Here is a 55,796-nt window from a genome sequence, read left to right on the forward strand (position 1 = left end):
GGCAGCGCCATCCTGTTCCGGCGCTTTGCCCAGAGCTGCGACGTGCTGGCGGGGCTCATCCTTGTCGCCATCGGCGAGGGGCTGGCGTCCAACGGCATCACACGCAGCACCTCGATCGTGCGTTCGGCGGCCGGTGAGCTGCAGGCGCGCCGCAATGCTGTCATCATGGCGCTGCGCAGCCTGACCGGCTCGGTCGAAAGCGCGCTTGGCCAGGAGGACTGGCCGCGCGGCATCGAAGCCTACCGCAATCTGGTCCTGCAACTGGAAGCCGGCGGCCAGGCGGACCTGCGTGCCCTTCTGGAAGAGAACGCGCTGTCGCAGGCGATGGACGACCTGGTCGACCTCTCGACCGGGGCAAGCGTCGAGAGCCTGCGTGAACTGTCGACCGCGTCGGCGATGCTGGTTCACCGCTTCCAGCGCCTGATCCAGTTCGGCCAGAGCATTCCGGTTCCGATCGACGTGCCGATCACATCGGGACCACCGGAATCGCCGCCGCTGGTCGCGTTCGTCTCCAGCCTGCAGCTGTTCGTCGATGCCTTCGTCGCCAAGGGCAGCTCGCGGCTGCTCTATGTCGCGCGTCCGCCGATCATCGTTTACGGCCTCTATGGCGCCGGCGGCCCCGACCAGGGCGCCGTCCGGCTGATGAACCTCACCATCGCGCGCGGTTTCCTGCTCGAGCAGGTCGACTGCTTCGCCGGCTGCGGCTGCGACGACGACGAGATCAGCTGCCAGGTGCTCCTGGATTACATGCTGTTCCTGCTCGACCGGGCGATCGATCTCTATGCGGTCGGCATCGATCCGGACGGCCTCGGTGAACAGGAGAGACGGGCGACCGCCGTCGGCCTCGCCGTCGGCGCGGTGCTGGACCTGACCGACCAGGTGGCGAGCCCCGGCGTGCTGCTGTGCGAATTCAGCGACAAGCTGAAGACCAAACTCGCCACCATCTCCGGCGAGTTGCTCGACCCGTTCGGTGGCGCTGGCGCCTGGGACCCCGGTCTCAAGGGGCTGATGGTGCGTGAGCTGCGAACCTTCTACCAGGCCGAGGAGCAGACCGAGCGCCTGGTGCGGTCGCTGACCCAGCAATGCGACTTCAACGTTTTCAACTTCCGCAACAACCAGTCGCTGATCCGCTGGATGATCCGCACGATCCTGCAGAACACGTTCAACCAGGGCACCAACCTGCCGAGCCCGGTCCAGATGCCGTCGCCTATCGCGAGCTCGATGGCTAGCATGGGTCAGAACCGTCCCGACTACTGGTCGGCGTGAGCAGGCATGAGAGGAGCAGGACAATGGCTGCGAAAATTCCGTTTCCCTATCATCCGGCCAACAAGTTCCACGCCGGGGTCAAGGCCCGCTTCGAAGTGGAGGCCCAGACGCCGCAATCGATCGACCTGTTGACCAAACAGGTCGATACCGGCAGCCAGGGAACCCAGAAGGCCATCGGCGACGTTGCCAAGGCGATCAGGAGATATCCCGACGGAGACCAGTCGAAGACCTTCGAACGGCTGACCGCCGCGATGGAGACTATCGCCACCGCGCTGCAGAACCAGCCCAAGGGTAGCGAGATCGACAAGAAGCTTGGCGACATCGGCAAGGCGATCGACAGGTTTGACGAAACGGTGCGGTCGTTTGGCCTGCGCGACAAGGACAATGTCACGGCACTCTACGCGGCGGCGGTCGACACGACCGGCGACATCGTTGGCCGCACGAATGCTGGCCAATGGCTCATCCGGGCGGAATTCCCGTCGCTGCAGGCCATCGTCAAGTTTCAGAAGACCAAGCCGCAGGACGAACGGCGCAGCGAGTTCGTCAAGCGCGTGCGCGCTGTCGAGCCCGTCCCACCAGGCCTTCCCGCGACGATCACCGACAGCGAGCTGGCGCGCTTCTTCGATCTGGTGCCGGCCGTGATCAGCGCCATCAATGCCAGTCAGGACACTGGCTCCAGCGAGCCGCCCAAAGCCTGAAACCGTGAGCCGCCAATTCGAGCAACATGAGGTCTGTTATGGCTAGCGAATCCAATGAGGTCATCCAAAGGCTGTTCCAGCGCTTCTTCAGGGACGAGCTGCCCGGATTGTCGCCGGCGGACCGCGCCGCTTTCGAGAGCGAGTTCGAGGGCCGCTACGGCGAACTGCTCGATCGCTCGTCCAGTGCGACGACAACGAGCTTCGCGGATCTGGTGGGCTTCGGCGACGGGCCGCTCAAGCCGTTCGACGCGCTGCAGATGCCGTTGCTGCGCAATGACTTCGATGAATCCATCATTCCGCCGCAGCTGCAGGCCTCGGCAGAACTCTATTACATCTACCAGATGGACCGCATGAAGCTGTTCCAGGTCGTCGATGTGCTGCGCCGGCTATTCCAGAACGGCCAGATCCGCATCCAGCGCGGCCCCGGCGCGCGCGGGCTCTACATCCTCGAGAAGTGGCGGCCGATCCGCTACAAGCGCCGCGACCGGCTGATCGCCTATCGCCGCGTCTTCAACTATGGCCGCGCGCCGGTGCCGTCGGGGGCGATCGTCAACCGCAGCTTCCACTTCATGCTGGTCGCCTTCATGAACGCGATGTCGCAATACTTCCAGGATCTGACCATCGGCCAGGTCATCCGCGGCAGCTCGACCATCAATGACCGGCCGTTCGCGGCGCTCGCCACGGTGCAGCGTGTGGGTACCGACCTGCGCTACCATCTCGACCGTTCAAGCTATGGCAACATCCTGGCGCTGACCCGTGAAACCGGCCAGTACGTGCAGCAAATCTTCGAACTGTTCGACGCGCCCGACATCAAGAAGTCCTTCGACGCCAACACCAAATGGGATGTCATCGAAGCCGTCGCCAACCGGCACTTGGGCGGCGCGGCCGAGATGTCGCAGCGCGCCAAGATGGCGGATGCGGGGCGCAGGACGCTGCAATACATCGCCGAGAACGATTTCCGCACGACGATCACGCCGGCCGAGTTCGACGCCGACGCCAAGAAGATGGGCTCGCAGGCCGACGCGTGGCTCGCCGCCTACCGGCTGACGCGCGAAGGGCGCCGCTTCCCCGGCCTCGATGGCGATCGTGTGCACTGGTCGTACGGGCTCAACCGCAACACCGCCTCGCGCATCGCCGCCTAAACCGTTGCAGCTGTTCAGCATCCGGTGGAGTCGCCGGACAGCTCCAACTCTTTGTTTCTGAAGGGTGTCCGCGATGGACCACCATCTGGCTCTTCCCGGGCGCTTTTCGCCCAAGCCCCCGAACATCGTCATCGATGCGCCGCTGGCGCTGTCGCCGATGGGGCTGCTGGTCACGGTGACGCTGTCGCAATCGGCGCGGGTTTGGCTGCCGCGTGGCTTCTACACCTTGCTCGACAATGACGAGTACTACCGCCACCGGCCGGACCAGATGGGCGGCGGCTGGCTGCATCCCGATGCGCGGGACGCGACGCTCAGGGAATTGGTGCTTGAGCTCGAGCCGTGGCGCCGCGCCTGGCAGAACGGCCGGCTGTCGTCACGCGTGCACTGGGTCGGCGACGCGCAATATGAGAGCGCGCTGCCCGAGCGCGAAGGCACTGCCCTGCTGCCGCGCTTCGAAGGCTGTTGTGCCGCGCTTGAAGCCCGGCTTGGCGACCTCGCCGGCACCGCAGCACCGCTCGACGAATGCGCGCGCGACGTCATTGCCCTGTCGGCCGCGCTGCAGCCCGAGAGCACCTACATCCTGACCATCGCCGGCAGTGCCGGTGCCCGGCCGCCGCTATGCGACTATCTGGAGCGGCTCGCGTTTCCGGCCACACGTCATCCGGGCGCGATCCCGGGTTGGTCTGGTCCGGCCTTCTGGCCCGCCGCCGCCCCGATCGCCGCGAGCGGCCGCAGCGCCGCCATCGTGCAGGTCGTCGCGCCGGTCATCCTGGCGCTGCCGGACGGCTGGAGCGAAACCGACTGGGCGCTGGAGGATCCAGCCGACCATGACGAGACGCCGGACGATCCCTGGCGCAATGCCTGCGCGCTCTGGTACGAGCTGGCACCAGTGGAGGCGGCGGCATGAAACCGGCCCGCCTCCACCCGGTCCACGGCCTGCGCACCAATGCGCGCGACCTGGTGATGATCAGCGTCGCCGGGCAAGTGGCTTCGCCGACAGAGAAGGGAACGCCGTGGCGCATCGGCTACGACGGCAGGCCGCGCTCGCTGCCGGGCACCGGCGGCATCGTGCTCAACCATCGCGTCGGCGACCCTTGCGTCGGGCTCGCCGGCGATCATGTCGAACCGGCGGTGTCGATCCGCAACGAGGCGCGCGCGGCCGGCGGCAGCCCTGATGCCGCCAACCAGGCGCTGCAGAGCTATTCCTGCGTCGGCAATCACGCCATCGTCACGACGGGGCGCGCCGCCGGCGCGCGCGGCGTGGTGACCGGCAAGCATGGCGGCGTCGACACGGTGCTGATCGACTTTCCGCTGCCGGCGATGCGGCAGATGGCGATCGGCGACCGCATCCAGGTCTGGGCCTATGGACTTGGCCTGCGCCTGACCGACTATCCCGACGTTGCGATCTGGAACTGCTCGCCACGGCTGCTCGCGCGCTGGCGGCCGGTGGAGCGCAACGGCAGGATCCACGTCAAGGTCACGCACCGCATTCCCGCCCGCGTCATGGGCTCGGGGCTGGGCCGCAACAATGTGCTGCGCGGCGACTACGACATCCAGATGTCCGATCCGGGCATGGTGCACCGCTACAAGCTCGGCTCGCTGCGTTTCGGCGACATTGTCGGCATCATGGACGCCGACAACCGCTATGGCCGCTCGCGGCTGGGCGGACATGTATCGGTGGGTGTGATCGTGCACTCGGACAGCACCGTGGCGGGTCATGGCCCGGGTGTCGTCTCGCTGCTTTCGGCACCGGCTTCGCTATTGCAGCTTGAGCTCGATCCGAGCGCCAACATCGCCAGCTATCTCGATATCAGGCCGCCACGGCCGGCGCGGCCTTCCTTTCCGCTGCCCACGGTCGAACAGCGGGAAAGAACCGTGGCGCGGCTGCGCCGGCGGGCGACGGCGGCGGACGCAAAAGTGGCGGCCGGTCCGGGGTAGCCCGGCAACGGGCAGGCATTGAACACAACGCAGGAAAGGGAGCCGGCATGTCATATCTCGACGAACAACTCGACGCGCTGGTTGACGAGGCCGCGCAAACAGTCGGCCACCGCCGGCCATGCGGCTGCGCACAATGCCGCCGGCAGCAGGGCTTTCGCGCCGAGGAGGTCAGGCGCCGGCATTTTCCAAGCGGTGGCTGCGGCTGCGGTTGCGGCGGCGACACCTCCTTCGACGAAGCCACCGTGCGGCGGGGACGTGCTCCGCGGCCGGCGCGCGGCCAGACCTCGGCACGGGCTCGGGGTTCGCAACTGCCGGGCTGGCGCGGCTGGACGCCGCCGGTGTCGCTGGCCGCCATCGATGCGGCGCGCACCGCCGCCGGCAGGGGCCAGGCCGTCGATCCATTGCTGCGGCCGTTCCTGGCGCCGGGGCCGCAGGTCTATCGCATCACCCGCGCCGGCATAGACCGCGACCGTCCGCTCAGCATCGGCATGACCAAGGGGACCAATTCGATCGCGCAGAGGATTGTCGAACATTACCGGCAGCCGAGCCGCGCCGACCCCCGGGTCAACACCGCGATCCGCAACCTGCAACCGGGTCAGGTCCTGGTCCAGGCGGCTCGCCTGACCCGCCAGGCGATGCATCCAAGGCGGGCCCGGAACTATGAGGGCTGGCTGCAGGACCGGGAGCGGCCACTGCTCTATGACCCCAACAGCACCACATTCGATGAAGCGGGGCTGATGTACACCAACTGAACCAAGGGAGATCTCCATGCACGGGCAAGTCGCACCTCATGCAAGGTCGGTATGGGCCGACCTCGATGCCATCGTTCTCCAGGAGGTCAAGGCGCTGCGCTCGGTCCCGCCGCGCCCGGCGGAACCACAATTTGGTTCCGACGAGGAGTTCATGGATCGCGCGACGGCCTACCTTGAGGGCCGGGGCGAAGAGGCCCATCTTCTAGTGGACCGCCTGCGCGACATGCTCGGCCCGGCAGCGGACGCGGACATGGCCGCGACCGACGTCCCACGGGAGGTGGCAAGCGGAGGCGGGATCTACGATGTGGCTCCGCCGGATGTCGCGCCGCCGCAAGCCGAGCCACCACAAGCCGAGCAAGACACATGACGCTGTTCTCGCCAGCGCCCTTCGAACTCGACCGTCTGGCCGACGAAGCGGATTATGCGGTGGTCGGGCCGACCGACGGCCGCGCCAGAGTCGCGCACACCAACCGCTTTCCGCACAGCGCGGTCTGCCATATCGAGCGCGACTTCGGCGACGGCAGGCTGACCGGCTGCACCGCTTTCCTGATCTCGCCGACGCGCCTGCTGACCGCCGCACACTGCATCACCAGCCCGATCCGGCAGCGGCTTGGCCTGCCCAACCTTGCCGTGCGCATCCGGGTCACGCCGGGCCGTGCGTCCCGCGACGCGCGCCCCTTCGGCTGGCAATGGGCGAAACGCTGGCACGTCAATCCGCCCTACCGCCGTCGGCCATCCGCGCTGCACGATGTCGGGCTGATCGAACTCGAGCGGCCGTTCTCGCCGGCGCCGGGTTTTTTCCGGCTGTGGTCGCCGAGCCGGCAGGATCTCGACAGGCTCCGGGCCTCGCGTCTGCTGCACATTTCAGGCTATCCGGCCGACAAGCCGGAGGGCACGCAGTGGGAGCATGCCGAGCGTCTCGACCGGATCACCGAGCGGCAGCTTTTCTACAGCGTCGACACCTGTCCGGGACACAGCGGCGCGCCGGTCTGGATCCAGCGCCAGCAGGCCGGCCCGCCGGTCATCATCGCCGTTCACACCGCCGGTCCGCGCCCGCATTTGGGCGGCGCCTGGGGCTGCCGGCCGGGTGTGCCGCTGGCGCCGGCCGGGCTGTTCAACCGCGGTGTCAGGATAACGCCGGACCTGTTGCGCTCTATCAACTCCGGATTCGCACCCTGACCTGAAAATTGATGGCCCCAAATGATTTTGGGAATGCTAATATTCCGGGAAGTGTTATAGTTCGGGCCATCAATGCAGCATTCATACGGGTTGCGCCGTGGTCCGGTGGCGTGGCCGTTTGCTAAGGCGCCAGGGCTTGTGATTGTAATGAGTTTCCTGCCAACTAAGGCGTTCGGTCATGATTGGGCATGCCGAGAACTTGCAGAGGCTTTCGGAGTTCGCCGAAGAACTCTCCGCGTCACGGAATGAGCGGAACACCGATACGGACACATCGAGTTTTGTGGTGAACGGCCATTCGCTGGTCGCCATCCGGCATCTCGAAGATGAGGAGCCTGGCGGCCCGAGCGGCCATGGCGATCAGCGCCCCGTGGGCCGCATCGTATGCGCCGGCACTCACTATCTGATCTATGACGCAGTCTATGTTCCGGCAACCGCCGACACACCGCTCACGGCCGCCGATATACTGACGCGGCGCGAGCTGCAGATCGCGCTGCTGATCGCCGAAGGCAAGCTCGACAAGGAAATCGCACGCCAGCTCGGCATCAGCGGCTACACGGTGCGCGAACACATCAGGCGGATCTTCGCCAAGCTGAATATCGGCCGCCGCTCGGCAATCGCATCTTGCGTGCTGCCCGGATGGACGGATTTTCGCCATGATGTCCGATAGATCGAGGCGCTGCCTGCGACCAGCATGGGTCAGCCGATGCCTTGCCTGAAGGGTCAGCCCTGAGCAGCATGCCGAAGAGTTCGCGCGGCTCGTCGGGGTCGGCCAGCATGTCGAGTTCCTGGTAGAGGCTGGTCGACTTCAGCTGATCCCTGACATAACCCAGCGCCGAAAAGTCCTCTATGGCGAAGCCTACGGAATCGAACAGCGTGATCTGGGCGGCATCGCGCCGGCCCTTGGTCGCCTGATATGACCTGCCACAGGTTATCGGGCACATGCTGCTGGATCTCGCCTTCGATGGGGGTCTGCTGGGGATATTCGACGAAGATGCCGAAGGCCGGCGATCGCTCGATGTCAACATCCCTTCATTGTTGACACTATTTAAAGCATCTGTAATAGTTTTTACAAAATAAGAGACCGTGGATTTCGGGGAGGCCAATGGCGATACGCGATGTTCTGATGCGCGGGGATCTGGCGCTGACGCCGTCGGAGGAAAAGATCGTCCGGCTGCTGTTGACGGACTATCCGACCTCCGGCCTTGGCACCGCCTCGTCGCTCGCGCGGCGCGCCGGCGTCAGCGATCCCACCGTGGTCCGGCTGGTGGTCAAGCTCGGCTATGAGGGGTTTCCGGATTTTCAGGCAAAGCTGCTCGCAGAGGTCGAGGCCAGGCTGCATTCGCCGCTGTTGATGATGGAGACCAAGCGGCAAAGCGGTTCCAGCGACAGCGCGGTGCTCGCCTATCTCGATTCCGTCACCGCGGCCCTGCAGAAAGCCACCGTCGCGACACCGGTCCAGACCTACGAGCGGGCCGCCCGCCTTTTGATGGAGGCCAAGGGCGAGATCGTTCTGGTCGGCGGCCGGTTCAGCCGCCACATCGCCGGCATGCTGGCCGGATATCTCGCGCAGTTCCGCAACGGAGTCCGCGATCTCGGCGTGCTCTCCCCCCAGACATTCGACACGCTGGCCGATCTCGGCCGCCGCGACGTGCTCGTCGTCTTCGACTATCGCCGCTATCAGCTCGACGTGATGGCCTATGCAAGCCAGGCGGCCGCGCTCGATGTGCGCATTCTTCTGTTCACCGACCAATGGCTGTCGCCGATATCAGACCTCGCCGAAGTCACGATCGTCAGCCCACTCGAAGTCGCCTCACCCTATGACACGCTGGCGCCGGCGATCGCACAGATGGAGGCGTTGACCGCCCAGATCGTTTCGACGCTGGGCGATGACGCCCGGGCCCGTATCGAGAGAATCGAGAAAGTGCGGCACGCCAATGCGGTGACGCTCGACAGCGATGCGGAAGGCCAGACGGTTGGCCCCCGAAAAACAGCTGGACCACGCAAGACACCTGGACCCAAAGCAGCAAAGCAGGACGACAAGGCATGACCCAAACCTTATCCAAGCTGGCCCTACCCAAGCGAGACGAAGCCTTCCGTGCCGGCGAGACGGCGCTGCTGCTCGTCGACATGCAGCGCATCTGGCTGGAGCCGGGCGCAGACCCCTCGCATCCGGAGCGCGGCCCAGACCATTATTTCTACCGGCAGACAGCCTTGCAGACGATCCCCAACCAGGAGCGCCTGCTGGCGGCGGCGCGGGCCAATGGCGTCGAGGTGCTGCACACCATCATACAGAGCCTGACCGAAGATGGCCGCGACCGTTCGCTCGACCACAAGCTGACGCCGATCCATGTCGCGCCCGGCCTGCCCGAAGGCCTGCCGGTTGCATCGCTGGCGCCGGTCGGCGACGAGATCATGCTCCCGAAGACCTCGTCCGGCATCTTCAACTCGACCAATGTCGACTACCTCCTGAAAAACCTTGGCATCCGCTACCTCGTCGTGGTCGGCGTGCTGACCGACCAGTGCGTCGACATGACGGTGCGCGACGGAGCCGACCGTGGCTATCTCGTCACCTGCGTGTCGGATGCCTGCGCCACCATCACTCAGCAACGTCACGACATCGCGCTGAAGGCCTTCGGCGGCTATTGCTGGGTCACGGACACCGACACCGTCGTCGACCGCTTCAACGCCCTGGGAAAAACGGCATGACATCGACCGTCGAGCCCCTCGTTGCCGTCGTCACGACAGACCTCTCCGCCATTACGCGGGGCCGCTTCGTTACTGAAGGCAAGTTGCAAAAAACCGCCGCGACCGGTGTCGGCTGGCTGCAGGCCAATCTGTCGATGACGCCGTTCAATTCGATCGTCGATCCCAACCCCTGGGGCTCGTCGGGGGACCTTCGGCTGATCCCCGATCTCAAGGCACGCTTCCGCACCGAACGGACGGGATCGGCGACCCCGTTCGACATGGTGGCCGGCGACATCGTCGAGCTCGACGGCAGCCCGTGGCTCGGCTGCACGCGGACCATGCTCCGGGACGCGCTGGCGGAATTGAAGGCTGCGACCGGCCTTTCCGTCATCGCCGCCTTCGAGCACGAATTCCACATTGCCGATGGCAGCTTCGCGCCGGCGCATTCGATGTCCTTTGCGGCGCTGCGCCGCACCGACCCGTTCGCCCCCAATCTGATGGCGGCGCTGGAGGAGGCAGGCGTCGGCCCCGAAGTCGTCATCGCCGAATTCGGCAATGAACAATTCGAAGTGACGCACGAGCCGGCCGATGCGCTGACGGCAGCCGATCGCGCCGTCGCCATCCGCGAAATCACGCGCGAAGTGGCGCGCAATGCCGGCTGGCGCGCGAGCTTCGCGCCCAAGATCGCCCCCAATGCCGTCGGCAACGGCGTGCACATTCATTTCAGCTTCGTCGACGAAGACGGCAAGCCGGCGACTTACGATGCGGCGCGGCCCGGCGGCCTCTCCGCCAAGGCCGGCGCCTTCTGTGCCGGCGTGCTGCGCCATCTGCCTGGGATGACCGCCATGACGGCGTCGAGCGTATCATCCTTCTATCGCCTCAAGCCGCACAGCTGGAGTTCGTCCTACACCTGGCTCGCCGACCGTGACCGCGAGGCGTCGCTGCGCATTTGCCCCACGGTGACGATCGGCGGACGCGATCCGGCACGGCAGTACAATGTCGAGTACCGGGCGGCCGACGCCACCGGCAATCCTTATTTGTCGCTGGCCGCGATCATCCGCGCCGGGCTGGAAGGGCTGAAGGCGGATCTTCCTTCGCCGCCGCTGGTCACCGGCGACCCGACGCTGATGAGCGAGGCGGAACGGGCAAAGCTCGGCCTGGTGCGGCTGCCCGAAACCTTGCCGGCGGCGCTGGACGCGCTTCTGGCCGACAAGACCGTCACGGGATGGTTCGCCCCGATCTTCATCGAGACCTTCGTCGGGCTGAAGCAGCATGAAGCCGAGCGCCTGGCCGGCCTCGATCCGGCCGCCATCTGCGATCTCTACCGGACGCTCTATTGATGACCGCACGGAGTGAAAGGAACACGCCCGCTCAAGGAGACTGGCCCGACGCCGTCGAGGTTCTCAACGAGCACGGCCGCTGCGACATCGTGCTGCTGTGCGAGCATGCGTCCAACCACATGCCGGCCGAATATCGGCAGCTGGGGCTCGATGCCAGCCACCTGCGGCGCCACATCGCCTGGGACATCGGCGCCGCGGAGGTGACGCGCCTGTTGTCGGCGCGGCTCGATGCGCCGGCCTTCCTCAGCGGCTATTCCCGGCTGCTGATCGACCTCAACCGGCCGCTGGACAGCCCGGGCAGCATCCCCCTGCTGTCGGAGGACACCGACATTCCCGGCAATGCCGGTATCGACGCGGCGGAACGGGACCGACGCGCCAAGATCATGTTTTCGCCGTTCCATGACCGGGTGACCGCACATCTCGACCGACGGGCGGCCGAGGGCAGGCCGACGCGAATCGTGACGATCCATTCCTTCACGCCGGTCTTCCTTGGCGTCGCAAGACCATGGCATGCGGGCGTGCTGCATGACCATGCCGCCGATCTCGCCGCAGCGATCCTTTCGGGCCTGCGCGCCGACGCGTCGCTCAACGTCGCGGCCAACGTGCCCTATGTGATCAGCCGCGACGCCGACTACGCCGTGCCCATCCATGGCGATGATCGCGGCATCCCTGCTGTCCTCATCGAGATAAGGCAGGACCTGCTGTCGACACGGTCCGGCATCGAGGAATGGGCGGACCGGCTGGCGGCGGCGCTGCCCGCCCGCGAGACGGAGACAACTTCGTGAAGAATCTCGCGGCTCACGCCAGCCACTCCTTGATCGCCGGGCGAGCGAGAACGGCACGCATGCGGTCCTCGGCGTCGGCGACAGCCAGTGTCATCGGGGCACGGGTCGGACCGCAATCGACGCCGATGACGCGGAACGCCGCCTTCATGCCCGGCAGCACACCGGTTTCCAGCAGTGCCTCGACGAAATCCTGCGACACCATCTGCAGCGCCTTCGCCTGGCGCAGATCGCCGCCGCGAACGGCCTGATCAATCGCCACGTAGAGCCTGCCGAGCAGATTGTAGGTAGTTCCGATACCACCCTCGGTGCCGAGCATGCCGGCGGCGGCATAGATCTCATCGAAGCCGTAGTAGAACAGCTTCTGCGGCTGCCGCTTGCGCAGCAGGGAATATTTGAACAGGTCGGTGGAGGTGAACTTGATGCCGACGACATTGCTGAGATCGAGCAGCCGGACCAGCAGGGGAAGCGGCAGAGGCCGGCCGGTGCGCAAGGGGATTTCGTAGACGATAAGCGGCAGGTCGGTCGCCGCCGCCAGCGCCTGGTAGTAGCCGAAGACTTCTTCGTCGGAGAACGGGTAGGAATGCGGCGGCAACGCCGACAGCGCGTGATAGCCGAGCTTGCGCGCCTTGCGCGCCAGACGGATGGAATCACGCAGGTTCGGCATGCCGACATGGGCGATCAGCTTGACGCCACTTGAGACCGCGCCGGCGAAGACCACCTCTTGCTGCGCCAACAATTCGTCCACCGTCAGCAGGCCGGATTCGCCGCTGCTGCCACCGACATAGAGGCCTGCCAGACCCTGGCGCAGCACATAGTCGTTGATGTCGCGCTGCCGTTGCGGATCGAACTCGCCGGCATCGCTCAGTCCGGTCATCAGGGCGGCATACATACCCGCCAATTGCTTGGTCATTGGGATCCTCGGTTTTCCAGATTTGTCATAATGTGGCTTCGCCAGCGTGGTGGCAGGCGACGAGATGCTGGCCGGTGCCGGCGGAGCCGAAATCGCGCCGTGCCGGATCGACCTTGGTGCAGATCTCGGTCGCCAGGGGGCAGCGCGGATGGAAATGGCAGCCGGGCGGCGGCTTCGACGGATCGGGCACGCCACCGCCGAGCACGATGCGGCGGCGTGTGCCCCCCGCCTTGGGATCGGGCTCCGGGATCGCCGACAACAGCGCGCGCGTATAGGGATGCAGTGGTGCGCCGAACACCGCTTTCGTGGTGCCGATCTCGACGATGCGGCCGAGATACATCACCGCGACGCGGTCGCTGAGATAGCGGATCATCGACAGATCGTGCCCGACGAACAGATAGGTCAGGCCGAGGCGCGGCTTGAGGTCGTCGAGCAAATTGACGATCTGCGCCTGGATCGAAACGTCGAGCGCCGAGATCGGCTCGTCGGCGATGATGAATTTCGGATTGGCGGCAAGCGCGCGGGCAATGCCGACGCGCTGGCGCTGGCCGCCGGAGAGTTCGAACGGATAGCGGTTGCGCAGCGCTTCCCGGAGACCCACCAGCGCCAGCAATTCGCTGACACGGGCATCGCGCGAGGCGCGGGTGCCGATCTTCTGCGCACGCAACCCTTCGCCGATAATGCGGCCGACGGTCATGCGCGGGTTGAGCGAACCGAACGGGTTCTGGAAAACCATCTGCATGTCGCGGCGGCGCTGCTTCAGCTCCTCGCCTGTCGCGCCCGCATAATTCCTGCCCTCGAAGACAATGCTGCCGGCGCTGGGGCGCTCAAGGCCCAGCACGGCGCGGCCGGTCGTCGATTTGCCGCAGCCGCTTTCGCCGACCAGCGCGAGCGTCTCGCCACGCATCACCTCGAAGCTGACGCCGTCGACGGCATGCACCGCGCCGACCTGCCGCCTGAGCACGCCGCGCCGGATCGGAAAATGCACCTTGAGATCGGTGACGGTGAGCAGCGCTTCCTGCTTCGGTGCCGTAACGGCCGGCTTGTCAGCGGCGCCGGCGCCCGTGCGCGGCCCCCGTTCCACCTCCCGCCAGCGCCAGCAGGCGACGGTGTGATCGGCACCGGCAGCTTCCAGCGGCGGCCTTGCCTGGCGGCAGCGCGCCTCGGCATGGTCGCAGCGCGGCGCGAAGGCGCAGAAGGTCGGCGCCAGCGTGACATTGGGCGGCGCGCCCTTGATCGGCACCAGCCTGGTGTTGGCCGCCGTCAGCGACGGGATCGAGTTCAACAGGCCGATCGTATAGGGATGCTTGGTTGCCGAAAACAAATCGCCGACCGGCGCGCTTTCGACGATCGAGCCGGCATACATCACCGCGACGCGATCGACGAAGCCGGCGACGAGGCTGAGGTCGTGGCTGATCCAGATGATTGCCATGCCGAGCTGCTTCTGCAGGCGCACGACCAACTCGACGATCTGCGCCTGGATGGTGACGTCGAGCGCGGTCGTCGGCTCGTCGGCGATCAGCATCGACGGTTTGCACACCAGCGCCATGGCGATGCCGATGCGCTGCAACTGGCCGCCCGAGAACTGGTGCGGAAAGGCGCGCATGCGCTGCGGCGCGTTGGCGATGCCGACCAGCGCCAGCATGTCGAGAGCCTGGCGTTCGGCCTCGGCGTCGTTCAGGCCCTGGTGCTCGCGCAGCGCCTCGGTCAGTTGCAGGCCGATGGTCAGCACCGGATTCAGCGACGACATCGGATCCTGGAAGATCATGGCGATGTCGCGGCCGCGTATCTGGCGCAGCTCTCTGTCGGGCATGGCCAGGAGATCGCGGCCACGAAACAGAGCCCGGCCCGCGGTGACGCGGCCGGGCGGCTTGCGGATCAGGCCCATCAGCGTCTGCACGGTGACCGATTTACCGGAGCCGCTCTCGCCGACGATCGCCAGCGACTCGCCCTCGGCAAGGTCGAAGGAAACGTCGTTGACGGCATAGACGGAATTGCCGCTCGGGCCAAATTCGACGCTCAGCCCCTGCACCGAAAGCACCGCCTGCCGCCCGATCCCCTTCGAGGTTCTGTCGACGGCAAGCGTGTCGGCGCCGATCATTTGCCACCCATGATGTGCTGCGGGTCGAGCGCATCGCGCAGGCCGTCGCCGACGAAGTTGATGCAGAGCACGGCCATGGCGATCATCGCGCCGGGCGGGATCCACATCCAGGGCTGGCTCTCCAGGATCGACAGTGTGCGGGCGTCGCGCAGCATGTTGCCCCAACTGGCGGCCGGCGCCTGCGCGCCAAGGCCGAGGAAGGAGAGCGAAGCTTCGAGCAGTATGACGGTCGCCACGTCGAGCGTGATCGCCACCAGGATTGGGCTGAGCACATTGGGCAGGATGTGTTCGAGGATGATGACCGGGGGCGAGGTGCCGAGCGAGCGCGCGGCCAGGATGAATTCCTGGTTGCGCAAGGCCAGGATCTCACCACGCGTCAGGCGGGCGATGGAAGGCCAGCTGAGCAGTCCGATCACCACCATGGTGTTGAAGATGCTGGGCCCGACGACCGCGACGAAGGCAATGATGATGACCAGGCGCGGGAAGGTCAGCACCATGTCGATCAGGCCCATCAGCAGGAGGTCCACCTTGCCGCCGAAATAGCCGGCGACGCAACCGATGAAGATGCCGATCGCCGCCGAGATCGCCACGGCGACGAAGCCGACCGTCAGCGATATGCGGCCGCCATAGAGGATGCGGGCGAAGATGTCGCGGCCGGTGCCGTCCGTGCCCAGCCAGTGCATGCCGCCAGGCGGCTGGTTGCGACCCCTGAGATCGATTTCGTTGGGGCCGTAATGGGCGATCAGCGGCGCCAGCACGCAGGCGAGCACGATAATGGCGAGCATGATCAGGCCGAGCGTTGCCAGGCGGTGGTTGAGGAAGCGGCGCGCCGCCTCGCCCCACAGGCCGCGCGATGCGCCGGCGGCGATCGTCATGTCGAGGGCGGCGTCAGTCATAGCTCACCCTGGGGTCGAGCACGCTGTAGGCGAGGTCGGTGCCGAGATTGGCCAGCATGACGATGATGGCGGTGATCAGCACGTAGCCCATGATCACGGGACTATCCCTGTTCACCACGGAATCGATGAACATCAGGCCGATGCCTGGCCACTGGAAAATGGTCTCGATCACCACCGAGCCGCCGAACAGCGTCGGCAGCGCCAGGCCGAAGACGGTAACCAGCGGGATCAGCGCGTTGCGCAGGCCGTGGCGCAACGTGATGGTGCGGGGCTTGAGGCCCTTGGCCTTGGCGGTGCGCATATAGCTCTGGTTCAGCACTTCGAGCATGCCGGCGCGGGCATAGCGCATGAAGATCGCGGCACGGAACAACGCAAGTGCGGCTGCGGGCAGGACGAGGTGCCTGAGATTGTCGAGGAGCGAGAAGTTTTCACCAGCCGTGGAAATGCCCGACGACGGCAGCCAGCGCAGCTCCAGGGCAAAGACGTAGACGAGCAGCAGTCCCATGAAGAAGTCCGGGATCGAGACGCCGACAAAGCCGGCAAGCGTCAGCGAATAGTCGGTGAGCTTGTATTGCCTGAGCGCCGAGATCACGCCCAGCGTGGTGCCGATGACGAAAGCAACGAGCAGTGCGACGCCCATCAGTTCCAGCGTCATCGGCAACCGCTCGACGATGATGTCGCCGACACTGCGGCCATTGACGAAGGAGCGGCCGAGATTGCCGTGCAGGATCTGGCCGATCCAGTGGAGGTACTGGATGTAGACCGGCTGGTCGAGGCCGAGTTCGCCGCGCCGCATGGCAATCAGTTCCTCGCTCGACGGCGCCTCCGCCGTGATCATCGCCAGCACCGCGTCACCCGGCATGGCATGCGCGATGGCGAAGACGATCACGGTGACGCCGAACAGCACCGGGATGCTGAGCAAGAGTTTGCGCAGGAGATAGCTGAGCACCGGCCTCTCCTATGGCTGAAGGCGGTTCTGAGACAACGGATCGTGAGGCTCGGGCAGAGCCCCACGACCGGCAAGGCTATCCGCGGCTATTTCGCCACCTCCCATTTCTCGACTTCGTTGTAGACGGGGTGGTTGAAGATCACGAGCGGCTGTTGCTTGAAGTGCTGGGCGAGGCCGACGATGCGGTTGTTGAAGGCGAGCGGCCGCACCTCGTTCCAAAGCCAGGCCTTGGGCAGGTCCTGGTTGAGGATGCGCGAGGCCTCCTGATAACTCGCGGCGCGTGTGGTGCGGTCGTTTGACTCCAGACCCTTGTTGAACAGCTCATCGACCTTGGGGTTGCAGTAGCCCATGGCGAGCGGCTTGGCGCCGCAGACCACCAGGGGCGAGCCGAGCGAGGGGTCGAGCCCCATGCCTTGCGCGAAGAAGCCCATCTGGAAGCTGCCGTCGGCATAGACCTGGTTGATCGCCGCCGGATCGAGCAGGCGCGGCTGGATGTTGACGCCGACGGCGGCCAGATAACTCTGGATGGCGGTGACGGTGTCGACGTTCATCTGGTCGGAATAGTAGTAGATGAAATCGACCGGCTGGCTCGCATCCCAGCCCGCGTCGGTAAGCAACTGCTTGGCCTTGTCGGGATTGTAGTCGTAGGGTTCGAGGTCCTTGGCGCGCGCCCAATCCTGCGGGAACAGCGTGTTCAACAGTTCGCCGGCGCCCTGCTTGACGGTGTCGATGATCGCCTTGCGGTCGATGGCATAGAGCATCGCCTGGCGCACGCGCACATCAGCGAAGCGCTTGTTCTCCAGATTGAACTGCAGATAGGTCGGCAAGCCGGCGGAGAATTTCGGCAGCACCGTCAGATAGTCGAGCTTCTGCAGGCGGGGCAGTTCGGAGATCGGCACGCCGCCGCCCTCATAGGACATGGCGTCGACCTCCTGCGTCTCGAGCGCGGCGATAATCGGCGGCACGTCCTTGTAGATCTGGTAGATGATGCGGTCGAGCTTGGGCGCGCCGAGGAAATAGTCGGGATTGCGGTCGACCTCGACATACTGGTCGCTCTCATACTTCTTCCAGATAAACGGGCCGGTGCCGACCCGATTGACCCAGAACGCATTGCCCTTGACGTCGGCGGGCGCGACCTTGCCCAGGATGTGCTCGGGAAAGATGCTGATGGCGATGAGCTGCAGCTCGACCCAGAGCGGCTTGGCGCTGTCGAGTTCGATCTGCACGGTCGCGTCGTCCAACGCCTTCACCCCGGCAAGCGAGGTGGCCGAGCCATCCTGGAAGGCCTTGTATCCGGCCACGGCGGAAAGCTTCTGCGCCCAGGGCGAACCGACCTTCGGATTGGCGTAGAGATTGAGGCTGAACACCACGTCCTTGGCGGTGAAAGGCGTGCCGTCATGCCATTTGACACCATGGCGCAGGTTAAAGACATAGGTCTTGCCGCCGTCCGCCGTCTTCCAGCTCTCGGCCAGCATCGGCTGCACGCCGTCGCCCGTCCATTTGATGTGGACGAGGCCCTGCAGCACGGTCTCGTCGAGCCGATGGCCGCAGGTGGTGTGCAGCGTGCCCATCTCGATGCAGCCGGTACGCATGGCGGAGCGGAACGTGCCGCCTCCTTCGGCCTTCACGGCACCCGCAGCAAGCATGAGCGCCAGCGCCGGCAAAAGGCTGATCAGAAATCGTCTCATGGAATTCTCCTCCCTTGGGTTGTCTCGGCCGGTCGTGGCTGACGTCTGAGCGCGCTTTCTCGCGGTCGTTTGGTCGCGGTTGGGCGTCCGGTCGCTCATTGCAAGCAGCGACCTCCTCCTACCCTTCGGTCGCGCCAAGCCCCAGCGATCCACAACTCCTTGCTCTGTGCTCGCTTGCGGTGATTGGTCTAATAGCTTAAAAGGTACACCATGCACAATATGCCGGTTCGAAAAAAATTGTCCGACGAAGTCCGTCTCCGCCTGGAGGCGATGATCCGGGACGAGATCTATCCGGTCGGCGCTTCGCTGCCGTCCGAGCGCGAGTTGATGTCGATGTTCGATGTCGGGCGCCCCTCGGTGCGCGAGGCGTTGTTTGCGCTGGAAAAGATGGGCCTCGTGCGCATCAACAGCGGCGAGCGGCCCAAGGTGACGCGACCGACGCCGAAGAACATGCTGGAGCAGCTGACGGGCACCGCGCATCTTTTGATGGACCAGCCGGATGGCATCGGTCATTTCGAGCAGTTGCGGCTGTTTCTCGAAGTCTCGATCGCGCGCCATGCCGCGGAGGTGGCGACACGTTCACAGATCGACGCGCTGGCGGCGGCGCTTGCCGAAAATGAACGCGCCATTTCACGCGCCCGCGCTTTCGCCCTCACCGACGTCGCCTTTCACCGCGTGCTGACCGCGATCCCCGGCAATCCGATTTTTCTCGCCGCGCACGAGGCGCTGGTGGAATGGCTGATCAACCAGCGCATCCACATGGCCAATACCGAGCTCGAAAACCGCATCAGCTTCGCCGGGCACAAAAACGTGTTCGAAGCTATCGAACGGCACGATCCCGAAGCCGCTGGCCAAGCGATGCGGGAGCATCTGGAAAACGCCCGGCGCAAGTTCAATCCGGGCCAGTCGAAACCCGACTAATAGAAAGATCGCGGCTATCTACGCCGCGTGAAACGTCGGGGCCATCTCGTCTAGAGCGATGGCCCCATCAGGATACGGCTGCCGTCGCTGAACCGGGATAGACGGAACCTGTGAAGGTTGTGTCCAGCCTCGTTGCCCTGGATCAAGTCGGACAGGACGCGGCCCATGCCGGGCCCTATGCCGAAGCCATGGCCACTCATCCCGGTCGCGATGACGAGACCCGGAACCGCTGCGGCGCGATCGACCACCGGCACGACATCCGGCATCGCATCGATCATGCCGGCCCAGCTTGCCCTGAGCGGCACCGCCTCGAATTGTGGGAAGAGCTCCTTGAACCCACGATCGATGGCGTGAAGCGCCCTGGGCTCCGGCACAGGATTGAGAACGCGCATCCGTTCGAACGGGCTTTGCTTGTCGGCATCCCATTTGCGCGGGGTAGACCAGCTGTCGGGATATGCACGAGGCGCCGCCGGCAGGTAGCGCGTACCGAAAGGGTTCGCCTTCAGGGCGGGCAGATATTTCGGTGCGTGACGCAATGCATCCGGCCCGACATAGAGCAGGTGGCTGCCTCCCGCCGCCAGCGTGTATCCACCGTCCTTTCTACGCCGGAAGGCGATGCGTTCGTCCGCGGCGGCGCCAGCATGGATTTCCGGCATCGGCGCGGTCGCCGCGACGGTCGTGCGGACACTGAGCTGCGGGATCGAGACGCCATGCGCGCGCAGGAACAGCGACGTCCAGGCACCGCTGGCGACAAGCACGTTCGACGTGGCGATGCGGCCTTTTTCGGTCCAGACCCCGCTGATACGCCCCGCGGAGATATCGAGCATGCGTGCCGCACAGTTCTCGATGATGGTGACACCCTGGCGAGCGGCCAGGCGGGCAAGGGACGGCACGGCGACCCAGGGCTCGGCGCGCATGTCCGACGGCGTGGTCATGGCACCCTTGAAGGAGCGAGACATGGCTGGGATCAGCTTGGCGGTCTCGCCCTGGTCGAGGAGACGCGTGTCGACGCCATGGGCCTCTGCGACCTTCAGGAACTTGGCGAAATCAGCCATTTCCTTGTCGGTGCGCGCAAGATAGGTCACGCCGGTCTGCGTGAGGCCTATGTCCTCGCCGCACTCCTCGGCCAGTTGGCGCCAGAGACGCTGCGCTTCGATGACGATGGGCAGTTCGTCCGCGTCGCGGCCCTGCTGGCGGATCCAGCCCCAATTGCGCGAGGACTGCTCCGCGGCGATGCGCCCCTTCTCCAGCAAAGTCACCGGTATGTTGCGCCGGGCCAGGAACAAGGCCGCGGTCACGCCGATGATGCCACCGCCGACAATGACCACATCCGACGTCTTCGGCAGCGGCGCCTGAAACTGGACCGGACTGGCCTCGGTGAAAGGGAAGATCGTCAAAGGATTATCCTTGTTCATAAGCGTGGCCCGACGCCGATGGCTGGGCATGGTGGCGCGAAAGTCGCAAGCCAAGCACGACGTGCGTCAACGAGCACTACACGACCGGTCTCGAAAATTTGCATGCCAGCTCGATGAAAGTGTTGACCACCCGTCGAGGCCGCTTCTCGTCGCCGCGGCCAGGCTTCGAGAACTGAGCCGCGGCCGCCAGTCCATGCCGTGGCGAAATTGAATGATGGTTCAGCTTTCCAGCTCTCGAAGCGCCGTCAGATCGATCTCGGTGATGTGCCAGCGGCCGAGATTCGCCGTGTAGAGTTTGTTGCCCTTGAAGGCGATGTTGGTGGGATGCGCCAGTGTGGTGGCCGCCGGGTCCTCGATCAGCACTTCGAGGCCTCGGTCCGGCCGCCAGCGATAGATGCGGCTTGGCTCGTAGCACGAGATGAACAGCGCGCCGTCAGACGCGAAGGCGAGCCCATCGGGAACATTGTGCACGCCTTCGACGACGACTTTTCGCGGCCCTGCCGCGCCGTCGGCGAGGATCGGCACATGGCTGATGCAGGGCGCGTCGCTCTCCACGACATAGAGGCCGTTGCCATCAGGCGCCATGGCCATGCCGTTGGCGAAGGACATCGCCTCCCGGCACCACAGGCCACCCTCGCCGGTCTTGAGGTCGTAGCGGAAGATGCCCGAACGACTGTCTTCGCCGACGCTGTCCGACACGTAGAGCCAGCCCCTGGCCTCATCGACGATTGGATAGTTAGGCACACGGATGCCGGACGACGCGAAGCGCTCCATGCGACTTGTCGCGGCGTCCCGGCGGAAGATCGCGGCATGCCTGAGATCGCAGGCAAAGCAGTTGCCCGCGCTATCGAAGGCGATGCCGAGCAGAAAGCCATCCGTGCCGCCCATGCGCTCGACCGAACCGCCGTCGGCGGCCAGCCGCAGGAGGTCACCTGTCTCGGTGCCGCACCAGATCGAGCCATCCCGGTGGACCGCCACGCCCTCAGGATGCGCGACGCGCGGGCTGGTGAAGATGCCGTCGAAGAAGACGCGCGCGGCCGACATGTCGAGCAACGGCTTTGGCATGGATTAGCTCCTTGCGGTGAACAACCTCTGCTGTGCAGCTATGCAGCGCTCGACCATGACGCGGTCCGCGGCGAGGATTTCCGCGATCAGCGCGCCGCGCTCCTTGGCACTGACGAATTCCAGGCGGCGCAAGCCGAGCGGATCGATGCGATTGCGCAGGACGGCGAGCGTATCGCTGGAAGGCAGCGGGACCTCGCGGCAATCGGCATCGAAGGTCACCGCAAATCCGGTGGCGTCGCGGATCTGCGGCTGCGTGGTACCAGGCATTGTCTCGATGACGATCAATTCCCGGGATATCTGGTCGAGCCGGAAGATGCAGAGGTCGGTGAAGACCAGCGCCTTGCCGGTGCGATAGCCCATCGGCTCGCGCTCGGCCGGCGTCAGCAGCCCGCGTGCGGAACTGGCGATCTCGACCCCCTCGACCAGCGACTGGGCCGAATGGCGGGGAACGTAGAGCAAATAGTCGCGATGCATGTTGGCGACATCGGCCATGCCGCCCTGCCCCGGCAGCCGGATCAGTCCGCCGCTTGGCTTGCGCAGCGCGATGGTGTTGACGCGGCCGCGCCGGTCGACCTGGGCTGCGCCGACGATCTCATGCGTCACGGCACCGGCCTGGTAGTAGGTTGAATAAGTATCGTCGCCGCCTGCATGCGCCGCCGCCGTCTCGCAATCAAGGCTTTCGATCAGCGACAGGATCATCGGGCTCGGCGCGATGTCGAGATGGCCGCAACTCATCGTCGCGATGATCATGTCCGGCGCGTGCGTTGCCTTGGCCAGCCGGTAGGCGACATTGGCGAGCGGCGAGACGGCGCCGGCACTGGCGAAGCTTTCATTGTCGAGTTCGGCCGCGATTCTTGCGGCGATGATCTCGTCGACGGATGCTTTCCTGTCGCCATGCACGAGACCAGGCATCGCGAGGACAGTCTCGGCGCTGACTTTCGCAGCTTGTTGGAGCGGCTCCGGCACGCCTTCCGGAGGCATGCGCAGATTGTCCGCCAGGGCTGCGTCCTTGGCCGCGAACGCCTCCGACAATGCCGGATAGTCCGTGACGTAGAATGGCAGGCAGGATGCCGGATGAGCGCCGCCCGGCGCCAGCGCTATGGCCGAGACCTGATTGCGGGTGAGGATGTTCTGGCGGCCGTCCTGCCGCAGCGCCCCGACCGGAACAATTTCCTCGACCGTGACCAGCACCTTGCGGGCAGCGCCGGCCATGGCGAAGTCCAAGGCACGCGGGCCGATGATCTGCACATTGCCGCTTTCGTCGGCGCGCTGGGCCTGGACGACGAATGTATCGAGCCGCAGCGGCGGGATAAATCCGGTATCTGTTCCGGTCACCGGATCAGGCTTGGCGCTCGCGCCCGGCACGCGCGCCAGCATGTCCGATCCCAGTGGCAGTTGGAACGGCATCGACGGCAGGTTCTGCTGCGCCGCCCGCAGCGCCTGGATCATGGCGAGTGCCGTCCAGTCGCGAACAGGGATTGCGCCGGCCTCGGCAGCCGCGCGGAACCTCGGCGGCAACCCAAATATGTCGAGACTGGAAAAACAGAGATCGATTTTCGCAACGGCATTTGCTTCGAGCAGCAGTTCAAGCGGCAAGCCGCCAGCCCAGCAGACGTAGTGCAAGTCCTTGACGCCGGAACGCGCGACAGCGCGCAGCAAGGCGATCGGCAGCCGGGCGAAATGGTGGCCGCCGACGCCAAGCGAGTCGCCATGGCCGACCATCGCGGCCAATCCCTCGATATTGGTGAAGCGCGGCCGGTTCGGCTTGACCAGGGACGTCTCGGAACTGTTCCTCACAGCGCGGATGCCTCGATGCGGTAGCGGGTCACGAACGGGTTTTCGGGCGAGAATTCCAGCGCCGTCGCAATGCCGGATTGCGCGATCGGATTGTCGGCCAGGGCGGTTGCCGGGCCGAGGCCGAAGGGCGAGCACATCGGCTCGATGCCGATGGCGACATGACGCCCATTCCAAGGGGCGGCCTTGCGGCCGCGATTGGAGTACCACAGCAGGAGGCTCGGGAAATGCGCCTTTTGCCAGGAGAGTTTTACGCGATAGCCCTCCGCGTGGTTGGCAAGCGCCGCGGTGCCGCCGAGCCCTTCGATCTGCAGCAATTCCTCGGTATCGGCGGTGAGCGGTAATCGCGAGGCGTCGGCCATCCCGCCGGCGCGCGCCGGCACGCTGGTCAAGTCGGCGAAGGATTTGCCGCGGGCGAACAGTTCCGCGCCGGGTTCGACGTCATGCGGGTAAGTGCGGCCTTCATAGAAGCGGCCGAGCTCCAGCGTCGCGGCGCCTGTCTCGAACGGCAGCCGGAAAACCGGATGCAGGCCGATCGGCAGGCGGCAGGCACGGCGGACGACGATCCTGAACTCGATGTCGATGGCCGGCGCCGACGGATCGGGCCGCACCGTCCTTTCGACGCGTTCGACCGGACTTGCCTGGGGATAGGCAAGCGACATCGACAATGACCCACTGCCGCTAGCCTGCCATGTCCACTCATGGTTGGAGCCGTGGCCATGGACCTCCTCCTCCGGTTCCGGCGAACCCATCACGCGCGCCCAGTTCCCGGGCCATCCCTCGGCAGGCACCGAATAACCGAAGGGCACGCAGGGCCATTCGCCGCGCAGTTTGCGCAGGATGCCTGGCAGCGCCTCCGTGCCGGGTTCGTTCGACCACGGCGCGATGTGCATCGGCGAGACCTGCCTGCCGTCTTGCAGAATGAAAGTAACCGGCGCCAGCATGGCGCCGAGCCGCTGCACGGTCAGCGCGCCGTAGGCCCAACCTAGTCCGCGATAGTCGTCGCCGCCCTTCACGGCCCGGCCTTCTTCACCTTCGCAATACTCCTCTCGGCGAACTCCCTGACGCGCCGCTGGCCGATCTCGCCGCGGTAGAGGTCGCCTAATATGTCGCGCTCCATGGCGAGACCGGCGGCCAGATCGCCCGCCACGGCGTGCGCCGTCAGCGTCTTCAACCCTTCGATCGCGGCGGCGGGTTCGGCGGCGATCATCCCGGCCAGTTCCAGCGCGCGCGGCATCAAACTGTCGACGTCGACGATTTCGTTGACCAGGCCGGCATTGACGAATTCGGAGGCCGGCACGATGGCGCCGGTCATCAGCAGAAAATTGGCGCGGTTGCGGCCGAGCTTGGCGACGCTGCGCTGCGTGCCGCCGCCGCCGGGGATCAGCCCGAGCTTGATCTCCGGCAGGCCGAGCTTGGCGAACTGGTTGGCGATGACGATGTCGCAGCACAGCACCAGTTCCATGCCGCCGCCCAGCGCAAAGCCGTTGACCGCCGCGATCACCGGCTTTGCATTGTTCTCGATCGCCGCGTACATGCGCGTGCCGGCGGCCTGGAAAATGTCGAACTCCGGGCCGGTCTGCGCGGCATATTCCTTGATGTCGGCGCCGGCCATGAAGCCGCGCCCCTCGCCGGTCACCACGATCGCACCGACGCCCTCGTCGCCGGACAGCGCCTCGAAGGCTTCGGTGATCTCACCTTGCATCAGCCGGTTCATGGCGTTGAGCTGGTCGGCCCGGCGGAAAGTGACGACCGCGACGCGGCTTGATATTTCAACCGTGAGTGTCTGGTAGGCGCGCATCGTCAGGCCGCATCCACGGTCATGTCGCCGGATGCTTCCAGCGCTGCGATCTCATCCTTCGAGAGACCGAACTCGGCCAGGATCTCGCGGCCATGCTGGCCGACCAGCGGCGCGGGCCGCTCGATGGTCGCCGGCGTCTCGCTCATCTTCACCGCCGGTGCCACCACCCGCACCTTGCCGCCGCGCGGATGATCGTAGCTGGTGATCATGCCCATATGCGTGACCTGCGGATCCTCGGCCGCGCGGCGGATGTCCTTCACCTCCGCGCACCAGATGTCGGCTGCCAGCAGCCGCGCCAACAGATCCTGCGTGCCAAACTTTTTGGTCTCGGCATTGACCTTTTCGAACACCTCGTCGCGCTTGTCGAACAGGGTCTTAAGATCGTCGTAGACGGCAAGCTGTGGCGCCCGCAGCACCTCGTACAGCGTCTTGAACGGGCTCATGGCGATCGAGATGTAGCCGCCGTCGCTGGTCTCGTAGATGCCGAACGGCGCCTGCATGCCGGGATGGCCGATGCCGGAATTCGGCCGCACGAAATCCTCGCCGAGATTGAGCACGGCGACATATTCCTGGTTGAGATGCGCCAAAAGACCGGCCAGCAGATTGACCTCGATCTTCTGGCCCTTGCCGGTCTTCTCGCGATAATAGAGCGCCGACAGGATGCCATAGACCATGTTCATGGCGCCGATCTGGTCGGCGAGGCCCGCGCCGGCGGGAACCGGAGCCTGGTCGCCGCGGCCGGTGTTGGCGATCAGCCCTGCCAACCCCTGGATCAGCATGTCCTGACCGGGGCGCTCGACATAGGGTCCCTCCTCGCCATAGCCCGACCCGGAGCAGTAGATGACGCGCGGATTGACAGCCTTGAAGTCCTCATAGCCGTAGCCGAGCTTGGCCAGCACGCCGGGACGGAAATTCTGCACGACGACGTCGGCGCTCTTCGCCATCTCCATGATGATGGCATGTACCTTGCGGCTCTTCAGGTTCAGCGCGATCGAGCGCTTGTTGCGGTTCCAGGCGAGGAAGTTGGGGCTCTCCGAGCCGCCCACCCATTTAGCGAAGAATGTCATGCCACGGAACATGTCGCCGGCGCCGGCGCGCTCGATCTTGATGACATCGGCGCCCATGTCGCCCAGCAGTTGCGTGGCGAACGGCCCCTGCAGCAGATGGCTGAAGTCGAGGATGCGGACGCCTTCGAGGGCCTTGTTCATGTCATGTCTCTTCGTGGTTCAAAGCAGTTCGGGAACGTAGCGCGGGGCGGCGGTCAGGCCGCCATCGACGCGCAGGTCGGTGCCGGTGGTGAAGCCGGCTGCATCGGAGGCGAGATAGACGGCGGCTTCGGCAACCTCGGACGGCTCGCCTATGCGGCCGAGCGGATGCATCTTGACCCAGGCCTTGGCGAGGTTGCCGCCGATCTCCTTGATCAGTTTGTCGTTCATCGGCGTGTTGATGGTGCCCGGCGAGATCGAATTGACGCGGATGTTCATCGGGCCGAACTCGACCGCCATCTGGCGCGTCATCGCCATCACCGCGCCCTTGGCGCCGGCATAGGCGGTCCAGCCATCCAGCCCAATATGGCCCTGGGCCGAGGCCATGTTGATGATCGAGCCTGATTTCTGCGCGATCATGTGCGGCAGCGCGTATTTGCAGCCGCGAAACACGCTGGTCAGGTTGACCGACATCAGCCGGTGCCATTGTTCGTCGGTCATCTCATGCACCGGCATGCCGCCAATGGCGATGGCGGCATTGTTGACCAGAATGTCGAGGTGCCCGGTCTTCTTGACGGCACTGTCGATGAGCCCCGAGATATCGGCTCCCTGCGACACATCGCAATGCACATAATCGGCACGGCGGCCGGCCGCGCGCAGCGCGGCGGCGAAATCCTCGCCTGCCGTATCGGCGATGTCACCGATGAAGACATGCGCGCCTTCGCGCGCCATCGCCTCGGCAATCGCGTGGCCTATGCCGTCGGCCGCACCAGTGATGACGGCGGTTTTTGCTTCGAGACGAGCCATGTCAGCCTCCGTTCGCACGCCGGCGCTTCGCCTCGTCGAAGGCGACCGCGGCGATGATGATCATGCCGGTGATGACCAGCTGCCACTCGGTCGGCAGGCCAAGCCCGCGCAGGCCATTGGACAGAAACTGAAGGATCAGCACGCCAAGCGCCATGCCGGTCAGGCTGCCGATGCCGCCGGCGAGGCTGACCCCGCCGAGCACCGTTGCTGCGACGACCTGGAATTCGAAATTGAGTCCGGCCGTATGCTGCGCCGAGCCGACGCGCGCGGCCAGGATAATTCCGGCAACCGTCGCCAGCAGCGAACTGATGATGAAGCAGATGAACTTCACCCGCCGGACATCATAGCCGGCAAGCCGCGCGACTTCCTGATTGCCGCCGACCGCATAGATCTGCCGCCCGAACGGCCGGTGCTGCATCATGTAGCCGAAGGCGGCGAGCAGGACGATCGCGATGACCGCCGAATACGGGATGATGTTGAACAGGCGGCCATCCGAAAGCGCGATGAAGCTGTCGAGGCTGGCGTTGTCCGGGATCGCGCGCTGGCCGGTGTAGAGATAGACGCCGCCGCGCATGATGAACATCGTGCCCAAGGTCACGATCAGCGAGTTGATGCCGGCATAGGCGGTGAGATAGCCGTTCACCACACCGATGATCAGGCCGAACAGCAGTGCTGCGCTGACGCCGAGCAGCAGCGAGTTGGTGTCGTTCATGATGATGATCAGCGGCAACGCGATGGTCGCGAGCAGCGATCCGATCGAGATATCGACCTCACCGGAGATGAAGACGATGGCGCAGCCGATGCCGGCGGTGAGCGCGAGCGAAGCCTGGCCGAGCACGTTGGTCATGTTGCGCACGGAGAAGAAATTCTCGACCGTGACGGAAAAGAAGACCAGTACCAGGATGAGGCAGACGAACAATGCCAGTTCCTGCCGGGCAAAGAGCCGCGCCAGCAGGGAGGGTTGAGCTTTTGCGGAAGCTATATTGGCAAGGCTCATGGTCTTATCCGATCGCCGCATTGAGGATCTTTTCCTGCGTGGCTTCATCGCGCGACATGATCGCGGTCAGACGGCCCTCGCACATCACGGCGATCCGGTCGGCGAGACCGAGCAGCTCCGGCATTTCCGATGTCATCATGACGACCGCCAGGCCTTCGCCGGCGAGCCGGTCGATCAGCGCGAAGATCTCCGACTTGGCGCCGACATCGATGCCGCGCGTCGGCTCGTCGACGACGATCACCTTCAGGCCGCGCATCAGCCAGCGCGAGATCAGCACCTTCTGCTGATTGCCGCCCGACAGGTTCTTCACCTGCTGGAACAGGCTGGGGGTCTTGATGCGGAAGCGGTCGACATAGTCCTGCACCGCCCGGTGCTCCTTCGCCGTATCGATGAAGCCCATGCGTGCGAAGGCGCCAAGCGAGGCGAGGCTGGCATTCTGGTAGACGGGCAGCTCGCCCATCAGCCCTTCGCTCTTGCGATCCTCGGTGAGCAGGCCGATGCCGAGCCTGACACCGGTGCGCGTGTCATGTGGCGTGAGGCGCTGACCGTCGACGCTGATCGTGCCCGCGGTGATCGGATCATAGCCGACGATCGCCTTGGCGAGTTCGGTGCGGCCCGCGCCCATCAAGCCGAAGAAGCCGAGCACCTCGCCGGCGCGTGCTTCGAAAGACACCTCGTCGAGCTTCCTCGCCGTGCTGAGCTTCTCTACCGACAAGGCAACCTTGCCGCCTGCCGCGCCGCGCTGGCGCGGAAACAGATTGTCGATGCGACGTCCGATCATGTCCTGGATCAGCGTGTCGTTGCTGTGCTCGCCGATCGGTTTGGTCGAGATGTGGCGCCCGTCGCGCAGCACCGTCACCGTGTCGGCGATCTCGAACACCTCGTCGAGCTTGTGGCTGACATAGACCACCGCGATGCCGAGGCTGGCCAGACGGCGGATGACGGTGAACAGCAGCGACACCTCGTTCGGCGTCAGCGAGGAGGTCGGCTCGTCCATCACCACGACGCGGGCCTCATGAGCGAGCGCGCGGGCGATTTCGACCATCTGCTGCTGGCTGACCGGCAGCGAACCCGTGCGCGCAGCCGGATCGACATTGAAACCGATGCGGTTGAACAGGGCGGCTGAATCGGCGCGGATTTTCTTCCAGTCGATCGAGCCCGTCCTGCCGGTCGGGTAGCCCTCGAGGAAGATGTTCTCAGCAACCGTGAATTCGGAGATCAACGCAATCTCCTGGAAGACGACCTTGATGCCCTCTTTCAGGCTGTCGCGCGGCGACTGGATATCGACCTCGCGTCCGCGCATGCGAATGGTACCGGCATCCTTGCCGTAGACGCCGGCCATGATCTTGATCAGCGTCGACTTGCCGGCGCCGTTCTCGCCCATCAGGGCATGGATCTTGCCGGGCTTCAGGGTGAAGTCGACATTGTCGAGCGCCACGACACCCGGGAAGCGCTTGTCGATGCCGCGCAATTCCAGTGCCGGCACATCGGTATCGGTGGCCGCGCCTTCGCCGGGGTGCAGAAAATCAACGGACATTGGCTCTGTTCCGGATGATGTCGAGATAGGTGGCCAGGATGATGACGAAGCCCGGCACCACCATCTGCAGATCCTGGTTCCAGCCGAGGATGATGATGCCGTTGTCGATCACCTTCAGCACCAGCACGCCGAGCAAGGTGCCGAACAGCGAGCCGCGCCCGCCGAGCAGGCTGGTGCCGCCGAGGATGACGGCGGCGATGACGGTCAGTTCGAAACCGCGGCCGGCGGTCGGCTGGCCAGCATTCATCAGCGACGAAAGGATCATGCCGGCAACGCCGACGCACAGGCCGGTGACGACGAAGGCAAACAGCTTGAGGCGTTCGGAACGTACGCCAGACAGGCGCACCGCCTTTTCATTGGCGCCCACCGCGTAGAGGTAGCGGCCGAGCGTGGTGAAGCGCAGCGTGACATAGGCGACCACGAAGATCAGCGCGGCCAGGATGACAGGCACAGGCACAGGCCCGACATAGCCGGCGCCGAGGTCGGTGAAGCTTGCCAGCTGATTGTGGTTCTGCACCGCCTCGCGCGTGAACAGATAGACGCCGCCCTGCAGCATCATCATCGTGCCGATGGTCGCGATCAGCGAGTTCACTCTCAGCCTGGTGACAACCAGGCCGTTGAACAGTCCGACCCCGCCGGCAAAGGCGAGCGCCGCCAGCATGCCGAGCGCCAGGCTGTGGGTGGAATTCAGCACCGCCATGCCGATGCAGCCGACGAAAGCGAGCGAGGCGCCGACCGACAGGTCGACCTCGGCGGTGATGATGAGCATGGTCATGCCCGAGGCAACGACCAGCACCAGCGCGCATTGGCGCAGGATGGCGATGATGTTGGCTTCCGAATAGAATTGCGGCGCCGCGATCGAGATGGCGATGCACAGCGCAGCCAGGATGACGCCCAGCACGAGCTGGCTGCTGCCCAGCAGCTGGCCGCCGATGAAACGCTTCGGTGCGGAGGCGTGTGTAAGCTCGCTCATTTCATTTCAGTCCATTCCAGACCACTTGCCTGACACTGCCCCTCCCCGCGTCAAGGGAAGGGCAGCGTCATCAGGCTTATTGCTTCAGGTCGGCGGAGGTCTTCATGCACTTTGCCGGCGGCTGGAGCGCGTTGACGGCATCCCATTTGATGGTGCGGGTGGTGCCGTCATAGTCATAGTACTTCTTCCAGTCGTCGCCGTTCATCGGCGCCGTCGGGCTGACGATGTGCTCGGGCACTTCCTCGTTGTTGAAGAGCTTGACCGCCGCGTCGATGGCGGTGAACCCTTCCTTTTCCGGGAACATCGCGGCCTCGATGCGGTACGATGGTTCGTTCTGCATGGCGTTGATGAAGGCGAGGCCCTCGCCGCCGGTGCCGACCGTCAACAGGCCGTCTTGCGACTTCCCTGCCGCCTTCCAGGCTTGCAGGCCGCCAAGCGAGGACGAGTCGTTGATGCCGTAGATGATGTTGATGTCGGCATTCTTGGCGAGCGCCGCCGAGGAGACTTCGAGCGCACGGTCGGGGTTGCCGCCGCCGTCGAGGTCGTGGACCATGACCGCATCAGGAATGACGGTCTTCAGCCCGTCCATGAAGCCGTGCGAGCGCAGCACCGTGGCCGACAGCAGCGGCAGGCCGACATTCATCACCTTGGCAGTGCCGCCAAGCTTTTCCTTGGCGTATTTGCCGGCTTCTACCCCGGACATGTAGCCCGTATCGTAGTCGCAGATGGCGACCATCGTGGTCATGCCCTTGACCGGGTTGCCTTCCAGCACCACCGGGACGTTGGCGGCCTTGGCCTGTCGCAACAGCGGCACCACGCCTTCCTCGTTGACCGGGGTGATGATCAGCACGTCGACGCCCTTGGCGATGAAGTCTTCGGCCGCGGCGACCTGCTTGGCGATGTCGAGATTGGCGTCCTGCACCTCGACTTCGATCCCGAGTTCCTTGCCGTGAGCCTTCATGCCCTTGATGACGTTCTGATACCACTCATGGGTGGCGTAGTTGGTGACGTAGCCGATGCGCTTGGGCATGTTCTCGGCATGCGCGGTGGCGGCGCCGAGCGCCAGCATGGCGACTGACGCAAACAGGATTGACTTGGACCAGAGCATTTTCTTCTCCCAGATTTATCGCTTTTGTTAGTCGCTGAACGGGTAGTCCCGCCGTTCCGGGTCGGCACGTAAAGAAGAGGCGGAGTCGGACCAGCCGAGTGCCGCCGATATCTTTTCGGCGGCGGCCTGGGTGCGTTCGAAAACGGCTTCGCGGCCGAACCGCGCCGCCTTTTGCGGCAGCAGCGGAACGGTGAGCGCGGCGATGACGGCACCGGTGTGGTCGCGCACCGGCATCGAGATGTTGGTGCAGCCCTCGACGGCCAGCGAGGCGCGCATCTCGTAGCCGAGCCTCGCGACCTCGTTCAGCCGCGCCTCGATTTCAGCCCGACTGCCCTGACCTTCGCCGGCGGCCACGATGCGCTCGACGATCCGGTCGCGCTCGGCCCGGTTCGAATGGGCAAGCAGCACGGCGCCCGAACTGGTTTCGAGGATCGGGAAATGCGACCCCAGCGCCACCGAGTAACGCATCGGCAGCGGGGAATCGATCTGCAGCACCACCAGCGCGTTTTGTCCTTCGCGCACCACCAAGTGGCAGCTTTGGTCGGCATTGGCGGTCAGTTCGCGCATTGCCGGCAGTGCGCATTCGACCAGCCGGTTTACCGGCGGATGCATATGCGCCAGTTCGAACAGCTTCAGCGACAGACGGAAACGGTCCGACTGGGTGCGGAAGATGTAGCCGCGCTTCTCCAGGAGAAGCAGAATGCGGTAGATCTCGTGGATGGAGCGTCCCAAGCCGGCCGCGATCTCGGTCTGGGTCAGCGTCTCGGCACTCGAGGCCATGAACTCCAGAACGTCGAGCGCCTTGTCCACCGCCGGTACGCGATAGCCGTTGCGGCCGGCTTCGCCGTCGTCGAGTGTATCGGCAACGCTGGCGGCCATCACGCAATGCTCCCTTCCGGTTGCCTGGTTTCGCGGTAGAGGCGATTGACGAGGTCAGTAAGGTCGGCCGCCGATACCTCGCCGGCGATGGCGGCCGCCGCATACGGCGCGCATTCGCGGAAGAAGGCGATGAAGCCCGGATGCGTCGGACGCAGATAGGACGACGTGATCGTCCGAAGCGTGGCGCTGAAGAAACCGCCTGAAAGCGCGTTGACCTCAGCGTCTTTCCAGGCGGCGAGCGATCCCGGCTGTCCGCCCGCCTTCACATAATCGCCGCGCTGGTAGTCGGGCGAACACAGGAAGAGCGCATAGTCGGTCGCCGCCTGCTTGTGTTTCGACTGGGCGCTGACGCCGATGCCGGCGCCGCCGAGCAAGGCGCCGGCGGAGCCCGGGGTCGGCACGTCGGCAAAGCGCAGATATGGCCCGTCGGTTTTCGCCGTGTAATTCACATAGCCGAAGGCGAACGGCACATAGACCACGTCGTCATGCGCGATCATGTGGTCATAGCAGCGGATCGGGTTCCATTTCGACGAGTCCGGATGCGAAAGCGCTGCCAGCTCCCGCAACTGCGCGATGGCCTGCTCGACCCTTTGCCTGGCGATGAATTGCTCACCGGCCTCCTGCGGACGGCCGAGCGTCAGAAGCATGCACATGGCATCCGTCGGGACCGAGGGCAGACCGAGCCATTTGCCGTCCTTGCGCGCAAGCCGGCCGAGTTCCAGCACCTCGTCATGCATGCGCGGCACCGGCCCGTAGCGCTCCAGCAAGTCAGGACGATAGGAGGCGACCTGGCAGGCGGCATCGATCGGCAATGCCCATTGTCGTCCGTTCCTTTCGTAGGAGCGCCATGATGCGCCGACCGAATCCTGCTCGAAGAAGCGCATCTGCTCCGCCGACAGACACGCGTCGAACGGCACCATCAATTCATCCTGCGCGATGTCGCCGATGAAGGGATGGTCGAAAACGACGAGGTCGTAGGTGCCGAGCACCGGACCGAGCGCGCCCTCGCCGAATTCATACAGGCTGCGGCGGTCCCATTCGATTTCGAGGCCGGGATTGCCAGCGCAATAGGGCGCGACGCTGGCGTCCAGCGGACCCCAGCAACGTCGATGATCCCACGCAAGACCGCGCAGCCTTGTCATTTCAGGCAATTCCTCCCTGGAGCCGGGCATGACTGCCCGGCCCGCCGATTAGTAGCAGGTATTTTCACATAGACAAGTAACTTTTACATATGCAAACGGCAGTTCGCCTTCCGATGGTCTCAGGCCAGGCCGAACCGCTCGACGGCGCGCATGATGCCGCGCAGCTCGGCGAGGCCCTTCAGCCGACCGATCAGCGAGTAGCCGGGATTGATCTTTTTCTTGCCGATGTCGTCTGCGAGCAGGTGGCCATGATCCGGCCGCATCGGGATTTGCCAGTCGGCGCGACCTTGTGCGCGGCGGCGCGCCTCTTCCTGCATCAAAGCGAGGATGACGTGCGCCATGTCGGTACCACCTTCGAGATGCTCGGCCTCATAGAACGAGCCGTCCTCCTCGATGGTGATGTTGCGCAGATGGACGAAATGGATGCGGTCGGCGAATTCCTTGACCATGGCGACGATGTCGTTGTCGGCGCGCGTGCCGTAGGAACCAGTGCAGAAGGTCAAGCCATTGGCGGGGCTGTCGACAGCGTTGAGGATGAAACGCGCATCCTCGGCCGTCGAAACGACGCGCGGCAGGCCATAGAGCGAGAATGGCGGATCGTCGGGGTGGATGCACATGCGCACCCCCGCCTCTTCAGCCGCCGGAATGATCTCGCGCAGGAACCAGGCGAGGTTGTCGCGCAGTTCCTTCGGCCCGATCGCATCGTATTCCGCCAGGGCCTCGCGGAAACTGTCCCTGTTATAGCTGCGCTCCGTTGCCGGCAGGCCGGCGATCAGGTTGCGCTCGATCTGGTCGATCTGCTCCGGCGTCAGCGCCTTCAGGCGTTGCTCGGCCTCGGCGATACGCGCCGGCGTGTAGCTTGCCGCGCCATTCTTGCGCTGCAGGACAAAGAGATCATAGGCGGCAAAGTCGATGGCGTCGAAACGCAAGGCGTAGCCCGTCGTCGGCAGCCGGTAGGCCAGATCGGTACGGGTCCAGTCGACCACCGGCATGAAATTGTAGCAGATCGTCGCGATGCCGGCCTTGGCGAGCGCGCGGATGCTGTCGCGATAATAGCCGGCATAGCGCTCGCGCTCCGGCGCGCCGATCTTGAACGAATTGTGGACCGGGATGCTCTCGACAACCGACCAGGTCAGCCCAGCGGCCTCGATGATGCGCTTGCGCTCCAGCACATCGGCCTCGGGCCAGGCCCTGCCGTCATAAATCTGGTGGAGCGCCGAAACCACGCCGGTGGCGCCAGCCTGTTTGACATGCTCGAGCGTCACCGGATCATCGGGACCGTACCAGCGCCAACACTGTTCCATGAAGTCTCCTCACTGTTTGGCGGCGACCATATTGTTGGACCACGATCCTGTCAACAGAACCTTTATTGCCGCTCAAGGTTGATTTTTGACCGACAGAACTCTAATCTGGTCCAACAAATTGCAAGGAATTAGCTGTTGGAACAGGCGAGCCGCGAGCCGATGGAAGCGTCTGAAGAAGCAGGAATCAGCAGTTCGGCCGTCGACCAGACGGTGCGGCAGATCCTCGACCTCATCCGCAATCGGGCCTTGTCCGTCGGCGACGTCCTGCCTACGGAACGGGAGCTCGGCGAATTGTTCGGCGCCAGCCGCAACACGATTCGCGAGGCGCTGCGCACCATCCGCACCTATGGCCTGATCGACCCCAAGCCGCGTGTCGGCGCGGTGCTGGCCGACAGGCAGAGCGTCGCGATCCAGAATTTCTTTGCCGCGCAAATGGACATATCGAAGACGTCCTTTCACGACATACAGGGATTTCGCCGCATCATCGAGGTGAGCGTCGGCGATCACATCATCCTCAATGCCGGCATCGCCGAACTCGACGCCCTGGACGAGATCAACGGCCTGATCGAGGCCGCCCGGGATGTCCAGGAGGCGGCGCAGCGCGATTTCGATTTCCACCTGGCGCTGATGAAGCTCGCCGGCAACCGCATGCTGGTGCAGACCTACCAGTTCCTGTCGCCTGTCATCCTCCACATCATGACCGTCGGCAAATCCATCCGGCCGGTGCTGAGTGAAACACGCCGCGCCCATGGCGAGATCATCGCGGCGCTGCGCGCCCGCGACCGCATCGCCTATAGCTACCTGATGAGCCGGCACCTCGACTTCGGCCTGCGCTTCGTTCCCGACGATCTCGAAAACGCCCGAACCGCGCCGGTGACCCCGTCGCCAGACAGAACACTTCCCAAGGATTTGCCCCATGCTTGATTTCGAGAACAAGGTTGCGCTGATCACCGGCACGACCGGCATCGCGCTGGCCACCGCCAGGCGCCTGGCCCAAGGTGGTGCCTCGATCGTCGCTTGCGGCATCGACAGGGCAGCCAACGCCGCCATGCAGGAGAGCCTCGCCAAGGCCGGGGCGAGCGCTTTGGTGCAAACCGTGGACGTCTCCGTTGCCGACGAGGTGCGCGAGGCGGTCGCGGCCGGCGTCGCGAAATTCGGCGGCATCGATGTCATCGTCAATTCGGCGGCGGTGCATCCCTATGGAACGGCAACGACGACCGACTGGGAAACCTGGAACCGGGCGATGACGGTCAATGTCGGCTCGATCTACCTGACCGCGCATTTCGGCATCCCGGAAATGGTCAAGCGCGGCGGCGGTGCCATCGTCAACGTCGCCTCGGTGCAGGGCTTTGCCTGCCAGCAGAATGTCGCCGCCTACGCCACGACCAAGGGCGCCATCCACACGCTGACGCGGTCGCTGGCGCTCGATTACGCCGCATCGGGCATAAGGGTGAATTCGGTCAGCCCGGGTTCGATCCGCACACCGATCCTGGAGAAGGCCGCTCGTGGCGACGGCGGCAGCGACGCCGACGTCGAAGAGGCCTACAGACGGTTCGGCGCGGCCCATCCGCTCGGCCGCATCGGCGAGCCGGAAGAGGTGGCCGAGCTCATCGCTTTCCTGTGCTCATCCAAGGCGGGCTTCTGCACCGGCGCGGACTATAAGATCGACGGCGGCCTCACCGCCGGCATCGGTGTGAAGTAGAGCCATGAAGATCGGTCTTGGGCTTTACCGGGAATCTCTGACAACGGACAATTTCCGCTTCGCCCGCCAGGCGGGCGCCACGCACATCGTTGCCCACCTCACCAACTATTTTCGCGGCCGCGACCCTTCGCTGTCCGCCGGCAGCGAGACAGAAGGCTGGGGCGACTGCTCCGCCGACGAACTCTGGAACCACGAGGACTTCGCCGGCCTGGTGAAGACCGTGCGTGACAATGGCCTGGAAATCGCCGCGATCGAGAATTTCTCGCCGCGCTTCTGGTCCGACGTGCTGCTCGGCGGCCCGGACAGGGCAAGGCAGATCGAGGGTCTGAAGCGCCTTGTCCGCGATGCCGGACGCGCGGGCATTCCCTGCATCGGCTATAATTTCTCGATTGCCGGCGTCTGGGGCTGGTCGCGCGGTCCGTTCGCGCGTGGCGAGGCGATGTCGGTGGGCTTGGACCTCTCGGCCATCGACCCCGATCTGCCTCTCCCTGACGGAGTCGTCTGGAACATGCGCTACCGCGCCGGACGGCCAGGTTCAGAAACGGTCAAAGTGAGCAGCGAGGAACTTTGGCAGCGGCTGGACATGTTCCTGCGCGAGATCGTGCCCGTGGCCGAAGAGGCCGGCGTCATGCTGGCGGCGCATCCGGACGATCCGCCGGCCGAAGCATTGCGCGGGGCGGCGCGACTGGTCAACCGGCCGGAAAAATACGACCGGCTGATGGATATCGTCGACTCGCCGTCCAACGGTCTGGAACTCTGTCTCGGCTCGCTTCAGGAGATGCCTGGCACGGAGGATATTTACGGCCACGTCAGGCGCTTCGCCCGACGCGGCCGCATCGGCTATATCCATTTCCGCAACGTGCGCGGCAAGGTACCCAGATATCACGAGACCTTCGTCGATGATGGCGACATCGACATGGCCGAGATCGTCCGCATCCTGCGCGATGAAAACTATCAAGGCGTGATGATCCCCGACCATACGCCGGAAATGTCCTGCGACGCGCCCTGGCATGCCGGCAAGGCTTTTGCACTCGGCTATATGCGTGCGCTGGTGCAGAACGCCACGGCCCTCGGGCCTTCCCGCACCGCCCCATCCACCGACGTTCGGAGGCAAGCCTGATGACCGGATCGACCCGCCTCGATGGTGACGACGCCGAAATGTATCGCCTGTTCGAGACCGAACTGTTCGTCGCCGTGGTTGGCGACGTGATGGACACGCTCGGGCTGCAACACCAGTTCCTGCCACCCGTATTCAAGCCGGTCGACGACAAGACGCGCCTGCTCGGCCGGGCCATGCCGGTGCTTGAAACAGATATCTTCCTGTCCGACGAGCCGACACACAATCCGCTGATGACCAAGCCGTTCGGGCTGATGTTCGAGGCGCTGGACGATCTGAAGCCCGGCGAGATCTACGTCGCCAGCGGCGCCTCGCCCCGTTACGCCCTGTGGGGCGAACTGATGTCGACGCGCGCCAAAATCCTCGGCGCGCACGGCGCCCTGGTCGACGGCTTCGCCCGCGACACGGACGGCATCAAGGCACTTGGATTTCCCTGCTTCTGCACCGGTTACTACGCACAGGACCAGGGCGTGCGCGGCAAGGTGATCGATTATCGCTGCGCGCTCGAAATCGGCGGCGTGCGGATCGAGCCGGGAACGCTGCTGTTCGGCGACAAGGAAGGCGTTATCGTCATCCCGCGACAGGCCGAGAAAGAAGTCGTGCGGCTGGCCTTGGAAAAAGTGCGTGGCGAAAAGCTCGTCGCCAGGGCGATCCGCGAAGGCATGAGCGCGGTGGAAGCCTACAGGACTTTCGGCATCATGTGATCGGTCCCGAGGGGCTCGGGTTCAGCCGTGGGTGGCGGCATTAACGCATCCGGTCTGGAACAATCTTTTTTGGTCGAAGTTCCCCCCTTGAAGGGACGAACTCTCCGAAGGAGATTTCCTATGAAACATGTTCTCATGACCAGCATGCTTGCGATCGGGCTCGGATGCGGGGCGGCGATGGCTCAGACACAGCCCGCCGAAAGCCAATCAGGAGCGGATACGAACTGCGCTTCCGGCACGACCAACTGCCAAAACGGCTCGAAGATGAAAGACCAGGCGCAGGGCACCAAGTCCCAGACTGATCAGCAGGCTCAGGGCAAGGCCAAGATGAAGACGGACGAGCAAGCCCAGGGCAAGGCCAAGGTCCAGACCGATCAGCAGGCCCAGGGCAAGGCCGGCGCCTCTACGGACCAGCAGGCCCAGGGCAAGGCCAAGGTTCAGACCGATCAGCAGGCCCAGGGTAAGGCTAAGGTCCAGACCGATGAGCAGGCCCAGGGCAAGGCCGGCGCCTCTACGGACCAGCAGGCCCAGGACAAGGCCAAGGTTCAGACCGATCAGCAGGCTCAGGGTAAGGCTAAGGTCCAGACCGATGAGCAGGCCCAGGGCAAGGCCGGCACCACGACGGACCAGCAGGCTCAAGGCAAGGCTGGCGCCACGACGGACCAGCAGGCCCAGGACAAGGCCAAGGTTCAGACCGATCAGCAGGCTCAGGGTAAGGCCTCCACGCAGGACAAGACTTCGACCGCGTCCATCAACAACGTGACGGTCGAACAGAAGACCCAGATCACCCAGGTGTTCAGGGAAACCAAGGTCGAGCCGGTGGCCAGCGTCAATTTCGACGTCTCCGTCGGCATCGAAGTTCCGCGGCACAAGATCAGGCTGCATCGTTTGCCGGCTCGCATCGTCAAGATCGTTCCGGCCTACGAAGCATACGAGTATTTCGTTCTCGCCGATGGCCGGATCGTCATCGTCGATCCGGATACATACAAGATCGTGCTGATCCTGACCTAGGAGCAATTCCGGGGAAGCGCGCAGCGCTTTCCCCGGAATTGCGTGAAACCGATAGTTAGAGCACGACATTGCTCGACCCGCCCTGCCGCACGCAGGTCGGGTCGAGCCCTCATAGCGAGATGGATGCGGACAGCTTCCCCGTGCAAACCTCAGCGCTGCTCAGGGATGCCGAGGCCGCAACGTTCGCAAGGTGATCGAGTAGCGGTGCTCGGCAAGCGGCGGGATGCTGTGCTCCCATTCTATTCGCGAAGAGCCCGTCATGAGATAGGCCGATCTCGGCTCGACAGTGATTGTCTGGCGCTCCCATCCGGGCCCATTCTTGCGCCGAAGGCGAAAATCGCAGGGCGCCAGCAGCGAGACGCCCGCGACGTCCTCGAAATGAGGCTTGTCGCGGTGCCAGCCGATACCGGCGCCGGGCCGGTATTCATTGATCAGGACCTGCGCGAAGGCCTCGGCGGGCCGGTGCGCAAAGGCCGCGACCTTGTCGCGCAGGGGCAGCAGAAAATCAGGGATAGGCGGCGCCTCGACGACTACGCGCCGGTCATAATCGTAGCGCAGGCCAAAACCAACGACGCGCCGGTTCGCCAGATGACCGTGGAAATCGAAGGCCTTGAAAGGCAGGCCTTCAAGCTGTCGGACGAGTTCGATTTCCTCTTGCGGCGTGATCAGTCCGGGCTGGTAGACGAAGCCCTCCGGCAAATCATCCTGATCGGCACTGAAGAGATCGTACTGGGCCACACGGCCGGATGTTTTCGGTTTGAGCGGCGACATCGTGCCTAGATGGTGAAGGCCGGACCACAAGGCAAGACAGGGCCGCGCCGACTTGCCTTCGACACATCGCATACCCGGCGCAATGGAACACTGGAGGGGCGTGAAAGTTTAGGAAACGGCGGCTCCGTTGGAGGCCGCCGGACTTGTTCCAGCCTTGGAGTGCCGGATGCCACGCGTCGAGACCGGAGCCTGCTTTTGCGGGGCGATTGCCGCCGCCATGGACGGCGAGCCTTTCTGGATATGCTACGATCACGATGACGATTGCCGACGGGCGATCGGCAGTCCGCTCACCATCTGGGTCGGATATCGGCCGAGTCAGTTCCGCCTTTTGAAGGGAACGCCAAAGGCTTTTTCCAGGACGCCGGGCGTTGCCCGCACTTTCTGTCCCGACTGCGGGAGTTCGATAGGCTACAGCGACGAAGGCCTGCCGGACGAGTTTTACCTGACAATCGGGTTCTTCGACAAACCCGAAGGGTTGCGGCCACAGGCCCATGCCTATTGGGATCTCAGGCTGCCTTGGGTCGACTTTGCCGACAAGCTGCCGCGCATCGATCGATATTCAAGGGCGCGCGACGCGAAGTACGGCGATCCACGCGACAGGTAGCGACTTCGGCTGACCGCAGGGAACCGGACCATGCCCGGCGGGTTAATCGGAGGAGCCGTCAGGTGCCAACATGCCGTCGACCGTCATTCGAAGCACGCAATACGATCCCGCGACCAGGATTCTCTCCGTCTGGTTCGTGCCGCACGGCAACCGCTATGACTATGAGGAAGTCTCCCCGGCTACCTATGCGGCATTCATGAGGGCTTCCTCGAAAGGCCGCTTCTTCAATAAATTCATCAAGGATCGCTACAGCTACCGTCGCGTGGCGTGATGCCCCGCCAGCGGCCCGTCATGCCTTCTTGCTTTGCCCGGCCGTCACCTCATCCGGCGCCGGTTCCCAGCCAAAGACACTGCGACCGCCAAGCAGATGCGACTGGTCGAATTCTCCGGCGACAATCTCCTTCAGGCTGGGACCGGTAACGTATCGCTCGACCTGCCGCGACTGATCGTCGAGCCGCCTCAGCGCACCGATTTCCTCTTCGCGGCCAAGCCTGGCCTTTTGCACGGCCGACTTCAGCACTCCGATCGTCTCGTCATAGACCTTGAGCGGAACCGGAAACGGATGCCTGTCCTTGCCGCCATGCGCCAGCGAAAACCGGCCCGGATCCGAAAACCGGCACGGTGCGCCATGCACCACTTCGGCAACCAGCGCCAAGGCGCGCACCGTGCGAGCGCCAACGCCGGGAACCAGAAGCAGCTCGGCGAAATCGGCGGGACCGCACTCGGCGGCAGCGGCCATGTTGCCGTGAAGGCGATGCATCACGACATCGCTCTCACGAACATCATGGTGAGCCGGCATGACCAGATGCGGCAGCAGCGGCTGCTCGGGAGCCGATGCGGTGCCGGGTTCCAGAGCGGCGAACTCCCGAAGGATGCGGTCCGGCCCAAGATCCTGCAGCAGGTCCAGCTGTCCCTGGCGTGAGGCTTCGGCGCGCCTGTCGGTCAGGTTGACGATTTCGCCTTGGTTGGCGCCCTCGATGGCGGCGTGCGGCTGGTCGACGAAACTCTTCAAACCTTCGGACAGCCAGTGATAGCGGCGCGCCACCTTGCTGTCGCCGTTCATGCCTTGCTGCACCACCACCCAGTCGCCATCGTCGGTAACGATGAAGCCGTGCAAATACAGGTCGAAACCGTCCTGAACGGCGGCGCTGTCCACCTTGGCGACAAGCCGGCTGGCGGTTGCCAGACGCGCTCCGTCGAAGCCGATGCGCTCGCCGATGGCGGCAAGCTCGTGCGGGGTTTTGCGCGAATGCGCGCCGCGGCCGCCGCAGACGTGAATGCCGAGTTCACCCGACAGCGGCGTGAGACCGCGTTTCAAGGCACCGACGACGCTGGTGGTGATGCCGGACGAGTGCCAATCCATGCCCATGACCGCGCCGAAGGACTGGAACCAGTACGGATGCGCCAGCCGCCGCAGCAATTCATTACGGCCGTAATGATGGATGATCGCCTCGCACATGACAGCGCCAAGGCGCGTCATGCGGTCGCCCAGCCATTTCGGCACGCGCCCGCCGTGAAGCGGAAGATCCGCACTGCCTGATCGTTGCGCCACGTGTTTGCCTGCTCCGGTGTCCGCGAATCTCAGACAAATAGGTATCCCGGAGCGCACACGGAAGCACTGAATGGTCGCACCCGGCCCGGTCGCGAACGCAAATGCGCTCTGCTATCTCACCACGCGCTTCTCGAGCTTGCGGGCCAGAGTGCGGCGATGCAGGCCAAGCCGGCGCGCCGTTTCGGAGATGTTGAAGCCGGTTTCGACCAGCGTTTCGTGGATGCGCTCCCATTCCAGATTCTTGATCGAGGTGGGCCGGGAGGAGAGCGGTACGGAAACATCGCCCTCAGCCCGGCCGAAGGCGGCTTCGATGTCATCGGTGTTGGCGGGTTTCGCCAGGTAATGGCTCGCGCCGAGCTTGATCGCCTCGACAGCCGTGGCGATGCTGGCAAACCCCGTCAGCACGACAATCCTGATCGAAGCATCGCGGGCGCTGAGCAGCTTGACGCACTCCAGTCCGGAGCCGCCGGCTCCAAGCTTGAGGTCGACGACAGCGTAAGCCGGAACAGTTGTTTCGAGGGCGCTAAGCAATGCTTCCCGGTCGTGGCAGACGACGACGTCGTAATCGCGCTTTTCGAAGGAGCGCTTCAGCGTTTTGGCGAAGGTGGCGTCGTCCTCTACGATAAACAGGGATCGATCAGGCCTCACGATCATCTCCATCGGTCAGCGCCGGAAGTGGCAGCGAAAGAGTAACACAGGCGCCCTGTTCCATGTTGCGCGCCGAAAAATCGCCTCCCAGTTTCCGGACCACGTTCATGACGAGGAACAGGCCAAGACCGCCGCCCGGCCGTCCCTTGCTCGACATATAGGGTTGGCCAAGTGCTGCCAGAATACCCTCGTTGAAACCCGGCCCGCGATCGCGCACGGAAATCACCAGCTTGTCGCCCTGCCGCTCGGCGGTGACGCCGACCCAATCCTGCGATGCTTCCTGGGCATTGTCGAACACGTTGAAGATGACCTGCTTCAGCGCCGTGTCGGATACGATCTGCTCGTCCGGGTCGAAATCGTTCTTGTATTCCAGCTTGAATGGCTGGCGACTGATGCGCCATTCCTCGACCAGATCGTCGAGGAAACCGCGAATGGTCGTGCGTATCGTTCCCTCGCCCCTCGCCTGGCCGGAAGACATCAGGATCCCGGACACGATGCGCTTGCAGCGCTCGATCTGGGCCTGCATCTCGGCCATGTCGGCCGCCATTTCGCGGTTGCGCGTGAGCGTGCGCATCTGGCGCCAGTCGGACAGGATGACGGATATCGTGGCAAGCGGCGTGCCGAGTTCGTGCGCGGCGCCGGAGGCCAGAAGGCCCATGCGTACGATGTGGTCCTCCTCGGCCGAGCGCTGGCGCAGATCGGCGAGGTAGGCGTCGCGCTCGCGCAGATTGCGGTTGATGCGCGTCATGAAGATCACGATCAGTCCGGCCGCCAGCACGAAGCAGATGAACATGCCCCTGATATGCAGGGACAGGAGATCGCTGCCGCCATGATGCGGGATCGCGATCGGCTGGAAGAGGAAGATGAGGAAGACGAAGCAGGCCGATGCAGCCGCCACGAGGATCCAGGTAAACCTTGGCGTCAGCAGTGCCGCGCCAAGCGTGATCTGCAGGAGATAGAGCGATACGAACGGGTTGGACGCGCCGCCGCTCAGGTAGAGCTGCGTCGTCAGTGCCGCCATGTCGAAGATGAGCGCAACGAAGAGCTGGGTGTTGCTGATGGGCCTGGTGCCGCGCAGGACCAGCAGGCTGAAGATGTTGAGGCCCAACAGGAAAAGCACCACGCCGGCCATCTCCGCCAGCGGCAATGGGATATCGAACCAGTATTCCGTCGCCAGAATGGTGAGCACCTGACCCGCCACCGCCAGCCAACGCAGTTGGATGAGGAGGAACAGGTTCTTCCTGTTCGTTGCATCAGGGTGCGATACTGCCCCGTTCTTGCCGGCTAGGGATGCCGCCACCAGGGATTTGTCATGATGAAGCGCTTGCGTGGGGACGCTCATCTCGCGGGTCCTCGCCGTCGGCCGTGGCCGATCATCGGCCTGGCCAGGGCAATGGCGAGCATCGCAGCGAGCGCGAACCAGGTCAAAGCATAGACCAGGTGGCTGTTGCGGAAGGTCACGACGGTCAAGCCGCCGCGCGGCCAGCCCTCCATGCGTGACGCTTCCGCATCGACGAAATAGGGAGCGACATTGCTCGTCAAGCCGTGCGCGGTTGCTATGGCGGCGACGTCTCGCGAATACCAGCGATTGCCCGTGGTGTCGTTCTTGCGCAGGAAGCCGCCGCCGGGTTCGCTCATGCGCAACAGGCCGTCGATGACGGCCGGCGCGGTTGGGCCGCCTCTCTCCCGTTCGAACTCAGTCTTGCGCTCCAGGGGAATGAAGCCGCGGTTGACCAGCACGACGAAGCCACGGTCGGTCCGCATCGGCGTCAGCACCCAATAGCCGCCGCCAAGCTCCGTCACCGCCTGCACAAGCGTGTTGGCGCCGCCCTGGTAGCGTCCCGCCAATCGCACATGGCTGTATTCGTAACCGGCCGCGGTGATGCCGTTCCAGCTCTCCGGGCCAGGCGCATCAACAACCGGAGCATGAATGCGTTGGTCGACACGAGCGATCAGGTCGAGCTTCCAGACTCGCCTTTCCAGTTGCCATATGCCGAGCCCGGCAAACACCAGCACGCCGAGGAGCCCGAGCAGCACAAGGACAAGGCGCGACACGGTCGACCTGCCGGCGCTCTCTTGCGGTACGGGATGCGGGCCGATGCCTGTTTGTCCGATCGCCTCGATGGTGGTCCTCCCAGAGCCCGCCGGGCTCATGGCATCTCGCGCATGTCGTGCAGCCCGGGCATCATGTTGGCGTTGAGATGGTACATCACCCAGAGCGAACCGGTCAGCACGATGACAACCAGGATCAGCGTGAAGATCAGCGCCAGCATCGACCATCCGCCTTCCGAGGCGGTGTTCATGTGCAGGAAGAAGACCATGTGGACCACGATCTGCACGACCGCGAAGGCCATGATGACGATGGCCGTGGCCTGCTTGTCATCGATGATGCCGGTCATGACCAGCCAGAATGGAATGGCGGTCAGGATCACCGACAGGACGAAGCCGATCAGATAACTCCTGAACGATCCGTGCGCGGCACCGCCATGGGCGTGGCCGTGACCCTCGGCATGATCATGAGCGCTCATCGCAACATCCCCATCAGATAGACGAAGGTAAAGACGCCGATCCAGACGACGTCGAGGAAGTGCCAGAACATGCTGAGGCACATCAGCCGGCGGCGGTTGGCCTCGATGAGACCGTGTCTCGCGACCTGGATCATCAGCGTCACCATCCAGACGATACCGAAGGTCACGTGCAGGCCGTGCGTGCCGACGAGCGTGAAGAAGGACGACAGGAAAGCGCTGCGCTGCGGCGTGGCGCCTTCATGGATCATGTGCGCGAATTCGTAGAGTTCGATCGACAGGAAGGCCAGGCCGAACAGCATGGTCACGGCAAGCCAGGCTTGTGTCGCCGCGACGCGCCCCTTGTCCATGGTCAGCATGGCGAAGCCATAGGTGATCGAGGAGAAGAGCAGCATGGCGGTGTTGACCGCCACCAGATCGAGGTCGAACAGGTCCTTGGGCGCGGGCCCGGCCGCATAGTTGCCGCCAAGCACGCCATAGGCGGCGAACAGCATCGCGAAGATCAGGCAGTCGCTCATCAGGTAGAGCCAGAAGCCGAGCATGGTGGAGCCGCCTTCGGCGTGCGCATGCTCTTCTTCCAGGTGGAAGACCGGTTCGGTGCCGGCCGTGATTGCCGTCGATGTCATGCTCAAACCCTAACCCTGAGCGGCGAGGAGCGTGGTCCTCGCCTTCTCCGTCTGCGAGACTTCGGCCGCCGGAATGTGGAAGTCGCGGTGATAATTGAAGGTATGGGCGATCGCGGTGGCGATGAGGCAGACGAAGCTCAGCGCCGCCAGCCACCAGATGTACCAGATCAGGCCGAAGCCGAGCGCGACGCTGAAGGCGGCTAGGATGATGCCGGTCCCGGTGTTGCTGGGCATGTGGATCGGTTTGAAGCCGGCGAGCGGCCTGATGTAGCCGGCCTGCTTCATGTCCCACCAGGCATCGTTGTCGCGAATGACCGGCGTGAAGGCGAAATTGTAGGCGGGCGGCGGTGAGGAGGTCGACCATTCGAGCGTGCGGCCGTCCCAGGGATCGCCGGTCGGATCGGCAAGCGCCTCACGCCTGCGGATGGAGACGAAGATCTGGATCAGGAAGGCGGCGATGCCGCAGGCGATCAGCACCGCGCCGAAGGCGGCGATGACGAACCATATCTGCAGCGAGGGATCATCGAACACACGCATGCGGCGCGTCACGCCCATCAGGCCGAGGATGTAGAGCGGCATGAAGGCGAACCAGAAGCCGACCACCCAGCACCAGAACGAGACCTTGCCCCAGAACGGATCGAGCTTGAATCCGAAGGCCTTGGGCCACCAGTAGGCAATGCCGGCGAACAGGCCGAACAGCACGCCGCCGATGATGACATTGTGGAAGTGGGCGATCAGGAACAGGCTGTTGTGCAGCACGAAGTCCGCCGGCGGCACGGCAAGCAGCACGCCGGTCATGCCCCCGACAACGAAGGTGAGCATGAAGGCCACCGTCCACATCATCGGCAGTTCGAAGCGGATGCGGCCGCGATACATGGTGAACAGCCAGTTGAATATCTTCGCCCCGGTCGGGATCGAGATGATCATCGTGGTGATGCCGAAGAAGGAATTGACGCTGGCGCCCGAGCCCATGGTGAAGAAGTGGTGCAGCCAGACAAGATACGACAGGATGGTGATGACCACCGTGGCGTAGACCATCGAGGTGTAGCCGAACAGGCGCTTGCCGGAGAAGGTCGAGGTGACCTCGGAAAAGACGCCGAACAGCGGCAGGATGAGGATGTAGACTTCCGGGTGACCCCATATCCAGATGAGGTTCACATACATCATCGGGTTGCCGCCGAAGTCGTTGGTGAAGAAGTTGGTGCCGACATAGCGATCGAGCGCCAGCAGCGAGAGCACCGCCGTCAGCACCGGGAAGGAGGCGACGATCAGCACGTTGGTGCAGAGCGATGTCCAGGTGAAGACCGGCATGCGCATCATAGTCATGCCGGGCGCGCGCATCTTGATGATCGTGCAGATCAGGTTGATGCCCGACAGCGTCGTGCCGACACCCGCCACCTGCAGCGCCCAGATGTAATAATCCACACCGACGTCGGGACTGTAGCCGATGCCGGAGAGCGGCGGATAGGCAAGCCAGCCGGTGCGGGCGAATTCGCCGACGAACAGCGAGGCCATGACGAGGATGGCGCCGCCGACCGTCATCCAGAACGAGAAATTGTTGAGGAATGGGAAGGACACGTCGCGCGCCCCGATCTGCAGCGGCACGACGAAGTTCATCAGCCCGGTGACGAAGGGCATCGCCACGAAGAAGATCATGATGACGCCGTGGGCGGTGAAGATCTGGTCGTAGTGATGTGAGTTCAGGTAGCCCTCGGAGCCGTTGAAGGCGATGGCCTGCTGGAGCCGCATCATGATGGCGTCCGAGAAGCCGCGCAAAAGCATGACGAGGCCCAGCACCATGTACATGATGCCGATCTTCTTGTGGTCGACGCTGGTGAACCATTCGCGCCACAGATAGGTCCAGAGCTTGAAATAGGTGATCGCGCCGAGAAGCGCGATGCCGCCGAGCGCCACAGCGACGAAGGTGGCGACGACGATGGGTTCGTGCAGCGGCAGCGACTCCAAGGTGAGGCGGCCGAAAATGAATTTGGTCAGCGTATCGGGCATCGGCTGTCTCTCACAATTCACGCCGCAGCAGGCCGAGAGGCGGCGTATCCGCCTCGGCGCTGCGGCTGTCTGTTCCTGGCCGGAGCAGCCCCGCCCCGCGAAGCGGCGACAGGTTCTTCGCCGGCCAATAGCTCGGCCAGGCATCGCGCGACGCGCGTGAGACGGCAGCCGCCTCTTCCGCCGTGCAGATGCTGGCGACATAGGAGGGGTCGTTTCCGAACACCGCGCCACGCCGCGCGAGCTTGTCGTATTGCAGCGGCAAGGTGTTGCGCACACCGGCAAGACCGAGACCACCCTTGGCGTCGATCGACATCATCTCGTTCATGCACATCTTACCGCGCTCGACGCACAGATTGAGGATGGCGCCATAGAGGTCGGGATCGACGGAGGCGTAGTGCCGGACCGGTTCGTTCTCGCTCGGCTTTTCGAGTTCGAGATAGCTGTCGCGGTTGAGCGCCGCCGACGCGGTCCTGGCCTGTGCCACCCACTGGTCGAAGGCCTGGTCGGACAGGCCGTGGAAGGCGAAACGCATGCCCGAAAAGCCGGCGCCGCTGTAGTTGGCGGAGAAACCGCTATAGGTGCCCGGCCGGTTGATGACGGCGTGCAGCTTCGTCTCCATCGCCGGCATCGCGTAGATCTGTCCGGCAAGGGCTGGGATGTAGAAGGAATTCATCACCGCCGACGAGGTGATGCGGAAATCGATCGGCTGGTTGACCGGCGCCGCCAGCTCATTGACGGAGGCGATGCCGTAATCGGGATAGATGAAGAGCCATTTCCAGTCGAGCGCCACGACCTCGACCCTGAGGGGCTTGTGAAGCTGAGTGACGGGCTGGCCGGGTTCGATCCGGTCGATGCGGCGGTATGGGTCGAGCAGGTGGGTGCCGAGCCAGGTCAGCGCACCAAGGCATATGATGATGAGGAGCGGTGCCGCCCAGATCACCAGTTCCAATTTCGTCGAATGGTCCCAGTCCGGCGCATAGGTCGCCGAGGCGTTGGATTGCCGGTAGCGCCAGGCGAAAAAGACCGTCAGCGCCATGACAGGCACGATGATGATCAGCATCAGCAGGGTCGAGACCACCAGCAGGTCGCGCTGCTGGGCCGCGACATCGCCCGCCGGCGCGAGCACGACCATGTCGCAGCCGCTCAACAGCCCGGCCAGGGAAAGCAGAAGCAAGGCTCCAAATCGTTTCATCAGACACTGCCCTCGATGGATCGCCGCAGCGCGTTGCGATGTTGCAGTGCGGTATCGACAGAGGGCTACTGCCGGCGACGGCACGGTGACATTGGACAATTTGTCCAATGCCCAGCCGGGCCGGGTCTGGCGCAGTGTGCATTGCACAATGGGATTGCTACAAATGCGTCCCGGGTATTTCATCCACGCGGTGGCGACGGACAAGATGGCTCAGACTTCGACTGCCGAAACAAACAGCGAGTTGATCGGCTCGCATCATGGCCAGGTCAGCGCGGGCGATATCGCGGTCGGCGTGATCGTGGGCAGGACGTCGGAATTCTTCGACTTCTTCGTCTATGCGATCGCGTCCGTCATCGTGTTCCCCAAGCTGGTGTTTCCGACGCATGATCCGCTCGTCGGAACGCTCTACTCCTTCGCCATCTTCGCGCTGGCCTTCATCGCCCGTCCCTTCGGCTCCGTCCTGTTCATGGCGGTCGATCGCGCCTACGGTCGCGGTGCGAAACTGACGATCGCGCTGTTCCTGCTCGGCACCTCGACCGTCGCCATCGCGTTCCTTCCCGCCTATGGCGATATCGGCGCGATCGCGATCTGGCTTTTGGCGCTGGCCCGCATCGGGCAGGGCGTGGCGCTCGGCGGGACGTGGGACGGCCTGCCCTCCCTGCTGGCGCTGAACGCGCCACGGAACCGGCGCGGCTTCTATGCCATGATCCCGCAACTGGGGGCTCCGATCGGCCTCATCGTGGCCAGCGCTCTCTTCGCCTTCTTCGTCGCCAACCTGTCGGCCGACGACTTTCTTGCCTGGGGCTGGCGCTATCCGTTCTTCGTCGCGTTCGCCATCAATGTCGTGGCCCTGTTCGCCAGGCTGCGCATCGTAGTGACGCCAGAATTCTCGAAACTGTACGAGAGCGGCGACCTCCAGCCGACGCGCATAAGGGACACGATCAGGGCCGAGGGCCGCAACGTCGTCGTCGGCGCCTTCGCGCCGCTGGCGAGTTTCGCCCTGTTCCACATGGTGACGGTGTTTCCGCTCTCCTGGGTGTTCCTGTTCACCAATGAGGGGCCGGCGCGCTTCCTGGCGATCGAGGCGGTGAGCGCGCTGTTCGGCATCGCCGCCATCGTCGCGTCGGGCCCGCTCGCCGATCGGGTCGGACGCCGCGCGCTGCTCGGCGGTTCGGCGATCGCCATCGCGACGTTCAGCGGCTTTGCCCCGCAGCTCCTGGACGGGGGCACCGTTGGCGAGGCCCTGTTCATGGTGCTGGGCTTCATCCTGCTGGGGCTGAGCTTCGGGCAGTCGTCGGGCGTCGTCGCATCGAGCTTCTCGCGACAGCATCGCTATACCGGCTCGGCGATAACCTCGGATCTCGCCTGGATGTTCGGCGCCGGCTTCGCGCCACTCGCGGCATTGCTTTTGGCCGGCAATTTCGGCCTCATCGCGGCGGGCGCCTATCTGCTCTCGGGCGCGGCGTGCACCTTGCTTGCCTTGTGGATCGATGGACGGCGTTCGGCCGCGGACCGCCCGACCGACTGAACACCATAATGGCGGCAACGGTCGGCGAGCGTTGCAGGGGCGGCGGCCCCGCCGGTCAGCGGAACATCGAACCGCCATCGACGTCGAGCGCCGCGCCATAGACGAAGCTCGCGGCGTCGGAGCACAGGAACAGGATCGCGGCGGCCATGTCGTCGGGCCGGCCCATGCGGCGTATGGGCAGATTGGCCGCGATACGGTCCTTGAGGGCAGGGTCGATGTGGGAATGCATCGGCGAATCGGTCGGCCCCGGATTGAGGGCGTTGATGCGCACCGCCTTTCCCGCCAGTTCGCGCGCGACCGACTTCACCAGCGACAGCGTGCCGGCCTTCGAGGCCGCATAGGCCGTGTCGGCGATAAGGCCGCCACCGCCATGCACGCCGGCGTCCGATGCCACGCAGACGATGTTTCCCCCGCCGCTGCCCTGCATGCGCTGCACCGCGCCCTGGACCGTGAAGAAGGTGCCCAGCAAGTTGACGCCCAGCACGCGCTGCCAGTGCGCCCAATCCTGGTCGGGGATTCGCTTGGCGGTGATGATCGCGGCACAGGTGACGACATTGTCGAGCCGCGCCAGCCTGGCATCGCAATAGTCGAACATGCGCCCGATGCTGTCGGGATCACCCATGTCGGCCACCACCTTGTGCGGCGTCCCGGCCATCCCGCCCAGCTCGTCATGGCGCCTTGCAAGGCCTTCCGCATCACGGTCGCACATCACGACCTCGGCCCCCTTGGAGAGGAATGCACGGGCGGTTTCGAAACCCATGCCGCTCGCGGCACCGGTCACCAGCACGGTCTTGCCGGCAAAGCTGTCCGGGGCAAATGTGGCGTATACGTCGATCATGATTTCTCCATGAGATCGAAAGAGGGATGGCCAGCCGTAGGCGAGGCCTGTGACGTTGGCGCGAGCCGGTTCAGGCCTTCAGGTGCAGCGTCACCAGCACGGTACATTCGGCGCCGCTGTCGAACCTTGCCGCGACGCGCAGCCAGTTGCCGAAATGGGCTAGCCGCGCCATCGCCACGGCGTCGCGCTCCTTTGGCATCGGAAACTCGGTGCCCTCGCGCAGCCAGTGCATGCCGTCCGGCGAGACCTCGACCCATGCCGTGGCGATGGGGCCGACGGGTTGCTTGAGTGCCCGCACGAAGAAGATCGCCTCGCGCGCCCATCCCGCCTCGTAGGGCTCGCTGGCGGCTTCGCCACGCCAGCACTCGTTGCGGGAGACGACCGCGGTGATGTTCTCGGGCAGCATCAGAAATCTCCCGAAATGCAGATGGAATCGACGTAGAGGAAGGCCCGTTTGGCGACGTCGGTTTCGGCGAAAAGGCCGAAGTTGAGCATGCACCACAGGTTCTTCATCGCCGGAATGCGGATCGAATCGAAGCCCGAGAGATCAAAGCTGCGATCGTTGCACCTGAGCCCGAGCGCCGTCATCGTTGCCAGATCGAAATCGAAGCACAAATACGTCCAGTTCACCTTGGTAGGGATTTCGTTGTAGCAGAGACGCTGCGATCCGCCGGGAAGATCGACCCAGCCTTCCGGCGACAGATGGTAGTGGCTGATCGTCTTGTTGTCGGTGCCGATCGGGGTGATCCTTTCGGTCTCGCGCTTGTACTGCCATTTCTGCAGATGCTGGCCGTCGAACGCGTTCAAGAAGCGCAGATGCGGCATGACGCGATCGTTGTTGCCGTCCTGGTCCCCACCCTGCAGATCGAAGAGGAGGCCGACGGAGCGCACGTCGGTTTCGGACAGCTTCAGCGTGTTGGCCTCCGGCTTGAAGGTAAAATAAATTTCGAAACGGATCGGCCCGCGTTTGCGGAATGTGTGGCGTTTGATGGCGACGTTGCGGGCGCCCGCCACCGGTCGTGTCGCGATCTTGAGGGCATAGGACGAATCCATCCCGCCATGCGAGCCGGCGTCCCAGTGGGCGAGCGTCGACAGCATCGCGCTGGTGTGCTGCGCGTAGCCCGGCAGCATGGTGTCGAGATCGTCCTCGTAGTTGCCGACAAGCTGCGACCAGCCGCAATGACCGCGCGCGAAATTGTCGAACGACAATATCCGCGGCAGCGGGTCGAAACGGCTGAGCGCGGGGTCCGCGCGCAGCAGCGCCAGGCGCATCGCCTCGGTCAGGTCGCCGGTCTGGTTTGGAGTCTGGTTCTTCATCTGGTCTTCGGCCTCATTCGGCTTTCAGTTTCTTGACGGCTTTCCAATCGATTTCGATGCCGAGTCCGGGTTTTTGCGGGACATCGAGCGTGCCGTTCTTCTGCCTGACGCAGCCGGGCGCGAGATCGGCCAGATGCGTCTTGAACGGGCTGGCATCACACTCGCATTCCATCACGCCGAAGTTCGGCATCGCGGCAGCCATGTGGACGCTCGCGGTCTCGCAGACGATGCCGGACATGCCGATATGCGGAGCGTAGCGGACGTCATGCGCGGCGGCATATTCGGCCATGCGGCGCGTCTCGGAGATGCCGCCGGCGCGCGCCACGTCGGGCTGCAGCACCGACAGTGTGCGGTTGGCGATCAGGCGTTGCGCCTGGTCGAGGGTGAAATTGCTCTCGCCCGCGGCCAGCGGTACGTCGCAGCGCCGACGCAATTCCTCATAGCCCTGCTCGTTCTCCGGCTGCAGCGGCTCCTCGAACCAGAAATAGCCATTTGCCGAAAGCGCACGGCCAACCTCGACGGCCTCGTCCAGATTGTAGGCCCAATTCGCATCGACACAGAGCCCGATCGCGTCTCCGGCCCGCTTGCGGATGCGCTCGATGCGCTTGCAAGCGTCGCGCACAGGACGCGCCATCTTGACCTTGATGCGTGTAAAACCCTCGGCCACGTAACGGTCGAGTTCAGCGTCGGCGGCTTTGTCATCAACCCAGTTGACGGCCGCCGCGTAGACGTCGATGCGATGACGTCCGACGCCGCCAAGAAGTTTGGCGATCGGCTGTCCGGTTGCCTTGCCCAGTATATCCCATAGCGCGATATCGACGCCGGCGATGGCCTCGATCAGCATACCGCCTGCCCTGCCCGACAAAGCGCGGCGCATCGACTGCCACAAGGCGCCGATATTGCGGGCGTCCTGGCCGAGCAGGCGCGGCCTGAGCGAGCTTTCGATCAACTCGACATAGGCCTTGGGTGAAAATCGCGCCAGGGTTTCGCCGACCCCGACAATGCCGTCTGTGGTGCGCACTTCGACCAGAACCAGCGACACCTTTTCGTAGACGCCCCATGAGGTGACCGTAGGCCTGGGCAGCGTCTGACTGAGGGGATGGGCTATCACCTCGGCAATCTTCAACGGCCCGGCCGCGGTTGGATCGCTCATGCGCATCGATATCAGATTTCCCTCGTCCCTGCGGATGGCTCGTCATAACGCTCACTTATAAACTTAGCAACCAGAAAACTTAGTTGCTATGTTTGAGACAATCGTGCTAGGCAGCCAAAAGAGGATCCCGAATGGTCACAGAAGCAGCACGCAAATCGATTTTCGCCGTGAAGCCCGCGAGCCCATCACGCCTTGCGGATGGGGTCTCCGATGCAATCGCAGCGGCGCTGTTCGACGGACGCATCGCCCCTGGCGAGGCGTTACCGCCGGAAGGCGAGATCGCCCGGGAGTTCGGCGTCTCCAAGCCGATTGCACGCGAGGCGCTGCGCCAGCTGACCAGCGCGGGCCTGGTGTCGACGCAGCAAGGCAAGGTCGCGCGCGCCAAGGCACTCAGCGGCGAGCCGATGGACCGCATCTATGCCTATGCCGTCCGTTCAAGCCTGACGCGGCTTCAGGAAGCCAACGAGATGCGCCGGGTCATCGAGGTCGGCATCGCCCGGCTGGCCGCCGAGCGCCGCGACCCTCGGGGGCTGGACCTAATGCGCCAGGCTTTGCTCGACATGCGGGCCGGCATTGGCAAACCGGGTGATTTCACACAGGCCGACATCATGTTCCACCTCGGCCTCGCGACAGCCACTGGAAATTCCATGATCCGCATCCAGATGGAAGGGATGCGTTCGGTCCAACGGGAGGTTTCGGAGCTGTTCTCACGACGCTCCAATCGCACCGAGGCGGATTGGCGCGCCACCGTTGAACGGCACCAGGCAATCCATGACGCGATCGCGGCGGGCGACACCGACCTCGCGGACCGGCGCATTCACGAACACTTCGACGCGGCCGACATCGCTTCGTTCGAGGTCGCCGACAAGCTCGGGGAGCCGTCGCCTTGAGCCAGGACCGTTTTTCCCTTGCCGGTCGTCGAGCGCTGGTCACCGGCGCCAGCTCCGGCATCGGGCGCGCGGTTGCGATCGCCCTTGCCCAGCAGGGGGCCACGGTCGCGCTGCACCATTTCGGCGACGCCGCCGGAGCGCGCGACACGGCTGCGGCCATCGGTCCCGGCACCGCGGTCCTCGAGGCCGACTTCACCGACAGCAGGGCAATGTCGGCCTTCGCGTGCGAGGTCGCGGACGGCGCCATCGACATCCTGGTCTCGAACGGCGCGATCGAGCGACGCCGTGCCTGGGACGAAGTCGACGAAGCGCATATCCAGGCACATGTCGCGGC

At 64.5% G+C, this 55,796-nt stretch carries 56 protein-coding genes and 1 pseudogene (2 of these 57 cut by a window edge); 24 read left to right on the forward strand and 33 right to left on the reverse strand.

Features of this window, described 5'->3' with window-relative positions:
• The 9 genes from EN850_RS25975 to EN850_RS26015 form a co-directional block, all read left to right on the forward strand.
• Positions 1 to 1,266, forward strand: partial view of a hypothetical protein gene (locus tag EN850_RS25975; protein ID WP_246689276.1) — the 3' portion only. It extends 495 nt beyond the left edge of the window; only the last 1,266 of its 1,761 coding nucleotides appear in the window; the start codon falls outside the window, past its left edge; the stop codon is at positions 1,264 to 1,266.
• A 23-nt stretch (positions 1,267 to 1,289) separates the two neighbouring features.
• Entirely contained in the window at positions 1,290 to 1,964 is a 675-nt protein-coding gene (locus EN850_RS25980; protein WP_127280026.1) for a hypothetical protein, read from the forward strand.
• Between the two features lie 38 nt (positions 1,965 to 2,002).
• Entirely contained in the window at positions 2,003 to 3,106 is a 1,104-nt protein-coding gene (locus tag EN850_RS25985; RefSeq protein WP_127870915.1) for a hypothetical protein, read from the forward strand.
• 73 nt (positions 3,107 to 3,179) lie between these two features.
• A complete protein-coding gene (locus EN850_RS25990) occupies positions 3,180 to 4,013 on the forward strand; it encodes a hypothetical protein (RefSeq protein ID WP_127280028.1) in 834 nt (277 codons plus the stop codon).
• Complete coding sequence (locus tag EN850_RS25995; RefSeq protein WP_136092563.1) at positions 4,010 to 5,044, forward strand: DUF4438 domain-containing protein; 1,035 nt, start codon at positions 4,010 to 4,012, stop codon at positions 5,042 to 5,044. The genes EN850_RS25990 and EN850_RS25995 overlap by 4 nt, the downstream gene beginning before the upstream one ends.
• A 47-nt stretch (positions 5,045 to 5,091) precedes the next feature.
• On the forward strand, positions 5,092 to 5,796 hold the full coding sequence (locus tag EN850_RS26000) for a hypothetical protein (RefSeq protein ID WP_136092564.1): 705 nt from the start codon (positions 5,092 to 5,094) through the stop codon (positions 5,794 to 5,796).
• A gap of 16 nt (positions 5,797 to 5,812) precedes the next feature.
• The gene (locus tag EN850_RS26005) at positions 5,813 to 6,163 is read left to right on the forward strand and encodes a hypothetical protein (RefSeq protein WP_127281154.1); all 351 of its coding nucleotides are present in this window, start codon (positions 5,813 to 5,815) and stop codon (positions 6,161 to 6,163) included.
• Positions 6,160 to 6,975: a serine protease gene (locus EN850_RS26010; protein WP_136092565.1), complete on the forward strand. Its 816-nt coding sequence runs from the start codon at positions 6,160 to 6,162 to the stop codon at positions 6,973 to 6,975. The genes EN850_RS26005 and EN850_RS26010 overlap by 4 nt, the downstream gene beginning before the upstream one ends.
• Positions 6,976 to 7,153: 178 nt before the next feature.
• Positions 7,154 to 7,642, forward strand: a complete 489-nt coding sequence (locus tag EN850_RS26015) for a helix-turn-helix transcriptional regulator (protein ID WP_127275917.1) — start codon at positions 7,154 to 7,156, stop codon at positions 7,640 to 7,642.
• A 55-nt stretch (positions 7,643 to 7,697) separates the two neighbouring features.
• Here the strand turns inward: EN850_RS26015 and EN850_RS37265 are convergent.
• Positions 7,698 to 8,004, reverse strand: a pseudogene (locus EN850_RS37265) (hypothetical protein); the annotation flags it as partial.
• 73 nt (positions 8,005 to 8,077) lie between these two features.
• Here EN850_RS37265 and EN850_RS26025 point away from each other — a divergent pair.
• The 4 genes from EN850_RS26025 to EN850_RS26040 are packed head-to-tail and all read left to right on the forward strand — an operon-like array spanning position 8,078 to position 11,785.
• Entirely contained in the window at positions 8,078 to 9,022 is a 945-nt protein-coding gene (locus tag EN850_RS26025; protein ID WP_136092566.1) for a MurR/RpiR family transcriptional regulator, read from the forward strand.
• Positions 9,019 to 9,681, forward strand: coding sequence for an isochorismatase family cysteine hydrolase (locus EN850_RS26030; RefSeq protein ID WP_135932833.1), 663 nt, complete (start codon positions 9,019 to 9,021; stop codon positions 9,679 to 9,681). Before EN850_RS26025 ends, EN850_RS26030 begins: the two co-directional genes overlap by 4 nt.
• Positions 9,678 to 11,000 carry a glutamine synthetase gene (locus EN850_RS26035; RefSeq protein WP_127275914.1) on the forward strand — a complete coding sequence of 441 codons (1,323 nt, stop codon included), beginning with the start codon at positions 9,678 to 9,680 and terminating at the stop codon, positions 10,998 to 11,000. Before EN850_RS26030 ends, EN850_RS26035 begins: the two co-directional genes overlap by 4 nt.
• Entirely contained in the window at positions 11,000 to 11,785 is a 786-nt protein-coding gene (locus tag EN850_RS26040; protein WP_135880956.1) for an N-formylglutamate amidohydrolase, read from the forward strand. Before EN850_RS26035 ends, EN850_RS26040 begins: the two co-directional genes overlap by 1 nt.
• Positions 11,786 to 11,798: 13 nt before the next feature.
• Here EN850_RS26040 and EN850_RS26045 read toward each other — a convergent pair whose 3' ends face one another.
• The 5 genes from EN850_RS26045 to EN850_RS26065 all read right to left on the reverse strand — a co-directional run bounded on the left by EN850_RS26045 (position 11,799) and on the right by EN850_RS26065 (position 18,329).
• Complete coding sequence (locus tag EN850_RS26045; protein ID WP_189591227.1) at positions 11,799 to 12,695, reverse strand: dihydrodipicolinate synthase family protein; 897 nt, start codon at positions 12,693 to 12,695, stop codon at positions 11,799 to 11,801.
• Positions 12,696 to 12,720: 25 nt separating this feature from the next.
• A complete protein-coding gene (locus tag EN850_RS26050) occupies positions 12,721 to 14,796 on the reverse strand; it encodes an ABC transporter ATP-binding protein (protein WP_136092567.1) in 2,076 nt (691 codons plus the stop codon).
• Positions 14,793 to 15,692: an oligopeptide ABC transporter permease gene (opp4C, locus tag EN850_RS26055; RefSeq protein ID WP_136092568.1), complete on the reverse strand. Its 900-nt coding sequence runs from the start codon at positions 15,690 to 15,692 to the stop codon at positions 14,793 to 14,795. Before opp4C ends, EN850_RS26050 begins: the two co-directional genes overlap by 4 nt.
• The gene (locus tag EN850_RS26060) at positions 15,685 to 16,641 is read right to left on the reverse strand and encodes an ABC transporter permease (protein ID WP_127275910.1); all 957 of its coding nucleotides are present in this window, start codon (positions 16,639 to 16,641) and stop codon (positions 15,685 to 15,687) included. Before EN850_RS26060 ends, opp4C begins: the two co-directional genes overlap by 8 nt.
• An 86-nt stretch (positions 16,642 to 16,727) precedes the next feature.
• Positions 16,728 to 18,329, reverse strand: a complete 1,602-nt coding sequence (locus EN850_RS26065) for an ABC transporter substrate-binding protein (protein WP_189591228.1) — start codon at positions 18,327 to 18,329, stop codon at positions 16,728 to 16,730.
• A 219-nt stretch (positions 18,330 to 18,548) separates the two neighbouring features.
• On the opposite strand from EN850_RS26065, the gene nanR reads away from it, so the two are divergent.
• The gene (gene nanR, locus EN850_RS26070) at positions 18,549 to 19,250 is read left to right on the forward strand and encodes a transcriptional regulator NanR (RefSeq protein WP_281407298.1); all 702 of its coding nucleotides are present in this window, start codon (positions 18,549 to 18,551) and stop codon (positions 19,248 to 19,250) included.
• Positions 19,251 to 19,300: 50 nt separating this feature from the next.
• Here the strand turns inward: nanR and EN850_RS26075 are convergent, their stop codons facing one another.
• The 14 genes from EN850_RS26075 to uxuA all read right to left on the reverse strand — a co-directional run bounded on the left by EN850_RS26075 (position 19,301) and on the right by uxuA (position 35,277).
• Positions 19,301 to 20,647, reverse strand: coding sequence for an FAD-binding oxidoreductase (locus EN850_RS26075; protein WP_136092571.1), 1,347 nt, complete (start codon positions 20,645 to 20,647; stop codon positions 19,301 to 19,303).
• Positions 20,648 to 20,884: 237 nt separating this feature from the next.
• On the reverse strand, positions 20,885 to 21,730 hold the full coding sequence (locus EN850_RS26080; protein ID WP_136092572.1) for an SMP-30/gluconolactonase/LRE family protein: 846 nt from the start codon (positions 21,728 to 21,730) through the stop codon (positions 20,885 to 20,887).
• A gap of 3 nt (positions 21,731 to 21,733) precedes the next feature.
• The gene (locus tag EN850_RS26085) at positions 21,734 to 23,527 is read right to left on the reverse strand and encodes a CoA-transferase (RefSeq protein ID WP_246689279.1); all 1,794 of its coding nucleotides are present in this window, start codon (positions 23,525 to 23,527) and stop codon (positions 21,734 to 21,736) included.
• Entirely contained in the window at positions 23,524 to 24,540 is a 1,017-nt protein-coding gene (locus EN850_RS26090; protein WP_136092573.1) for a hypothetical protein, read from the reverse strand. Before EN850_RS26090 ends, EN850_RS26085 begins: the two co-directional genes overlap by 4 nt.
• Positions 24,537 to 25,325, reverse strand: coding sequence for an enoyl-CoA hydratase/isomerase family protein (locus EN850_RS26095; RefSeq protein ID WP_135930432.1), 789 nt, complete (start codon positions 25,323 to 25,325; stop codon positions 24,537 to 24,539). Before EN850_RS26095 ends, EN850_RS26090 begins: the two co-directional genes overlap by 4 nt.
• 2 nt (positions 25,326 to 25,327) lie before the next feature.
• Positions 25,328 to 26,533, reverse strand: a complete 1,206-nt coding sequence (locus EN850_RS26100; RefSeq protein ID WP_135861840.1) for a CaiB/BaiF CoA-transferase family protein — start codon at positions 26,531 to 26,533, stop codon at positions 25,328 to 25,330.
• An 18-nt stretch (positions 26,534 to 26,551) separates the two neighbouring features.
• Positions 26,552 to 27,337 carry an SDR family oxidoreductase gene (locus tag EN850_RS26105; protein ID WP_136092574.1) on the reverse strand — a complete coding sequence of 262 codons (786 nt, stop codon included), beginning with the start codon at positions 27,335 to 27,337 and terminating at the stop codon, positions 26,552 to 26,554.
• Between the two features lies 1 nt (position 27,338).
• Positions 27,339 to 28,334, reverse strand: a complete 996-nt coding sequence (locus tag EN850_RS26110; protein ID WP_135861845.1) for an ABC transporter permease — start codon at positions 28,332 to 28,334, stop codon at positions 27,339 to 27,341.
• 4 nt (positions 28,335 to 28,338) lie between these two features.
• The gene (locus EN850_RS26115) at positions 28,339 to 29,871 is read right to left on the reverse strand and encodes a sugar ABC transporter ATP-binding protein (RefSeq protein WP_136092575.1); all 1,533 of its coding nucleotides are present in this window, start codon (positions 29,869 to 29,871) and stop codon (positions 28,339 to 28,341) included.
• On the reverse strand, positions 29,861 to 30,844 hold the full coding sequence (locus EN850_RS26120) for an ABC transporter permease (protein WP_135920436.1): 984 nt from the start codon (positions 30,842 to 30,844) through the stop codon (positions 29,861 to 29,863). Before EN850_RS26120 ends, EN850_RS26115 begins: the two co-directional genes overlap by 11 nt.
• Positions 30,845 to 30,920: 76 nt before the next feature.
• On the reverse strand, positions 30,921 to 31,952 hold the full coding sequence (locus tag EN850_RS26125) for a sugar ABC transporter substrate-binding protein (protein WP_136092576.1): 1,032 nt from the start codon (positions 31,950 to 31,952) through the stop codon (positions 30,921 to 30,923).
• 27 nt (positions 31,953 to 31,979) lie between these two features.
• Positions 31,980 to 32,831, reverse strand: a complete 852-nt coding sequence (locus EN850_RS26130; protein WP_127278949.1) for an IclR family transcriptional regulator — start codon at positions 32,829 to 32,831, stop codon at positions 31,980 to 31,982.
• Positions 32,831 to 33,973 (reverse strand): extracellular solute-binding protein, encoded by a 1,143-nt coding sequence (locus EN850_RS26135; protein ID WP_136092577.1) that lies wholly within the window; start codon positions 33,971 to 33,973, stop codon positions 32,831 to 32,833. The genes EN850_RS26130 and EN850_RS26135 overlap by 1 nt, the downstream gene beginning before the upstream one ends.
• A 119-nt stretch (positions 33,974 to 34,092) precedes the next feature.
• On the reverse strand, positions 34,093 to 35,277 hold the full coding sequence (gene uxuA / locus EN850_RS26140; protein WP_136092578.1) for a mannonate dehydratase: 1,185 nt from the start codon (positions 35,275 to 35,277) through the stop codon (positions 34,093 to 34,095).
• Between the two features lie 135 nt (positions 35,278 to 35,412).
• Between uxuA and EN850_RS26145 the strand changes: the two genes are divergently transcribed.
• From EN850_RS26145 to EN850_RS26165, 5 genes are all read left to right on the forward strand, one after another.
• Positions 35,413 to 36,201 carry a FadR/GntR family transcriptional regulator gene (locus EN850_RS26145; protein WP_246689280.1) on the forward strand — a complete coding sequence of 263 codons (789 nt, stop codon included), beginning with the start codon at positions 35,413 to 35,415 and terminating at the stop codon, positions 36,199 to 36,201.
• Entirely contained in the window at positions 36,194 to 36,979 is a 786-nt protein-coding gene (locus tag EN850_RS26150) for an SDR family oxidoreductase (protein WP_136092579.1), read from the forward strand. The genes EN850_RS26145 and EN850_RS26150 overlap by 8 nt, the downstream gene beginning before the upstream one ends.
• A gap of 4 nt (positions 36,980 to 36,983) precedes the next feature.
• A complete protein-coding gene (locus tag EN850_RS26155) occupies positions 36,984 to 38,099 on the forward strand; it encodes a mannonate dehydratase (RefSeq protein WP_136092580.1) in 1,116 nt (371 codons plus the stop codon).
• Positions 38,099 to 38,800: an RraA family protein gene (locus EN850_RS26160; protein ID WP_136092581.1), complete on the forward strand. Its 702-nt coding sequence runs from the start codon at positions 38,099 to 38,101 to the stop codon at positions 38,798 to 38,800. Before EN850_RS26155 ends, EN850_RS26160 begins: the two co-directional genes overlap by 1 nt.
• Before the next feature lie 120 nt (positions 38,801 to 38,920).
• Positions 38,921 to 39,811, forward strand: coding sequence for a DUF1236 domain-containing protein (locus EN850_RS26165; protein WP_136092582.1), 891 nt, complete (start codon positions 38,921 to 38,923; stop codon positions 39,809 to 39,811).
• A 159-nt stretch (positions 39,812 to 39,970) separates the two neighbouring features.
• On the opposite strand, the gene EN850_RS26170 is transcribed toward EN850_RS26165, so the two are convergent.
• Positions 39,971 to 40,582 carry an alpha-ketoglutarate-dependent dioxygenase AlkB gene (locus tag EN850_RS26170; RefSeq protein WP_136092583.1) on the reverse strand — a complete coding sequence of 204 codons (612 nt, stop codon included), beginning with the start codon at positions 40,580 to 40,582 and terminating at the stop codon, positions 39,971 to 39,973.
• A 166-nt stretch (positions 40,583 to 40,748) separates the two neighbouring features.
• Between EN850_RS26170 and EN850_RS26175 the strand changes: the two genes are divergently transcribed.
• The gene (locus tag EN850_RS26175; protein WP_136092584.1) at positions 40,749 to 41,186 is read left to right on the forward strand and encodes a GFA family protein; all 438 of its coding nucleotides are present in this window, start codon (positions 40,749 to 40,751) and stop codon (positions 41,184 to 41,186) included.
• 70 nt (positions 41,187 to 41,256) lie between these two features.
• A complete protein-coding gene (locus tag EN850_RS26180; RefSeq protein ID WP_136092585.1) occupies positions 41,257 to 41,457 on the forward strand; it encodes a KTSC domain-containing protein in 201 nt (66 codons plus the stop codon).
• 18 nt (positions 41,458 to 41,475) lie between these two features.
• Here EN850_RS26180 and EN850_RS26185 read toward each other — a convergent pair whose 3' ends face one another.
• The 8 genes from EN850_RS26185 to cyoA all read right to left on the reverse strand — a co-directional run bounded on the left by EN850_RS26185 (position 41,476) and on the right by cyoA (position 49,736).
• Positions 41,476 to 42,738: a DUF763 domain-containing protein gene (locus EN850_RS26185; protein ID WP_136092586.1), complete on the reverse strand. Its 1,263-nt coding sequence runs from the start codon at positions 42,736 to 42,738 to the stop codon at positions 41,476 to 41,478.
• 111 nt (positions 42,739 to 42,849) lie between these two features.
• Positions 42,850 to 43,386, reverse strand: a complete 537-nt coding sequence (locus tag EN850_RS26190) for a response regulator transcription factor (protein WP_189343529.1) — start codon at positions 43,384 to 43,386, stop codon at positions 42,850 to 42,852.
• Positions 43,376 to 44,728, reverse strand: coding sequence for an ATP-binding protein (locus EN850_RS26195; RefSeq protein ID WP_136092587.1), 1,353 nt, complete (start codon positions 44,726 to 44,728; stop codon positions 43,376 to 43,378). Before EN850_RS26195 ends, EN850_RS26190 begins: the two co-directional genes overlap by 11 nt.
• Entirely contained in the window at positions 44,725 to 45,540 is an 816-nt protein-coding gene (locus tag EN850_RS26200) for an SURF1 family protein (protein WP_135880973.1), read from the reverse strand. Before EN850_RS26200 ends, EN850_RS26195 begins: the two co-directional genes overlap by 4 nt.
• A complete protein-coding gene (cyoD, locus tag EN850_RS26205) occupies positions 45,537 to 45,914 on the reverse strand; it encodes a cytochrome o ubiquinol oxidase subunit IV (RefSeq protein WP_136092588.1) in 378 nt (125 codons plus the stop codon). Before cyoD ends, EN850_RS26200 begins: the two co-directional genes overlap by 4 nt.
• Positions 45,911 to 46,537 carry a cytochrome o ubiquinol oxidase subunit III gene (gene cyoC, locus EN850_RS26210; protein WP_135880975.1) on the reverse strand — a complete coding sequence of 209 codons (627 nt, stop codon included), beginning with the start codon at positions 46,535 to 46,537 and terminating at the stop codon, positions 45,911 to 45,913. Before cyoC ends, cyoD begins: the two co-directional genes overlap by 4 nt.
• A gap of 9 nt (positions 46,538 to 46,546) precedes the next feature.
• Positions 46,547 to 48,544 carry a cytochrome o ubiquinol oxidase subunit I gene (gene cyoB, locus EN850_RS26215; RefSeq protein ID WP_136092589.1) on the reverse strand — a complete coding sequence of 666 codons (1,998 nt, stop codon included), beginning with the start codon at positions 48,542 to 48,544 and terminating at the stop codon, positions 46,547 to 46,549.
• A gap of 10 nt (positions 48,545 to 48,554) precedes the next feature.
• A complete protein-coding gene (cyoA, locus tag EN850_RS26220) occupies positions 48,555 to 49,736 on the reverse strand; it encodes a ubiquinol oxidase subunit II (RefSeq protein WP_135880977.1) in 1,182 nt (393 codons plus the stop codon).
• Between the two features lie 205 nt (positions 49,737 to 49,941).
• Here cyoA and EN850_RS26225 point away from each other — a divergent pair, with 205 nt between their 5' ends.
• Positions 49,942 to 51,264: an MFS transporter gene (locus tag EN850_RS26225; protein ID WP_136092635.1), complete on the forward strand. Its 1,323-nt coding sequence runs from the start codon at positions 49,942 to 49,944 to the stop codon at positions 51,262 to 51,264.
• A gap of 55 nt (positions 51,265 to 51,319) precedes the next feature.
• Here EN850_RS26225 and EN850_RS26230 read toward each other — a convergent pair whose 3' ends face one another.
• The 4 genes from EN850_RS26230 to EN850_RS26245 form a co-directional block, all read right to left on the reverse strand.
• The gene (locus EN850_RS26230; protein ID WP_127870884.1) at positions 51,320 to 52,102 is read right to left on the reverse strand and encodes an SDR family oxidoreductase; all 783 of its coding nucleotides are present in this window, start codon (positions 52,100 to 52,102) and stop codon (positions 51,320 to 51,322) included.
• A gap of 70 nt (positions 52,103 to 52,172) precedes the next feature.
• Positions 52,173 to 52,508 (reverse strand): hypothetical protein, encoded by a 336-nt coding sequence (locus tag EN850_RS26235; RefSeq protein WP_127870883.1) that lies wholly within the window; start codon positions 52,506 to 52,508, stop codon positions 52,173 to 52,175.
• Positions 52,508 to 53,374 carry a DUF6772 family protein gene (locus tag EN850_RS26240; RefSeq protein WP_136092636.1) on the reverse strand — a complete coding sequence of 289 codons (867 nt, stop codon included), beginning with the start codon at positions 53,372 to 53,374 and terminating at the stop codon, positions 52,508 to 52,510. Before EN850_RS26240 ends, EN850_RS26235 begins: the two co-directional genes overlap by 1 nt.
• 58 nt (positions 53,375 to 53,432) lie before the next feature.
• Entirely contained in the window at positions 53,433 to 54,572 is a 1,140-nt protein-coding gene (locus EN850_RS26245) for a mandelate racemase/muconate lactonizing enzyme family protein (protein WP_135916934.1), read from the reverse strand.
• Between the two features lie 131 nt (positions 54,573 to 54,703).
• Here EN850_RS26245 and EN850_RS26250 point away from each other — a divergent pair, with 131 nt between their 5' ends.
• Together EN850_RS26250 and EN850_RS26255 are read left to right on the forward strand one after the other, a co-directional pair.
• Complete coding sequence (locus EN850_RS26250) at positions 54,704 to 55,462, forward strand: FadR/GntR family transcriptional regulator (RefSeq protein WP_136092590.1); 759 nt, start codon at positions 54,704 to 54,706, stop codon at positions 55,460 to 55,462.
• Positions 55,459 to 55,796 carry the beginning of an SDR family oxidoreductase gene (locus EN850_RS26255; RefSeq protein ID WP_136092591.1) on the forward strand. 448 nt of this gene lie beyond the right edge of the window, so 338 of the gene's 786 nt are visible here — the first part of the coding sequence; it begins with the start codon at positions 55,459 to 55,461; the stop codon falls past the right edge of the window. Before EN850_RS26250 ends, EN850_RS26255 begins: the two co-directional genes overlap by 4 nt.

The organism is Mesorhizobium sp. M8A.F.Ca.ET.207.01.1.1 (assembly GCF_004794715.1).
In the GTDB taxonomy this organism is placed as follows: Bacteria; Pseudomonadota; Alphaproteobacteria; order Rhizobiales; family Rhizobiaceae; genus Mesorhizobium.

Excerpts from the sequence above, each read along its gene's own strand:
- EN850_RS25980 (WP_127280026.1), top strand. The coding sequence starts at position 1,290 with ATGGCTGCGAAAATTCCGTTTCCCTATCATCCGGCCAACAAGTTCCAC.
- EN850_RS25985 (WP_127870915.1), top strand. The coding sequence starts at position 2,003 with ATGGCTAGCGAATCCAATGAGGTCATCCAAAGGCTGTTCCAGCGCTTC.
- EN850_RS25990 (WP_127280028.1), top strand. The coding sequence starts at position 3,180 with ATGGACCACCATCTGGCTCTTCCCGGGCGCTTTTCGCCCAAGCCCCCG.
- EN850_RS25995 (WP_136092563.1), top strand. The coding sequence starts at position 4,010 with ATGAAACCGGCCCGCCTCCACCCGGTCCACGGCCTGCGCACCAATGCG.
- EN850_RS26000 (WP_136092564.1), top strand. The coding sequence starts at position 5,092 with ATGTCATATCTCGACGAACAACTCGACGCGCTGGTTGACGAGGCCGCG.
- EN850_RS26005 (WP_127281154.1), top strand. The coding sequence starts at position 5,813 with ATGCACGGGCAAGTCGCACCTCATGCAAGGTCGGTATGGGCCGACCTC.
- EN850_RS26010 (WP_136092565.1), top strand. The coding sequence starts at position 6,160 with ATGACGCTGTTCTCGCCAGCGCCCTTCGAACTCGACCGTCTGGCCGAC.
- EN850_RS26015 (WP_127275917.1), top strand. The coding sequence starts at position 7,154 with ATGATTGGGCATGCCGAGAACTTGCAGAGGCTTTCGGAGTTCGCCGAA.
- EN850_RS26025 (WP_136092566.1), top strand. The coding sequence starts at position 8,078 with ATGGCGATACGCGATGTTCTGATGCGCGGGGATCTGGCGCTGACGCCG.
- EN850_RS26030 (WP_135932833.1), top strand. The coding sequence starts at position 9,019 with ATGACCCAAACCTTATCCAAGCTGGCCCTACCCAAGCGAGACGAAGCC.
- EN850_RS26035 (WP_127275914.1), top strand. The coding sequence starts at position 9,678 with ATGACATCGACCGTCGAGCCCCTCGTTGCCGTCGTCACGACAGACCTC.
- EN850_RS26040 (WP_135880956.1), top strand. The coding sequence starts at position 11,000 with ATGACCGCACGGAGTGAAAGGAACACGCCCGCTCAAGGAGACTGGCCC.
- EN850_RS26045 (WP_189591227.1), bottom strand. The coding sequence starts at position 12,695 with ATGACCAAGCAATTGGCGGGTATGTATGCCGCCCTGATGACCGGACTG.
- EN850_RS26050 (WP_136092567.1), bottom strand. The coding sequence starts at position 14,796 with ATGATCGGCGCCGACACGCTTGCCGTCGACAGAACCTCGAAGGGGATC.
- opp4C (WP_136092568.1), bottom strand. The coding sequence starts at position 15,692 with ATGACTGACGCCGCCCTCGACATGACGATCGCCGCCGGCGCATCGCGC.
- EN850_RS26065 (WP_189591228.1), bottom strand. The coding sequence starts at position 18,329 with ATGAGACGATTTCTGATCAGCCTTTTGCCGGCGCTGGCGCTCATGCTT.
- nanR (WP_281407298.1), top strand. The coding sequence starts at position 18,549 with ATGCCGGTTCGAAAAAAATTGTCCGACGAAGTCCGTCTCCGCCTGGAG.
- EN850_RS26080 (WP_136092572.1), bottom strand. The coding sequence starts at position 21,730 with ATGCCAAAGCCGTTGCTCGACATGTCGGCCGCGCGCGTCTTCTTCGAC.
- EN850_RS26095 (WP_135930432.1), bottom strand. The coding sequence starts at position 25,325 with ATGCGCGCCTACCAGACACTCACGGTTGAAATATCAAGCCGCGTCGCG.
- EN850_RS26100 (WP_135861840.1), bottom strand. The coding sequence starts at position 26,533 with ATGAACAAGGCCCTCGAAGGCGTCCGCATCCTCGACTTCAGCCATCTG.
- EN850_RS26105 (WP_136092574.1), bottom strand. The coding sequence starts at position 27,337 with ATGGCTCGTCTCGAAGCAAAAACCGCCGTCATCACTGGTGCGGCCGAC.
- EN850_RS26110 (WP_135861845.1), bottom strand. The coding sequence starts at position 28,334 with ATGAGCCTTGCCAATATAGCTTCCGCAAAAGCTCAACCCTCCCTGCTG.
- EN850_RS26115 (WP_136092575.1), bottom strand. The coding sequence starts at position 29,871 with ATGTCCGTTGATTTTCTGCACCCCGGCGAAGGCGCGGCCACCGATACC.
- EN850_RS26120 (WP_135920436.1), bottom strand. The coding sequence starts at position 30,844 with ATGAGCGAGCTTACACACGCCTCCGCACCGAAGCGTTTCATCGGCGGC.
- EN850_RS26125 (WP_136092576.1), bottom strand. The coding sequence starts at position 31,952 with ATGCTCTGGTCCAAGTCAATCCTGTTTGCGTCAGTCGCCATGCTGGCG.
- EN850_RS26130 (WP_127278949.1), bottom strand. The coding sequence starts at position 32,831 with ATGGCCGCCAGCGTTGCCGATACACTCGACGACGGCGAAGCCGGCCGC.
- EN850_RS26135 (WP_136092577.1), bottom strand. The coding sequence starts at position 33,973 with ATGACAAGGCTGCGCGGTCTTGCGTGGGATCATCGACGTTGCTGGGGT.
- uxuA (WP_136092578.1), bottom strand. The coding sequence starts at position 35,277 with ATGGAACAGTGTTGGCGCTGGTACGGTCCCGATGATCCGGTGACGCTC.
- EN850_RS26150 (WP_136092579.1), top strand. The coding sequence starts at position 36,194 with ATGCTTGATTTCGAGAACAAGGTTGCGCTGATCACCGGCACGACCGGC.
- EN850_RS26155 (WP_136092580.1), top strand. The coding sequence starts at position 36,984 with ATGAAGATCGGTCTTGGGCTTTACCGGGAATCTCTGACAACGGACAAT.
- EN850_RS26160 (WP_136092581.1), top strand. The coding sequence starts at position 38,099 with ATGACCGGATCGACCCGCCTCGATGGTGACGACGCCGAAATGTATCGC.
- EN850_RS26165 (WP_136092582.1), top strand. The coding sequence starts at position 38,921 with ATGAAACATGTTCTCATGACCAGCATGCTTGCGATCGGGCTCGGATGC.
- EN850_RS26170 (WP_136092583.1), bottom strand. The coding sequence starts at position 40,582 with ATGTCGCCGCTCAAACCGAAAACATCCGGCCGTGTGGCCCAGTACGAT.
- EN850_RS26175 (WP_136092584.1), top strand. The coding sequence starts at position 40,749 with ATGCCACGCGTCGAGACCGGAGCCTGCTTTTGCGGGGCGATTGCCGCC.
- EN850_RS26180 (WP_136092585.1), top strand. The coding sequence starts at position 41,257 with ATGCCGTCGACCGTCATTCGAAGCACGCAATACGATCCCGCGACCAGG.
- EN850_RS26195 (WP_136092587.1), bottom strand. The coding sequence starts at position 44,728 with ATGAGCGTCCCCACGCAAGCGCTTCATCATGACAAATCCCTGGTGGCG.
- EN850_RS26200 (WP_135880973.1), bottom strand. The coding sequence starts at position 45,540 with ATGAGCCCGGCGGGCTCTGGGAGGACCACCATCGAGGCGATCGGACAA.
- cyoD (WP_136092588.1), bottom strand. The coding sequence starts at position 45,914 with ATGAGCGCTCATGATCATGCCGAGGGTCACGGCCACGCCCATGGCGGT.
- cyoC (WP_135880975.1), bottom strand. The coding sequence starts at position 46,537 with ATGACATCGACGGCAATCACGGCCGGCACCGAACCGGTCTTCCACCTG.
- cyoB (WP_136092589.1), bottom strand. The coding sequence starts at position 48,544 with ATGCCCGATACGCTGACCAAATTCATTTTCGGCCGCCTCACCTTGGAG.
- cyoA (WP_135880977.1), bottom strand. The coding sequence starts at position 49,736 with ATGAAACGATTTGGAGCCTTGCTTCTGCTTTCCCTGGCCGGGCTGTTG.
- EN850_RS26225 (WP_136092635.1), top strand. The coding sequence starts at position 49,942 with ATGGCTCAGACTTCGACTGCCGAAACAAACAGCGAGTTGATCGGCTCG.
- EN850_RS26230 (WP_127870884.1), bottom strand. The coding sequence starts at position 52,102 with ATGATCGACGTATACGCCACATTTGCCCCGGACAGCTTTGCCGGCAAG.
- EN850_RS26235 (WP_127870883.1), bottom strand. The coding sequence starts at position 52,508 with ATGCTGCCCGAGAACATCACCGCGGTCGTCTCCCGCAACGAGTGCTGG.
- EN850_RS26240 (WP_136092636.1), bottom strand. The coding sequence starts at position 53,374 with ATGCGCCTGGCGCTGCTGCGCGCGGACCCCGCGCTCAGCCGTTTCGAC.
- EN850_RS26245 (WP_135916934.1), bottom strand. The coding sequence starts at position 54,572 with ATGAGCGATCCAACCGCGGCCGGGCCGTTGAAGATTGCCGAGGTGATA.
- EN850_RS26250 (WP_136092590.1), top strand. The coding sequence starts at position 54,704 with ATGGTCACAGAAGCAGCACGCAAATCGATTTTCGCCGTGAAGCCCGCG.